Annotated in this window: 45 protein-coding genes and 1 pseudogene; 16 read left to right on the top strand and 30 right to left on the bottom strand. The window is 61.6% G+C overall.

What is annotated here, in order from left to right:
• Positions 1-498: 498 nt before the first annotated feature.
• Positions 499-1,362 carry a formyltetrahydrofolate deformylase gene (gene purU, locus ACVIYL_RS25810; RefSeq protein ID WP_028338332.1) on the bottom strand — a complete coding sequence of 288 codons (864 nt, stop codon included), beginning with the start codon at positions 1,360-1,362 and terminating at the stop codon, positions 499-501.
• Between the two features lie 135 nt (positions 1,363-1,497).
• Here purU and ACVIYL_RS25805 point away from each other — a divergent pair, with 135 nt between their 5' ends.
• Positions 1,498-2,343, top strand: coding sequence for a uroporphyrinogen-III synthase (locus ACVIYL_RS25805; protein ID WP_431014814.1), 846 nt, complete (start codon positions 1,498-1,500; stop codon positions 2,341-2,343).
• A gap of 77 nt (positions 2,344-2,420) precedes the next feature.
• Positions 2,421-3,503, top strand: coding sequence for an IS630 family transposase (locus tag ACVIYL_RS25800; protein WP_253604297.1), 1,083 nt, complete (start codon positions 2,421-2,423; stop codon positions 3,501-3,503).
• Positions 3,504-3,632: 129 nt separating this feature from the next.
• Here ACVIYL_RS25800 and ACVIYL_RS25795 read toward each other — a convergent pair whose 3' ends face one another.
• The 4 genes from ACVIYL_RS25795 to ACVIYL_RS25780 form a co-directional block, all read right to left on the bottom strand.
• Positions 3,633-4,610 carry a tripartite tricarboxylate transporter substrate binding protein gene (locus ACVIYL_RS25795; RefSeq protein ID WP_028338334.1) on the bottom strand — a complete coding sequence of 326 codons (978 nt, stop codon included), beginning with the start codon at positions 4,608-4,610 and terminating at the stop codon, positions 3,633-3,635.
• Positions 4,611-4,727: 117 nt separating this feature from the next.
• On the bottom strand, positions 4,728-5,672 hold the full coding sequence (gene fcl / locus ACVIYL_RS25790; protein WP_456780175.1) for a GDP-L-fucose synthase: 945 nt from the start codon (positions 5,670-5,672) through the stop codon (positions 4,728-4,730).
• Entirely contained in the window at positions 5,653-6,753 is a 1,101-nt protein-coding gene (gene gmd / locus ACVIYL_RS25785; protein WP_456780174.1) for a GDP-mannose 4,6-dehydratase, read from the bottom strand. The genes fcl and gmd overlap by 20 nt, the downstream gene beginning before the upstream one ends.
• Positions 6,754-6,890: 137 nt before the next feature.
• Positions 6,891-7,565, bottom strand: coding sequence for a Crp/Fnr family transcriptional regulator (locus ACVIYL_RS25780; protein WP_456780173.1), 675 nt, complete (start codon positions 7,563-7,565; stop codon positions 6,891-6,893).
• 400 nt (positions 7,566-7,965) lie between these two features.
• Between ACVIYL_RS25780 and ACVIYL_RS25775 the strand changes: the two genes are divergently transcribed.
• The 7 genes from ACVIYL_RS25775 (at position 7,966) to ACVIYL_RS25745 (ending at position 15,173) form a co-directional block, all read left to right on the top strand.
• Positions 7,966-8,787: an ABC transporter ATP-binding protein gene (locus ACVIYL_RS25775; protein ID WP_016847995.1), complete on the top strand. Its 822-nt coding sequence runs from the start codon at positions 7,966-7,968 to the stop codon at positions 8,785-8,787.
• Positions 8,784-10,712, top strand: a complete 1,929-nt coding sequence (locus tag ACVIYL_RS25770; protein WP_456780172.1) for an AMP-binding protein — start codon at positions 8,784-8,786, stop codon at positions 10,710-10,712. The genes ACVIYL_RS25775 and ACVIYL_RS25770 overlap by 4 nt, the downstream gene beginning before the upstream one ends.
• Complete coding sequence (locus ACVIYL_RS25765; RefSeq protein WP_456780171.1) at positions 10,709-10,855, top strand: hypothetical protein; 147 nt, start codon at positions 10,709-10,711, stop codon at positions 10,853-10,855. Before ACVIYL_RS25770 ends, ACVIYL_RS25765 begins: the two co-directional genes overlap by 4 nt.
• Entirely contained in the window at positions 10,852-11,745 is an 894-nt protein-coding gene (locus ACVIYL_RS25760; protein WP_028343071.1) for a branched-chain amino acid ABC transporter permease, read from the top strand. Before ACVIYL_RS25765 ends, ACVIYL_RS25760 begins: the two co-directional genes overlap by 4 nt.
• Before the next feature lie 3 nt (positions 11,746-11,748).
• Positions 11,749-12,822, top strand: coding sequence for a branched-chain amino acid ABC transporter permease (locus ACVIYL_RS25755; RefSeq protein ID WP_456780170.1), 1,074 nt, complete (start codon positions 11,749-11,751; stop codon positions 12,820-12,822).
• Between the two features lie 60 nt (positions 12,823-12,882).
• A complete protein-coding gene (locus tag ACVIYL_RS25750) occupies positions 12,883-14,166 on the top strand; it encodes an ABC transporter substrate-binding protein (protein WP_411781785.1) in 1,284 nt (427 codons plus the stop codon).
• Positions 14,167-14,333: 167 nt separating this feature from the next.
• Positions 14,334-15,173, top strand: coding sequence for an ABC transporter ATP-binding protein (locus ACVIYL_RS25745; RefSeq protein WP_038380790.1), 840 nt, complete (start codon positions 14,334-14,336; stop codon positions 15,171-15,173).
• 64 nt (positions 15,174-15,237) lie between these two features.
• On the opposite strand, the gene ACVIYL_RS25740 is transcribed toward ACVIYL_RS25745, so the two are convergent.
• Entirely contained in the window at positions 15,238-16,389 is a 1,152-nt protein-coding gene (locus ACVIYL_RS25740; protein ID WP_456780169.1) for an AGE family epimerase/isomerase, read from the bottom strand.
• Between the two features lie 95 nt (positions 16,390-16,484).
• Between ACVIYL_RS25740 and ACVIYL_RS25735 the strand changes: the two genes are divergently transcribed.
• Together ACVIYL_RS25735 and ACVIYL_RS25730 are read left to right on the top strand one after the other, a co-directional pair.
• Positions 16,485-17,708, top strand: a complete 1,224-nt coding sequence (locus ACVIYL_RS25735; protein WP_456780168.1) for a phenylacetate--CoA ligase family protein — start codon at positions 16,485-16,487, stop codon at positions 17,706-17,708.
• Positions 17,709-17,816: 108 nt separating this feature from the next.
• A complete protein-coding gene (locus tag ACVIYL_RS25730; RefSeq protein ID WP_028338346.1) occupies positions 17,817-18,347 on the top strand; it encodes an HAD family hydrolase in 531 nt (176 codons plus the stop codon).
• A gap of 37 nt (positions 18,348-18,384) precedes the next feature.
• Here the strand turns inward: ACVIYL_RS25730 and ACVIYL_RS25725 are convergent, their stop codons facing one another.
• The 5 genes from ACVIYL_RS25725 to ACVIYL_RS25705 form a co-directional block, all read right to left on the bottom strand.
• Positions 18,385-19,482 carry a DegT/DnrJ/EryC1/StrS family aminotransferase gene (locus ACVIYL_RS25725; RefSeq protein ID WP_456780167.1) on the bottom strand — a complete coding sequence of 366 codons (1,098 nt, stop codon included), beginning with the start codon at positions 19,480-19,482 and terminating at the stop codon, positions 18,385-18,387.
• A gap of 18 nt (positions 19,483-19,500) precedes the next feature.
• Positions 19,501-19,968, bottom strand: coding sequence for an acyltransferase (locus tag ACVIYL_RS25720; RefSeq protein ID WP_253589801.1), 468 nt, complete (start codon positions 19,966-19,968; stop codon positions 19,501-19,503).
• Positions 19,965-21,026 (bottom strand): Gfo/Idh/MocA family protein, encoded by a 1,062-nt coding sequence (locus tag ACVIYL_RS25715; RefSeq protein WP_229158739.1) that lies wholly within the window; start codon positions 21,024-21,026, stop codon positions 19,965-19,967. The genes ACVIYL_RS25720 and ACVIYL_RS25715 overlap by 4 nt, the downstream gene beginning before the upstream one ends.
• 229 nt (positions 21,027-21,255) lie before the next feature.
• A complete protein-coding gene (locus ACVIYL_RS25710) occupies positions 21,256-22,272 on the bottom strand; it encodes an NAD-dependent epimerase (protein WP_028338350.1) in 1,017 nt (338 codons plus the stop codon).
• Between the two features lie 19 nt (positions 22,273-22,291).
• On the bottom strand, positions 22,292-23,581 hold the full coding sequence (locus ACVIYL_RS25705; RefSeq protein ID WP_456780166.1) for a nucleotide sugar dehydrogenase: 1,290 nt from the start codon (positions 23,579-23,581) through the stop codon (positions 22,292-22,294).
• A 442-nt stretch (positions 23,582-24,023) separates the two neighbouring features.
• Between ACVIYL_RS25705 and asnB (ACVIYL_RS25700) the strand changes: the two genes are divergently transcribed.
• Positions 24,024-25,958, top strand: a complete 1,935-nt coding sequence (asnB, locus tag ACVIYL_RS25700; protein WP_253589800.1) for an asparagine synthase (glutamine-hydrolyzing) — start codon at positions 24,024-24,026, stop codon at positions 25,956-25,958.
• 1 nt (position 25,959) lies between these two features.
• Here asnB (ACVIYL_RS25700) and ACVIYL_RS25695 read toward each other — a convergent pair whose 3' ends face one another.
• From ACVIYL_RS25695 to ACVIYL_RS25655, 9 genes are all read right to left on the bottom strand, one after another.
• Positions 25,960-27,135: a glycosyltransferase gene (locus tag ACVIYL_RS25695; protein WP_253607799.1), complete on the bottom strand. Its 1,176-nt coding sequence runs from the start codon at positions 27,133-27,135 to the stop codon at positions 25,960-25,962.
• A gap of 107 nt (positions 27,136-27,242) precedes the next feature.
• Entirely contained in the window at positions 27,243-28,052 is an 810-nt protein-coding gene (locus tag ACVIYL_RS25690; RefSeq protein ID WP_016847978.1) for a class I SAM-dependent methyltransferase, read from the bottom strand.
• 22 nt (positions 28,053-28,074) lie between these two features.
• A complete protein-coding gene (locus ACVIYL_RS25685) occupies positions 28,075-29,667 on the bottom strand; it encodes a glycosyltransferase (protein WP_456780165.1) in 1,593 nt (530 codons plus the stop codon).
• 122 nt (positions 29,668-29,789) lie between these two features.
• Complete coding sequence (locus ACVIYL_RS25680; RefSeq protein ID WP_456780164.1) at positions 29,790-31,955, bottom strand: methyltransferase domain-containing protein; 2,166 nt, start codon at positions 31,953-31,955, stop codon at positions 29,790-29,792.
• Between the two features lie 43 nt (positions 31,956-31,998).
• Positions 31,999-32,862, bottom strand: coding sequence for a TylF/MycF/NovP-related O-methyltransferase (locus ACVIYL_RS25675; protein ID WP_016847974.1), 864 nt, complete (start codon positions 32,860-32,862; stop codon positions 31,999-32,001).
• Positions 32,863-32,870: 8 nt separating this feature from the next.
• Positions 32,871-34,214 (bottom strand): ABC transporter ATP-binding protein, encoded by a 1,344-nt coding sequence (locus tag ACVIYL_RS25670; protein ID WP_016847973.1) that lies wholly within the window; start codon positions 34,212-34,214, stop codon positions 32,871-32,873.
• Complete coding sequence (locus ACVIYL_RS25665) at positions 34,211-35,011, bottom strand: ABC transporter permease (protein ID WP_028338356.1); 801 nt, start codon at positions 35,009-35,011, stop codon at positions 34,211-34,213. Before ACVIYL_RS25665 ends, ACVIYL_RS25670 begins: the two co-directional genes overlap by 4 nt.
• Positions 35,008-36,951, bottom strand: a complete 1,944-nt coding sequence (gene asnB / locus ACVIYL_RS25660; protein ID WP_456780163.1) for an asparagine synthase (glutamine-hydrolyzing) — start codon at positions 36,949-36,951, stop codon at positions 35,008-35,010. The genes ACVIYL_RS25665 and asnB (ACVIYL_RS25660) overlap by 4 nt, the downstream gene beginning before the upstream one ends.
• 84 nt (positions 36,952-37,035) lie before the next feature.
• Entirely contained in the window at positions 37,036-37,677 is a 642-nt protein-coding gene (locus ACVIYL_RS25655) for a winged helix-turn-helix transcriptional regulator (RefSeq protein ID WP_212058605.1), read from the bottom strand.
• A 712-nt stretch (positions 37,678-38,389) separates the two neighbouring features.
• Between ACVIYL_RS25655 and ACVIYL_RS25650 the strand changes: the two genes are divergently transcribed.
• Positions 38,390-39,574: a glycosyltransferase family 4 protein gene (locus tag ACVIYL_RS25650; RefSeq protein ID WP_456780162.1), complete on the top strand. Its 1,185-nt coding sequence runs from the start codon at positions 38,390-38,392 to the stop codon at positions 39,572-39,574.
• Positions 39,575-40,278: 704 nt separating this feature from the next.
• The gene (locus tag ACVIYL_RS25645) at positions 40,279-41,610 is read left to right on the top strand and encodes a hypothetical protein (RefSeq protein WP_456780161.1); all 1,332 of its coding nucleotides are present in this window, start codon (positions 40,279-40,281) and stop codon (positions 41,608-41,610) included.
• Positions 41,611-42,094: 484 nt separating this feature from the next.
• Here ACVIYL_RS25645 and ACVIYL_RS25640 read toward each other — a convergent pair whose 3' ends face one another.
• The 10 genes and pseudogenes from ACVIYL_RS25640 to ACVIYL_RS25595 all read right to left on the bottom strand — a co-directional run bounded on the left by ACVIYL_RS25640 (position 42,095) and on the right by ACVIYL_RS25595 (position 55,784).
• On the bottom strand, positions 42,095-42,937 hold the full coding sequence (locus ACVIYL_RS25640) for a hypothetical protein (protein ID WP_456780160.1): 843 nt from the start codon (positions 42,935-42,937) through the stop codon (positions 42,095-42,097).
• 580 nt (positions 42,938-43,517) lie between these two features.
• Positions 43,518-44,447: a glycosyltransferase family 4 protein gene (locus ACVIYL_RS25635; RefSeq protein WP_456780159.1), complete on the bottom strand. Its 930-nt coding sequence runs from the start codon at positions 44,445-44,447 to the stop codon at positions 43,518-43,520.
• 227 nt (positions 44,448-44,674) lie between these two features.
• Positions 44,675-45,604 carry an NAD-dependent epimerase/dehydratase family protein gene (locus tag ACVIYL_RS25630; protein ID WP_456780158.1) on the bottom strand — a complete coding sequence of 310 codons (930 nt, stop codon included), beginning with the start codon at positions 45,602-45,604 and terminating at the stop codon, positions 44,675-44,677.
• Positions 45,605-45,622: 18 nt separating this feature from the next.
• Positions 45,623-46,186: an acyltransferase gene (locus tag ACVIYL_RS25625; RefSeq protein WP_016847963.1), complete on the bottom strand. Its 564-nt coding sequence runs from the start codon at positions 46,184-46,186 to the stop codon at positions 45,623-45,625.
• Positions 46,183-47,037, bottom strand: a complete 855-nt coding sequence (locus ACVIYL_RS25620) for a methyltransferase domain-containing protein (RefSeq protein WP_229158715.1) — start codon at positions 47,035-47,037, stop codon at positions 46,183-46,185. Before ACVIYL_RS25620 ends, ACVIYL_RS25625 begins: the two co-directional genes overlap by 4 nt.
• Before the next feature lie 8 nt (positions 47,038-47,045).
• Positions 47,046-47,993 (bottom strand): glycosyltransferase family protein, encoded by a 948-nt coding sequence (locus ACVIYL_RS25615; protein WP_456780157.1) that lies wholly within the window; start codon positions 47,991-47,993, stop codon positions 47,046-47,048.
• A 144-nt stretch (positions 47,994-48,137) separates the two neighbouring features.
• On the bottom strand, positions 48,138-49,976 hold the full coding sequence (asnB, locus tag ACVIYL_RS25610) for an asparagine synthase (glutamine-hydrolyzing) (RefSeq protein ID WP_456780156.1): 1,839 nt from the start codon (positions 49,974-49,976) through the stop codon (positions 48,138-48,140).
• Between the two features lie 2 nt (positions 49,977-49,978).
• A complete protein-coding gene (locus ACVIYL_RS25605; RefSeq protein ID WP_456780155.1) occupies positions 49,979-51,532 on the bottom strand; it encodes a lipopolysaccharide biosynthesis protein in 1,554 nt (517 codons plus the stop codon).
• A 478-nt stretch (positions 51,533-52,010) separates the two neighbouring features.
• Positions 52,011-52,091, bottom strand: a pseudogene (locus ACVIYL_RS25600) (tripartite tricarboxylate transporter TctB family protein); the annotation flags it as partial.
• A gap of 276 nt (positions 52,092-52,367) precedes the next feature.
• Entirely contained in the window at positions 52,368-55,784 is a 3,417-nt protein-coding gene (locus ACVIYL_RS25595) for a M10 family metallopeptidase C-terminal domain-containing protein (RefSeq protein WP_456780154.1), read from the bottom strand.
• A gap of 200 nt (positions 55,785-55,984) precedes the next feature.
• Between ACVIYL_RS25595 and ACVIYL_RS25590 the strand changes: the two genes are divergently transcribed.
• Together ACVIYL_RS25590 and ACVIYL_RS25585 are read left to right on the top strand one after the other, a co-directional pair.
• Entirely contained in the window at positions 55,985-56,287 is a 303-nt protein-coding gene (locus ACVIYL_RS25590) for a hypothetical protein (RefSeq protein WP_225647034.1), read from the top strand.
• A 131-nt stretch (positions 56,288-56,418) separates the two neighbouring features.
• The gene (locus ACVIYL_RS25585; protein WP_411784442.1) at positions 56,419-57,612 is read left to right on the top strand and encodes a CaiB/BaiF CoA transferase family protein; all 1,194 of its coding nucleotides are present in this window, start codon (positions 56,419-56,421) and stop codon (positions 57,610-57,612) included.
• The last annotated feature ends 59 nt before the right edge of the window (positions 57,613-57,671 follow it).

Genomic DNA, 57,671 nt, shown 5'->3' with positions numbered 1-57,671 from the left:
GCATGAGCAGGAAGAACGGGCCGTCATGCGCTGGCGTTCCAGCCAGGCCTGCCGCGCCGGGCAAAAGCTGCCGGCGGCCGTCTGCAGGTCGTAGGTGTCAAGCAGCAGGCAGCGGCCGAACGAGGTGTCGTGAACGCCTTGCGCGAACTCGTCTGCGTCGGCGCGGGAAACACGCTGAGGCACCTCTCGCGATGATCATGATTGCCGATGCAGAGCCGCACCGGGATTGAGAACCCGTTCAGGCGTTCGCGCGGCAAGTGATAGTCAGCGAGCTCGCCGATACCCGAAAGATCGCCGAGATCACCATCAGCTCGGCGTCGCGGTGATCGGCAAGCACCTGATCCAGCGCGCTCGAAGTTCTTGCATGGGATCACGGCCAAAGATCGTTCTCCCCGGCGTCGTCAGATGGATGTCGCTCATGTGGATGAGTTTCATGCAGCACCTCGATGCAGGGCGACACCCTAGCCGTCAAAGCGCGACAACCGGAGTGAACGCGGATCAGTCCACGAACACCACGGTCTTGCGTCCGTTGAGGATGACGCGATCGGCGAGATGGTAGCGGATCGCGCGCGCCAGCACCCGGCGCTCGATGTCGCGCCCCTTGCGCACGAGATCCTCAGGCGTGTCGCGATGGCTGATGCGCTCGACGTCCTGATCGATGATCGGGCCTTCGTCGAGGTCGCACGTGACGTAATGCGCGGTGGCGCCGATCAGCTTGACGCCGCGCTCATGGGCCTGGTGGTAGGGCCTGGCGCCCTTGAAGCCCGGCAGGAAGGAATGATGGATGTTGATGCAGCGGCCTGACAGCCGCGCCGACATCTCGTCCGACAGGATCTGCATGTAGCGGGCCAGCACCACGAGATCGGTCTTGGTGTCCTGGGCCAGCTTCCACACCGCGTCTTCCTGCTGCCGCTTGGTCTCCTTCGTCACCGGCAGATGATGGAACGGGATATCGCCGAAATCGAGCGAGCCATAGGTCTCGCGCGGATGGTTGGAAACGATCGCGGTCGGGATCATTTCGAGTTCGCCGGTACGCCAGCGGTAGAGGATGTCGACCAGGCAGTGATCGGACTTCGACACCAATAGCATCACCCGGCGGCGGCTGGCGCGATCGCGCATCTGCCATTCCATCCCGAAACGTTCGGCGATCGCGGCAAAGCCGGTCTGCAGCGCCGCGAGCTCGACCGCGAGGTCGGCCGCGGTAAACACCACGCGCATGAAGAACTTGCCGGTCTCCACGTCATCGAACTGCTGGGCGTCCAGGATGTTCTGGCCGTTATGGGCGAGAAACGTCGAGACCGCCGAGACGATCCCTGGACGGTCCGGACAGGACAGGGTCAAAACGAACTGATGGTCGGGCATGCCAATTGACCAAAGCTTGAGCAGATTGATGGAACGGTCATTTTCGGCCCTCGTCTACACCGCAGGCGGCCTTGCGCCAATCCCGGCGCCGGGGTCAAATCGAACAAATGACGACAATGTTTGTTAGGGTCCATCATGGCTGAACGGCTGAACGGCTACCGCATCCTGATCCTCGAGACGCGCGAGGAGGCGCAGTTTTCCCGCCTGCTCGCCGAACAGGGCGCCGACGTGCTGCAATGCCCGATGTTCACCATCCACGATGCGCCTGATCCGGCGCCGATCGTGGCCTGGATTCGCCGCGCCATCGAACAGCCGCTCGACGACCTCGTGCTGATGACCGGCGAAGGCCTGCGCCGGCTGATGAAAGTCGTGCGCCGGATCGGCGTCGAGCGGGAGTTCGGCGATAGCCTCGCCAAGGCGCGCAAATTCGCTCGCGGCCCCAAACCCGGCCGGGCACTGCGCGAGATCGGCCTGGAACCGCAAATGACGACCGAGAAGCCAACCTCGGAAGGCGTCGCCGAGATGCTGTCGAAGCTCGACCTGACCGGCCATCGGCTCGGCCTGCAGCTCTATCCGGACAAGGATCACGCCAGCCTGATCGGCGCGATCAAGGCACAGGGCGCCGAGGTCGATACGGTGCTGCCCTATGTCTATGACGCTCAGGCCGCCGACGCCAACATCGTCACCGCGATCGAGGAGATGGCGCAGGGCCGCATCGACGCGATCGCTCTGACCAATCTCGGCCAGGTCCGCCGCCTGATCGAGGTGGCACGGGCGCGCGGTTGCGAGGACAGGTTACGCGAGGGGTTCGAGCGTACGCCGATCGCGTCGGTCGGACCGGCGGTATCGGACGAACTCAAGTCCCAAGGCCTGCGCACCGACATCTACCCGGCCGAAGACGCCTTCTTCATGCGGCCGCTGATATCGGCGATGGCGGCGGCGCTTTCAAAGAATCCGCCGCGCGCGACGGCGCGAAGCTAGTGTCCTGAATCAAAAGTTCGGCGGACTCCAAATCGACTCGATGATAGCGGACTCTCCTGATTTGGGGAGGATTGGCGATGGGTCGGCGCTTTGCTCCGCTGGAGCTTGATGAGGTGGAACGTGCTGAGTTGACATCGTTGGCGTCGCGTCGAAGCACTGCTCAGGCGTTGGCGCTGCGGGCTCGGATCGTCCTGGCCTGTGCTGAGGGCGAGCAGAGCAAGGTCGTGGCGGCCCGTTTGGCTGTCGATCCCGACACGGTCGGCAAATGGCGGCGGCGGTTCTCCGAGCATCGGCTTGAAGGTCTTTGGGACGAGCCGCGATCGGGGACGCCACGCACGATTGAGGATGCCCGGATCGAGGCGGTGATCGTTCGCACCCTTGAGACCCAGCCTCCCGGGGCCACCCACTGGAGTTCGCGCAGCATGGCGCGGGCCAGCGGGCTGTCAGTCTCAACAGTACAGCGTATATGGCGCGCTTTCGGCTTGCAGCCGCATCGGTTGGAGACCTTCAAGCTCTCAACCGACCCCGACTTTGTCGCCAAGGTTCGCGACATCGTCGGCCTTTACGTAGCTCCGCCCGAGCGCGCCATCGTACTGTGTGTCGATGAGAAGTCGCAAATCCAGGCGCTGGATCGCAGCCAGCCCATGCTGCCCATGCGACCAGGCCAGCCGGCGCGCCGTAGTCACGACTACAAACGCCATGGCGTCACCTCGCTGTTTGCCGCCCTCGACGTCGCAACCGGCCGGGTCATTGGCAAATGCTATGGACGCCATCGTGCCAAAGAGTTCCGCAAGTTTCTCGATGAGATCGAAGCTGCGGTTCCAGACGATCTGGACGTCCACCTCGTCATGGACAATTACGCAACCCACAAGACGCCGTTGATCCGCAACTGGCTGGCAAAGAGGCCGCGCTGGCACGTCCACCTGACGCCAACCAGTTCATCCTGGCTCAATCAGGTCGAACGCTTCTTTGCACTCATCACCGAGCGTAAGATTAGGCGCGGCATCTATCGCAGTGTGGCGGCGCTACGGGCCGAGATTGCCTCCTTCATCGACCATCACAACGCTGACCCAATGCCGTTCCGATGGACCAAATCAGCTGACGACATTCTCGGCTCAATCGAACGCTTCTGCGCTTACAATCTGCCCGCCAAGGCATAAAATGCCATGAACTTTTGGTTCAGGACACTAGAACCTTTTCCGTTCCGATCGAATCGGAACGGAGCTCTAGATTCTAGTTTTGACGCGTTTTCTTCACGCGAACCGGCGTCCATTTCGCTCGAAAACGCTCTAATCAACCTTGGCGCCGGCGAACTTGACCACCTTGCCCCATTTCTCGGTCTCGTCGGCCACCAGTCTGCCGAAGTCGGCAGCCGAGCCCGGCAGCATGATCGCGCCGATCTCGGTAAAGCGCGCCTTGGCCTTGGGATCGGCGAGGATTTCATTGACGGCCTTGTTGAGCCTGTCGACGATTTCAGGCGGCGTGTTCTTCGGCGCCGCGAGGCCGTACCAGGCGCTCGCCTCGTAACCCGGCAGGAAGTCGGCGACCGGCGGCAGGTCCGGAAGCACGTCCGAACGGGTCGTGCTGGTGACCGCAAGTCCGCGCAGCTTGCCGGATTTGACGTGCTCGGCGCAGGTCGGAAGATTGTCGAACATCACTTGCATCACGCCGGACAGCATATCGGTGAGCGCCGGCGCGCCGCCCCGGTAGGGCACGTGCTGCATGTTGATGCCGGTCAGCATCTTGAACAGTTCGCCCGACATGTGGATCGTCGAACCGTTGCCTGAGGACGCCATGTTGAGCTTGCCGGGATTGGCCTTTGCATAGGCGATCAATTCGGGAATCGACTTGATCGGCAGCGAGGGGTGCACCACCACGACGTTGGGAAAGCGAATGATGCCCGCGATTGGCTCCATCTCGCGCATGAAATCGAACGGCAGCTTCTGGTAGAGCGTCGCATTGATCGCATTGGCCGGCGCGACCAGCAGCAGCGTGTAGCCATCGGGCGCCGCGCGCAGCGCCTGCTCGGTGGCGATGTTGGTCCCGCCGCCCGGCCGGTTCTCGACAATGAAGGATTGGCCGAGCTTTTCCGACAGCCACTGCCCCATCAGGCGCGCCGTCAGGTCCGCCGAACCGCCGGGCGTATAGCCGATCACGAGGCGAACCGGCCGCGCCGGATAGGCCTCGGCAATCGCTTTCCCAAATGTGAGCGGCAGCGCAGCCGTAGCGGCTGCAAGTTGCAGGAACTGGCGGCGTAGAACCTTCATGATGTCTCCTCCGACGCACTGGCGGCTCTTGCGGCACGCTTGGGCACGCGCATCCTAGCCGCGCGGCGTCGCCAAGCCGACAGATATTCTCAGTCGGAGGGCGAGAGGTTCACCGCGTCACTTCGTCTCGCGCAGATAGGCCTGGTACGCGAGGGCGATGCCATCCTCGAGCGAGGTGGTGGCGCGCCAGCCAAGCCTGGCCAGCCGGCCGACGTCGAGCAGCTTGCGCGGCGTGCCGTCCGGGCGCGACGTGTCGAAGCTGATCTCGCCGCGATAGCCGACGGCGGCCGCGACGACGCGCGCGAACTCGGCGATGGTGATGTCCTCGCCGGTGCCGATATTGACCAGTTCGGGCGATGAATAGGTCTTCATCAGATGGATGCAGGCGTCGGCGAGATCGTCGACATAGAGGAATTCGCGGCGCGGCGTGCCGGTGCCCCACACCGCGACGTTGCCGGCGCCCGAAACCTTGGCCTCGTGGAAGCGGCGGATCAGCGCGGCGACGACGTGGCTGTATTCGGGGTGATAATTGTCGCCGGGGCCGTAGAGATTGGTCGGCATCACGCTGATGAAATCGGCGCCGTACTGGCTGCGATAGGCCTCGGCCATCTTGATGCCAGCGATCTTGGCGATGGCATAGGGCTCGTTGGTTGGCTCGAGCGGGCCGGTCAACATCGAATCCTCGCGCAGCGGCTGTGACGCCAGCCGCGGATAGATGCAGGACGAGCCGAAGAACATCAGCTTCTCGCAGCCATGGGCGTGCGCCGCCTGGATCACGTTGCTCGAGATCGCCAGATTGTCGTAGAGGAATTCCGCCCGCAGCGTGTTGTTGGCGACGATGCCGCCGACCTTGGCGGCGGCGAGGAATACGGCCTGCGGCCGCTTCGCGGCAAACCAGGCGTTGACCGCGGCTTGGTCGCGCAAATCGACCTCGCTGCGCGACACCGTCAGGAGATCGGCCTCCTCGCGCGCCAGCCGGCGCATCAGCGCCGAGCCGACCATGCCGCGATGGCCGGCGACGAAGACCGGCTTGCCCTTCAGCTCAAACACCGTGCTTGCCATTGGCCGCGTCCTGCCTGGCCTCGACGAGATCGCTGGCAACCATTTCCTTCACCAGTTGCGAGAACGGCGTCTTCGGCGCCCAGCCGAGCTTGGCGCGCGCCTTGCTGGCGTCGCCGATCAGAAGATCGACCTCGGTCGGGCGGAAATAGGTCGGATCGATCTGCACCAGGGTGTTGCCGGACGCCTTGTCGACACCGACCTCCTCGACGCCCTTGCCGCGCCATTCGATGCTGCGGCCGACCTCGGCGAACGCCAGTTCGACGAACTCGCGGACCGACCGCGTTTCGCCGGTCGCGAGCACGAAGTCGCCGGGCTCGTCGACCTGCAGGATCCTGTGCATGCCCTCGACATAGTCGCGGGCGTGGCCCCAGTCGCGCTTGGCGTCGAGATTGCCGAGATAGAGCTTGTTCTCGAGGCCGACCTCGATGCGGGCGACGGCGCGGGTGATCTTGCGCGTCACGAAGGTCTCGCCGCGGATCGGGCTCTCATGGTTGAACAGGATGCCGTTGCTGGCGAACATGCCATAGGCCTCGCGGTAGTTCACCGTGATCCAGTAGCCGTAGAGCTTGGCGACGCCATAGGGCGAGCGCGGATAGAACGGCGTGGTTTCCTTCTGCGGCACCTCCTGCACGAGGCCGTAAAGCTCCGAGGTCGAGGCCTGGTAGAACCGCGCCTCCTTCTCCATGCCGAGGATGCGGATCGCTTCCAAAAGGCGCAATACGCCGATCGCGTCGGCATTGGCGGTGTATTCCGGGCTCTCGAAACTGACCTGGACGTGGCTTTGCGCCGCGAGGTTGTAGATCTCGGTCGGCCGGATCTGCTGCACCAGGCGGATCAGATTGGTCGAATCGGTCATGTCGCCATAGTGCATCAGGAACGGGACGTTGCCGACATGCGGATCCTGGTAGAGATGGTCGACACGCGCGGTGTTGAGTGAGGACGAGCGACGCTTGAGCCCGTGCACGGTATAACCGAGGCCGAGCAGATATTCGGCGAGATACGCGCCGTCCTGCCCGGTGACGCCGGTGATCAACGCAACGCGCCGCTTCGAGTCCTGAGCCGCCGAATCCTTAACTGCCATGTCATCTCCAGAGATCGCGCAAACAGCGCGCCGACGAGGCCGGTCTGTAGCATCCGGCCTGCTCCAAGTCTAACATCACAATTGCTGAATCGGGGCTTCAGCGCCCCCGAAAATGGTTAAATGCGGCCTGGATCCCATCATTCCCCGTAGCGGCGCAACCGGTCGAGGTTGAGGATGGTCACCCCGCCATAGTCGAGCCGCAACAGCCCCTCGCGCTCCAGCCGCTTCAGGCACTGGTTGGCGTTCTGCCGGGAGATCCCCGACAGCGCCCCGATCTCCTCCTGGGTGATCTCCAGGTGCAGGGTGAGGTCGGGGTAGAGAATCGGATTGAACAGCGAGGCGATCGAGCGCGCCAGCCGCGCGGTGGCATCCAGCGTGCGGCCATATTCGAGCAGCGCAATGAACTGGCCGAGCCGCTCATTGAGCGAGCCGACCAGGAACCGGTTGAAGCCGACACTGTTCTCGAACAGCCAGACGAAGGTCCGGCGATCCATCATCGCCAGTCGCGTGTCGCGCAGCGCGACCACATCGTAGCGCCGGGGCTCATTCTTGAGCACGGTCCCCTCGCCGAACCACGCGCCTGCGGTGAGACCCGCGAAACTCGCCGCCTTGCCGCCGCGCGAGACGATGCCCATGCGCGCCAGCCCGGTGACGATGCCGGTCCAGTACTGAAAATTGTCGCCGCGCATGAAGATGAATTCGTTGGCGCGATAGGATTTCTCGGAAATGCCGGCGCGCGCGATTTCGATTTCTTGCTCGCTCAGTTCGCGCGACCAGGCCGCGATGCGCCTCAGGTAATCAGCAGCAATCATTCTAGCGACGGCGTCCTACCCCAAGAGACTGCAACGATATTGCACCGCAGCAACGCCGTGCGCGAAGCCAGGGACCCGAGGCCTGGAATGCCAGCGAAAATTCCTGACCAAATGTCGGGCACATGACAATTCAACCTATCGCTTTCTCGTATTCAGAGCCACCTCGCGTAACGTCGCGCAGCTCCTTGATGGATCGCTGAAGGCGGACGACGCGAGGGACGGGCTTGCAGGCGGGTGCGGCGTTACCGCGCATGACGCAGGCGATCGGGTCAAGCGATGCTCCCCAACGCCGGCATCAATAGTCGGATGGTCTCCCTTCGGCGGCCCATGTAAGATCGAAGTGTAAGATCGAAGCGAAGATAAAGAGCGCGCCAAAGCGCCCGTATCTGGAGGGAACAGGGTGGCTAATAGTCTCGAGGTGCGCGGAGTCTCATTGCGCTTTGGCGGCGTCCGCGCGCTGACCGAAGTGAGCTTCGGCGTCAACGAGGGCGAGCTGTTTTCCATCATCGGCCCGAACGGCGCCGGCAAGACCTCGATCGTCAACTGCATCTCCGGCCGCTACCGGCCGACTGAAGGCCAGCTGTTCTATCGCGGCCAGGACATCACCGGCCTCAACCCGAACGCGCGGCCCCGGCTCGGCATCGGCCGGACCTTCCAGAATCTCGCGCTGTTCCACCACATGAGCGTGCTCGACAACATCATGGTCGGCCGCCATCACCTCCTGAAGAACAACTTCATCACGGGATCGCTGTACTGGCTGACCGGCGCGCGCCGCGAGGAGCTGGAGCACCGCCGCAAGGTCGAGGAGATCATCGACTTCCTCGATCTGCAATCGGTGCGCAAGGCGACCGCCGGCACCCTGCCCTATGGCCTGCGCAAGCGCGTCGAGCTCGCCCGCGCGATGGCGCTCGAGCCGCAACTGATCCTGCTCGACGAGCCGATGGCCGGCATGAACTTCGAAGAGAAGGAAGACATGGCGCGCTACATCGTCGACCTCAACGAAGAGTTCGGCATGACGGTGATGATGATCGAGCACGACATGGGCGTCGTGATGGACATCTCCCACCGCGTCATGGTGCTCGACTTCGGCCGCAAGATCGCCGAGGGCGATCCGGCCACCGTGCTCGCCGATCCCCATGTCAAGCGCGCCTATCTCGGCGAGGAAGACGAAGTGCTGGTCGATCCCGACGACAAGCCCGCGGTGCGGGAGAGCGCCGCATGATGGACTATGCCGGTCGCGCCGCGCAGGCCGACACCTTTCCCAAGATGCTGCGCCTGAACGCGAGGGAGCACGGCCAAGAGATCGCGCTGCGCGAGAAGGATTTCGGGCTGTGGCGCGAATTCACCTGGAACGACTACCAGACCCGCACCCATGATTTCGCGCTCGGCATGGTCGAGCTCGGCCTTGGCCGCGGTGACGTGATCGGCATCATCGGCGACAACCGGCCGGACTGGGTCGCCGCCGAGATCGCGGCCCACGCGATCGGCGCGATGAGCCTCGGCCTTTACCGCGACGTGCTGGACGAGGAAGCCGCCTATCTCCTGACCTATGGCGAGGCCAAGCTGGTCTTCGCCGAGGACGAGGAACAGGTCGACAAGCTGCTCGGCCTCGCCGATCGAGTGCCGCATCTCAAGCACATCGTCTATTCCGACCCGCGCGGCATGCGCAAATACGACGATCCGCGATTGATGGAGGCGAGCAAGCTCGTTGCGCTGGGCCGCGATCGCGCCGCGCGCGAGCCTGGACTGTACGAGCGGCTGGTCGACGCCACCGACGGCGAGGACGTCGCGATCCTCTGCACCACCTCGGGCACGACGGCCAACCCGAAGCTTGCGATGCTCTCGGCCGGGCGCGTGCTGCGGCACTGCGCGACCTATCTCGCCTTCGATCCGAAGGGACCGGACGACGAATATGTCTCGGTGCTGCCGCTGCCCTGGATCATGGAACAGATATACGCGCTGGGCAAAGGGCTGCTCTCCCGGATGAAGGTCAACTTCGTCGAAGAGCCCGACACCATGATGCACGACTTCCGCGAGATCGCGCCGACCTTCGTGCTGTTCGCGCCACGGGTCTGGGAATCGATCGCGGCCGACGTCCGCGCCGGGGTGATGGACGCCTCGCCGTTCAAGCAGCGGCTCTATGACCTCGGCATGAAGACCGGGCTGGCGGCGCTTGCCGAGGGCAAGCATTCTGTTTTCGCCGACCAGCTCTTGTTCCGCGCGCTGCGCGACCGGCTCGGCTTCACGCGGCTGCGCTCGGCGGCGACCGGCGGCGCGGCGCTGGGGCCGGATACCTTCAAGTTCTTCCAGGCCATGGGCGTGCCGCTGCGCACGCTGTACGGCCAGACCGAGCTGCTCGGCGCCTACACGCTGCATCCCGAAGGCAAGGTCGATCCCGACACCACCGGCGTGCCGATGGCCGACGACATCGAGATCCGCATCGACAATGCCGACGTCAACGGCGTCGGCGAGATCGTGGTGCGGCATCCCAACATGTTCCACGGCTATTACAAGAACCCCGAAGCCTCGGTCGCCGACATCAAGGACGGCTGGATGCATTCGGGCGATGCCGGCTACTACAACGACAACCGGCAGCTCGTCGTGATCGACCGCATCAAGGATCTCGCCGAGACCTCGCGCGGCGAGCGCTTCTCTCCGCAATATATCGAGAACAAGCTGAAGTTCTCGCCCTATGTCGCCGAAGCGGTCGTACTCGGCGCCGGCCGCGACGCGCTCGCCGCGATGATCTGCATCCGCTACTCGATCATCTCGAAATGGGCGGAGAAGAGCCGGATCTCGTTCACGACCTACACCGACCTGTCTTCGCGGCCCGAGGTCTATGCGCTGCTCAAGAAAGAGGTCGAGACGGTCAACGCCACCCTGCCGCCGGCGCAACGCATCTCGCGCTTCCTGCTGCTCTACAAGGAGCTCGATGCCGATGACGGCGAGCTGACCCGGACCCGAAAAGTCCGCCGCGGCGTGATCAACGAGAAATACGCCGACATCATCGATGCGATCTACCGTGGCAAGGCCAGCATCCCCGTCGACACCGTGATCCGCTTCCAGGACGGCTCGACGCAGCGCGTCCGCACCACGCTCGAGGTCGTCGACCTCGGCCGCGCCGTGATCGCGGAGGCCGCGGAATGACACCGTCGATGACCGCTTGCTCGATCGTCATGCGCGGGCTTGACCCGCGCATCCATCCCCTTCGCAAGGACAGCTTTCTTGCGCGATGGATCGCCGGGTCAAGCCCGGCGATGACGAACCACAAACTCGGCGACACCCCATGAACACCCAGTTCCTGATCCAGCTGATCGTCAACGGCCTCGTGGTCGGCACGCTTTACGGCGTGGTCGCGATGTCGTTCGTGCTGATCTACAAGGCGACGCAGGTCGTGAACTTCGCGCAGGGCGAATTGCTGCTGGTCGGCGCCTGGGTGTGCTGGGCGCTGCTGACGAAGTATCAGGTGCCGTTCTGGGTCGGCATGCCGATCACGCTGGTCTTCATGTTCATCTTCGGCATCGCGATCCAGGTCGTGATCCTGCGTCCGATGATCGGCGAGCCCATCATCTCCGTGATCATGGTGACGATCGGCCTGTCGACGGTGTTCCAAGCCGCGCTGAAGTGGATCTTCGGCGTCAACCCGCAGCCGTTCCCGCGCGTGTTCCAGAGCCAGTCGGTCAGCCTGTTCGGGCTGCAGATCCAGACCGTCTATGTCATGAGTCTAGTGGTCTCGCTCGCCATGATGGTCGGCATGGCCTGGTTCTTCCGCGCCTCCAAATACGGCCTTGCGATGCGCGCCACCGCCTTCAACCAGCAGGTCGCGCAGTCGCTCGGCATTTCCGTCAAGAACGTGTTCGCGATGGCGTGGGCGATCTCGGCCACCGTCTCGGCGGTCGCCGGTGTCGTGGTCGCCGTGGTCAACGGCGTGTCGTCCGGCCTCTCCGCCTACGGCATCAAGGTGTTTCCGGCCGCGATCCTCGGCGGGCTCGACTCGGTCGGCGGCGCCGTGCTCGGCGGCATCATCATCGGGCTGTTGGAAAATGTCGCCCAGTATGTCGACAGCCAGTACCTGCACTGGGGCAATCTCTACGAGATCGCGCCGTTCTACGTCCTGATCATCATCCTGATGATCAAGCCGTACGGTCTGTTCGGCACCAAGGATATTGAGCGGGTCTGATCAATGGCGACAAGCACACTCATCCCCTCGGGCGATTTCCGCACCAGCTATGCGGCCGACACCACGGTCTTCCCGACCGCAACCAGCCGCAATTTCGCGATCCTCGGCATCGTGCTCGCCTGCTTCGCGCCGATGCTGCTGTCCAACTACCTGCTCTCGATCGCGATCCAGATCGGCATCTTCGCGATCGCGGCCCTCGGCCTCAACGTCCTGGTCGGCTTCACCGGCCAGATCTCGATCGGCCACGCCGCGTTCTTCCTATTCGGCGCGTTCACCTCGGCCTACATCTCCAACAACGCGCCGATCCCGGTGTTCTTCGCCATCCCCCTCGCCGGCGTCGTCACGGCACTGGTCGGCCTGATCTTCGGCGTGCCGGCGGCGCGGCTGAAGGGACTCTATCTCGTAATCGCGACGCTCGCCGCGCAGTACATCCTGCTCGACTTCTTCTCGCGCGCCGAATGGTTCTCCGGCGGCTCGGTGCCGGCCAGCGCCAATCCGTTCTCGATTTTCGGCTACACCCTGCGCGGCGACCGGCAGTATTTCTACGTCGTGCTCGCCTACATGGTGATCAGCTACCTGCTGGTCACCAACCTGATGCGCACCCGCGACGGCCGCGCGCTGGTCGCGATCCGCGATCACTATCTCTCCGCCGAGATCATGGGCATCAACCTCACCAAGTACCGGACGCTGTCGTTCGGGCTTGCCGCCTTCTTTGCCGGCATCGCCGGCGCGCTCTACGCGCACTATCAGCTCGTGGTCTCGCAGGAAGGTTTTGGCATAGAGCGCTCGGTGCTGTTCCTCGCCATGGTCATCATCGGCGGCACCGGCTCGGTGATGGGCACGCTGATGGGCACGGCCTTCGTGGTGCTGCTGCCGGAATCGATGGAATGGCTGAGCGCCTGGCTGAAGGGCGGCGCCATCGACAAGGCGCTGCAGCTCAACAACAACATCACCTTCCTGCGCGAGATCGCGATCGGCCTGATCATCATCGGCTTCTTGATGTTCGAGCCGGACGGCCTCGCGCATCGCTGGAGGCAGATCAAGGCTTACTGGAAGCTCTACCCGTTCTCGCATTGACGCAAGGCACGGAACGCAACTCAAAATTCGGTTCAACGAATAGGCAGGAGGAAAGAAAAAATGACGATTAGATCCCTTTTGAGCTCGGTCTCCGTTGCGCTGCTGATCAGCAGCGCGGCCGCCACCGCGCAGGCGCAGATCGCCATCGGCCATCTGCAGGACCTCTCGGGCGGCACGTCCGACGTCGGCACCCCCTATGGCCAGGGCGTCGCCGACACCTTCGCCTGGGTCAACAAGAATGGCGGCGTCGGCGGCAAGCAGCTCAATGTCGACAGCAACGACTATGGCTACCAGGTGCCGCGCGCCATCGCGCTGTACAAGAAATGGTCGGCGCCCGACGGCAAGGTCGCGGCGATCATGGGCTGGGGCACGGCGGATACCGAAGCCCTCACCGGCTTCCTGGCGCAGGACAAGATCCCGGACATCTCCGGCTCCTACGCCGCCGCGCTGACCGATCCGGAAGGCACCAGCGGCAAGGCCAAGCCCGCACCCTACAATTTCTTCTACGGCCCGAGCTATTCGGACTCGATGCGCGCGATGCTGACCTGGGCCGCGGAGGACTGGAAGGCCAAGGGCAAGCCCGGCAAGCCGAAATTCGTCCACATGGGCGCCAACCATCCGTACCCGAACGCGCCGAAGGCGGCCGGTGAAGCGCTGGCGACCGAGCTCGGATTCGAGGTGCTGCCGCCGCTGGTCTTCGCGCTGTCCCCCGGCGACTACTCGGCGCAGTGTCTCAGCCTGAAAAGCTCGGGCGCAAATTATGCCTATCTCGGCAACACGGCGGCCTCGAACATCTCGGTGCTGAAGGCCTGCAAGACCGCCGGCGTCGATGTCCAGTTCCTCGGCAATGTCTGGGGCATGGACGAGAACGCGGCGAAGACCGCCGGCGATGCAGCCGACGGCGTGATCTTCCCGCTCCGCACGGCGGTGAGCTGGGGCGGCAACGCGCCCGGCATGAAGACCGTGATGGAAATCTCCAAGATGTCCGACCCGTCCGGCAAGGTCTATCGGCCGGTGCACTACATCGCCGCGGTCTGCAGCGCGCTCTATCTGAAGGAGGCGCTCGACTGGGCCGCCAAGAACGGCGGCGCCACCGGCGAGAACGTCGCCAAGGGCTTCTACCAGAAGAAGGATTGGGTGCCGGCCGGCATGGACGGCGTCTGCAATCCGTCGACCTGGACCGAGAAGGATCACCGCCCGACCACGAAGGTCGACCTGTATCGCTCGAAGGTCTCGGGCGCGACCGACGGCGACATCAACGACCTGATGGGCAAGGGCACGATCAAGCTCGAGAAGGTGAAGACCGTCGACCTGCCGCGCAAGCCGGAATGGTTTGGGTGGTGAGGCGGCAGCCGATCACGTCCACACATCGTCATGCGCGGGCTCGACCCGCGCATCCATCAAGCGAAGACGTATTCCGATCGATGGATTGCCGGATCAAAGGCGAGCGGAAGCGACGCCGTCCTTCGGACGGCTATGCCCGGCAATGATGTCGAAGGGTAACACAGGCCATGAACGAAACCCTCGAAGCCACCCGCCCGGGACCGACGGCAGTCCCGCCGCCGCCGCTACTCAGCGTCAACAACATCGAGGTCGTCTATGACGACGTCATCCTGGTGCTGCGCGGCCTCAGCCTCGAGGTGCCGAAGGGCGCGATCGTGGCGCTGCTCGGCGCCAACGGCGCCGGCAAGTCGACCACGCTGAAGGCGATCTCCGGCCTGCTCAAGACCGAGGACGGCGAGGTCACTCGCGGCGAGATCCTATTCGAGGGCCAGCGCATCAACGGCATCGATCCGGACAAGATCGTCCGCCGCGGCATCTTCCAGGTGATGGAAGGCCGCCGCATCGTCGCCGATATGACGTCGCTGGAGAACCTGCGGCTCGGCGCCTTCACCCGGCGCGACGGCGAGGTTTCCGATGACATCGACATGGTGTTCAAATATTTCCCGCGCCTGAAGGAGCGCACCGGCCTCGCCGGCTATCTCTCCGGCGGCGAGCAGCAGATGCTCGCAATCGGCCGCGCGCTGATGGCGCGCCCGAAGATGATCCTGATGGACGAGCCGTCGATGGGGCTGTCGCCTCTGCTCGTCAAGGAAGTGTTCGCGATCATCAAGGAGATCAACCGCGATCTCGGCGTCACGATCCTCCTGGTCGAGCAGAATGCGCGCGCAGCGCTCTCGGTCGCGAGCCACGGCTACATCATGGAACAGGGCAAGGTCGTGCTCGACGGCTCCGCCGACGAGCTGCGCGACAACGAGGACGTCAAGGAATTCTACCTCGGCGGCGCCGGCGACCAGCGCAAGAGCTTCAAGAACCTGAAGAGCTTCAAGCGGCGCAAGCGCTGGCTGTGAGGATATCGAGCGTTTTCGGGCGGGGTTGCGTGTGCAGAAAACGCGTCAGACCAGGAAGGCGGTTCTATCCGAGCACCAGCTCGGCTTCAGTGACCGCGCAGAGCACATGATAGAACGACGACGCCGGGATCGTGTCGACCAGCGAATTGCCGTCGCGGTCGAACTGATCGTACCAGCCGCCGGCCACGGCATGGCCGAGATAGTGCCGCTCGAGCAGCACCAGCGCCGCACGCGCCTCGTCCGCCGCGCCGGCTTCGCCCGACTCGGCTTGCGCGATCCAGGCCTTCGCCAGCTCGCTCTGCGGCCACAGCCGCCGTGTGTGGCGGCGGATGTTGCCCTCGGCGTCGCCCTCGTCGACCAGGCAGCCGGTGGCCGCGTCGCGATAGCGCAGCGCCGACGCCAGCAGCTCGCCGCGCGGGCGCCCGGTCGGGCAGCCGGTGATCCGCTCGAATCCCTTCAGCAGCCAGACCCATTCCGCGAGGTGCCCGGGCTCGACGCTAACCGGCGGGATCTTCGACCAGTCTTCCTCGAAATATTCGCCGAGGGTGCGCGTCTGCTTGTCGTAGAGGTTGGCGAGGAACAGCGCGAAGAAATCGCCGGCGCGGTTCTGGAACGACAAATCGTGGGTCGCGTCGAAGCAGGCGATCATCGCCTCGAACAGATGCATCTGCGGGTTCTGCCGGCGCGGCATCGAGGGCGGCAGGCCCTCGTGGAAGCCGCCATGGGGCGAGCGCAGCTGGGTATCGAGGAACGACAGCAGCGCGTCGATCTCGGCGCGGATCTGGGCGTCCTGGTCGAGGCCGTAGACGGTCGCGAGCGCAAGCAGCACGAAGGCATGGCCGTAGGTGTCGCGCAGCGCATCGTGCACGCCGCCCTCGGCCGTCAGACTGTAGACGAAGCCGGGCCGGCCGTCCGGCGCCTTGGCCTTGGCCAGCAGGTAGTCCAGCCCCTTCAGCGCGACCGCGCGTCCTTCCGGATACCAGCCCAGCTGGGCCGCCTTGGCGTAGCAATAGATCTGGCGGGCCTGCACCATGATCCGGCGCGGGGCCGCGCGGTCGGCTGTCCCGTCCTGGTGGAGCCGGTCGACAAAGCCGCCGGCGGTGCTGTCCCAGCCTGCGGTCGACCACAACGGCAGGGCCTGGTCGACGACGCGGCGCTTCAGCCTCGCGACGACGTCGGCGGCCCCGTCCGCCGCAACGCTTTCTGCCTCAGCCATCGTGCTCCCTGGAACCGTCCCAATGTCAGCGGTCACCGTCTGATAGCACGGGCGGACCGGCACGCAACCAGTGCACATCCTCCCAAGGACCTGCCATGACCGACCATTACGACGCCCTTGAAACGCGCGATCCGGCCGAGCGCGAGGCCGCGTTGTTCGCCCGGCTGCCCGAGGTGCTGCGCAAGGCGATGGCGGCGCCGGCCTATGCCAACCTGTTGAGGGGCACCGACCCCGCCTCCATCACCAGCCGGGAGGCGCTGGCCGGGCTGCCGGTGCTGCGCAAATCGGAACTGCCGGCCCTGCACAAGGCCGCCCCGCCGTTCGGCGGCTTCGTGGCCGACACGCCTGGCTCGTTCGCTCGGCTGTTCACCTCGCCCGGACCGATCTTCGAGCCCGAGGGCCGTCAGGCGGACCCCTGGCGCGGCGCCCGGGCGCTGTTTGCGGCGGGCTTTCGCGAGGGGGATGTGGTGCTGAACACCTTCAGCTATCACCTCACCCCCGGCGGCTTCATCTTCGACGCCTCGGCGCGGGCGCTCGGCTGCGCGGTGATCCCGGCAGGCCCCGGCAATACCGAGCAGCAATTCGAGCTGATCGAGGCCTATCGCCCGATCGGCTATAGCGGCACCCCGGACTTCCTGAAGATCCTGCTCGACGCCGCCGCTACCGCCGGCCGCGATGTGTCCTCGATCAAGCGCGCGCTGGTCTCAGGCGCGGCATTTCCGAAATCATTGCAGGAGGAGATGAAGTCGCGCGGCGTCGAGGCTTACCAGGCCTTCGGTACTGCCGATCTCGGCTTGATCGCGTTCGAGACGGCGGCGCGCGAGGGAATGACGGTCAACGAGGACCTGATCCTGGAGATCGTCAAGCCCGGCACCGGCGATCCGGTTGCGCCGGGGGACGTCGGCGAGATCGTGGTGACCTCGCTCGATCCGCACCATCCCTGGATTCGCCTCGCGCTCGGCGATCTGACCGCCGCCCTGACCGGCCCAAGCCGCTGCGGACGCACCAACATGCGAATCAAGGGCTGGATGGGCCGCGCCGACCAGACCACCAAGGTGAAAGGGATGTTCGTGCGACCCGACCAGATCGCGGAGATCGGCAAGCGCCATCCCGAGCTCGGACGGCTGCGCCTTGTCGTCACGCGCGCCGGCGAGGCCGACGCCATGACGCTGAGGGCCGAATGCGCCTTGGCGGCGGATGCCCTGCAGAGCGACGTCGCGGCAACGCTGCGTGCCGTGACAAAGCTCGGCGGCACCGTCGAGCTGGTCGGCACCGGCTCGCTGCCAAACGACGGCAAGGTGATTGCAGACGAGCGCTAGGCCTTGAGATCACCGGCGTTTGATCTGATCAGTCCGCATTTGTCGCGCGCGGCGTTGTGAACTATTGAGCTAGCTCGTGCCCCGTGGAGATGGACGGATCATCACCTCATGAGCAGCGCTTCCGGAGATCAGCCGCGAAAGCCGGCCGTCTTCTTCGATCGGGACGGCGTCCTGAACCAGGACATCGGTTACCTGTTTGAAAGCCACAGGCTGGTCTGGATCGACGGCGCGCGCGAGGCGGTCAAGGCGGTCAACGACATGGGGTATTTTGCGTTCGTCGTAACCAACCAGTCAGGCGTCGCAAGGGGTCTCTACGAGGAGACACATGTCCAGGAGCTTCACGACTGGATGGCCGATGAGCTTCGCAGGATCGGCGCGCATATCGACGCCTTTGAATACTGCCCGTTCCATCCTGAAGGGACGGTTGAACGATATCGGCAGGTCAGCCACCGGCGCAAACCGTCGCCGGGCATGATCAATGATCTGCTGGAACGCTTTCCGGTCGACGTCGAACGCAGCTTCCTGGTCGGCGATCAGCCGACGGATCTCGAGGCGGCACGAGCGGCCGGGCTGAAGAGCTACCTGTTCTCAGGCTCCAATCTGGAAAAGTTCCTGAGGCCTCTGCTGCTCGGGAGCTGAAGACCACAGCGTCAAGCGCAAGGCCGCGCGATCGCGGTCAGAACTTCCGGATCAGCTCAATCACCTCGTCCTGCTGCCGGCGCGTGATCTCGGCGAACATCGGCAGCGAGAGAATCCGGCCCTGATCGCGATGCGCGTTGGGAAACTGCTCCGGGCGGTGATCGAACCGTGCATAGGCCGGCAGGAACGGCAGCGCGGTGGGATAGTTGATGGCGGTCTGCACGCCGTTGGCGTTGAGATGGGCGGCGAGCGCGTCGCGGCGCGGATGCCTGATCGTGTAGAGGTGATAGACGTGGCTGCGTGCCGGAGCGACCTCGGGCACCACGACATCCTCGATCTGGTTGAGGCCTGCATCATAGACCTCGGCCGCGGCCTGCCGGGCCTCGGTCCAAGCGACAAGATGCGGAAGCTTGGCGGAGAGGATTGCCGCCTGCATGCCGTCGAGCCGGCTGTTGATGCCTTCGATGTGGTGCTGGTGCTTCACCAGTCCACCATGGCGCGCCAGCATGGCCATCTGCTTGGCGAGCGCAGCGTCGTTGGTGACGACCGCGCCGGCATCGCCCATCGCGCCGAGATTCTTACCGGGATAGAATGAATAGGTCGCGGCCGCGCCGAAGGTGCCGACCATGCGGCCCTTGTAGCGCGCGAGATGGGCCTGGGCGCAATCCTCGATCACCCATAGCTTGTGCTTCTGCGCGATCGCCATGATCGCGTCCATATCCGCGGGCTGGCCATAGAGATGCACCGGGATGATGCCGACCGTGCGCGGCGTGATCGCGGCCTCGATGACCGCCGGATCGATCGTGAACGTCGCCTCGTCGGTGTCGCAGAAGACGACGGCGGCACCGGAGTGGGTGATCATCGCAGCGGTCGAGATCCAGGAATGCGCCGTCGTGATCACCTCGTCGCCCGGCTTCACCTTCAGCGCGCGCATGGCGAGGTAAAGCGCGTCGGTGCCGTTGGCGCAGGACACGCAATGAGCGACCTCGGCCGCCTCCGCAAATTCGCGCTCGAAGGCGTCGACATAGCTGCCACGAATGAAGGCATTGTCGCGGATCACGCCGGCGATCGCAGCGTCGATCTCGCCCTTGATGGACTGGTATTGCAGTTGCAGGTCGGCATACGGCACCGCCATCGATATTCCCCTATTGCCCTATTGGCTCGTCAGCAGCCGGCGCGCCGGATTGCCGGCATAGGTGCCAGGCGTCGTGATGTGCTTGGTCACCACCGATCCGGCGCCGATGACGACGTCGTCGACGATCCTGACCGGCATGATCGTCGCATTGGAGCCGATCGACACCCGGTTGCCGATCACCGTCTCGCGCCACAGCTCCTTGCGTCCACGTGCCGGGCCGCCGGTAGAGAACGTGTCGTTGACGAACATCACACCGTGCCCGATGAAACAATCCTCGCCGATGGTGACGAGCTCGCAGACGAAGGCATGCGACTGCACGCGGGTGCGCGCCCCGACGATCACGCCCTTCTGGATTTCGGTGAAGGGGCCAACGAAGCAGTCGTCGCCGAGCTTGCAGCCATAGAGGTTGCAGGGCTCGACGATCTTGACGCGTTCGCCGAACGCGACATCGCGCACGCTGGCCTGATGCACGTCCGGCCGGTTCACGAAGCGACGCCCAGCCGGCTCAGCCGTGGCGTGAAGCGCAGCGCGACTTCCTCGCCGGTCTCGATCGACTCGTAGAGGGCCGAGATCAGCTCCAGGCTCTTGCGGCCCTCGAGCCCGTCGACCAGCGCGGCGCGCTGGTTCTCGAGGCAATCGACCACATGGTGATAATAGGCCTGATGGCCGAAGCCGTAGACGTTGGGCGGGTTGACCGAGAACTTCTCCACGACGTCCTTGTCGGACGGCAGCTCGTCGACAAAGCGCCAGTGCCGGATCTGGTTGACCGCAAAGCCCGAAATCTCGACCGTGCCCTTTTCGCCCAGGATCGAGAGCGAGCCCTCGAGATCGGTCGGGCGCGCCGCGGTGGTCGCCTCGATGATCCCGAGCGCGCCATTGCGGAACTTCAGCGTTGCAACCGCCGTATCTTCGGTTTCGATGTTGGCCAGCGCCGTTGCCGCGCGCGCATGCACGCTCACGACGTCGCCGAAGAACCACTCTAGCATGTCGACATGGTGGCTCGCCTGATTGGTCAGCACGCCGCCGTCATAGGCCCAGGTGCCGCGCCAATCGTCCTGGTCGTAATAGGCCTGGTCGCGGCACCAGCGCACCCTGACCGTCCCCAGGATGAGCTTGCCGAAGCGGCCGGCGTCGAGCGCCTCGCGCGCCTTGACTACCGGCACGTTGAAGCGGTTCTGCTTGACGATGAACATCTTGACGCCGGCCTGGTCGCAGGCCCGGATCATGTCGTCGGCGTCCTGCAGACGCAGCGCCATCGGCTTCTCGACCACGACGTGCTTGCCGGCCCTCGCGCAGGCGATCACATGCGCGGGGTGCTGACCGCTCGGCGTCAGCACGGCGATGGCATCGATGTCCTTCCGCGCCAGGAATTCGTCCATGTCGTAATGGGCCGCAACGCCGAACTTCCCGGCAACCGCATCGGCGCGCGCGCGGATCGGATCGCAGACCGCGACCAGGCTCGCTCCTTCGATGTGATTGCCACCCAGGAGATCCGAGTGACGCTTGGCGATACGCCCGCACCCGAGCAGGCCAAATCTGATCATGCAACAGGCCCTGTCTTGTCTCGTGGCTGGCCAGTGCAACCAGCCGAAGAGCCGAGGGAACAAGCGGCCTTGCGAGCCGCACGGTAGCGTTCCATTACCCAGAAAACCCGGGATAAAGCAAGGCCATGCGCCGATCAGGTGGCGGACGGCACGCCGATTCCGCCATGTTCGTCGCCGGGCAGTGGGGAGCAAGCCCGATCCGCGCCGACGCCCGAATGTCGGCTCCCTGTCAAACCTTGTGGTACTCGCGGTACCACTTGATAAATCGCGCGATCCCATCCTCGATGCTGGTCGCAGGCCGAAATCCGATGTCCCGCGCCAGATCTTCAATGTCTGCATAGGTCGCCGGCACATCGCCGGGCTGCATCGGAAGCAGTTCCCTGATTGCTTTCCGGCCGAGCTCCTTCTCCAGCAGAGAGACGACGTGCAAGAGCTCCTCGGGGTTATTGTTGCCGATATTGTAGATCTTCCAGGGCGCCCTGCTGCTCGAAGGATCGGGCGCGGCTGTGGGGGGGATTGATTGCCCCTGAGGTGGCCGCGCCATGAGGCGGATGATCGCTTCGGCGATATCGTCAACAAAAGTGAAGTCACGGCGCATATCACCGTTGTTGAACAATTTGATCGGCGTTTCACTCAAAATCGCTTTCGCGAAAATGAACATGGCCATGTCCGGGCGGCCCCACGGACCATAGACCGTGAAGAACCGCAGGCCGGTAGCAGGGATGCCGTACAGATGGCTGTACGAGTGCGCCATCAACTCATTGGCCTTCTTTGACGCGGCGTACAGGCTGATCGGATGGTCGACATTGTCATGCACCGAGAAGGGCAGTTTTGTATTGCTGCCGTAGACCGATGACGATGATGCAAACAGCAAGTGTCCGCACCCGTTGTGGCGACATCCTTCAAGAATATTGATGAAGCCTTCCAGGTTTGCATCCACATAGGCATGTGGATGCTCCAGCGAGTAGCGCACGCCGGCTTGGGCGGCGAGATGGACAACGACAGGAAAACGATACGCGGCAAAGAGCGACTTGATACCCGCGCGATCAGTCAAATCGAGCTTCACAAAAGTGAAGTTCGGGTCGCGTTTCAGGATCTCGAGACGTGCTTCCTTCAGTTGAGGATCGTAATAGTCGTTGACGATGTCCAGGCCGACGACCTTGCGGCCCGCCGCCAAGAGGCGCTGGGCAACATGAAAGCCAATGAACCCGGCAGCTCCAGTGACCAGTGGTGTATCGTGCGACATCGCTTTCTCAGCCATTGTTCTATAGCCGCCAGAGCTCGATGCCGGCGGGAGCTACGCTACGGTCGAGCTTCGCTTTGACATCCAGAATGAGGCCCGTGCCGCCATCCAATAGGCGCTGAAAGAGCGGCCAGCCACCGGCGAGATAGCTATCATGCGCGACGGCCAGGATAACCGCATCCGCCGGGCGCAGGTCATCGAGATCAGTCAGCGTCTGCCCATATTCATGGCTTGCATCCTCCGCATTCGCGAGAGGATCGTGCACCTGAACGTGAATACCAAATGTCTCAAGCTCACGAATGATGTCGACCACACGGGAGTTGCGCGTATCCGGGACATTTTCCTTGAAGGTCAGGCCAAGTACCGTAACGGTGCTTTTGCCCCCCTTGCCCTTCCCGCGAAGCAGCATTCGAACACATTCACGCGCAATGCGCTGACCCATGCCGTCATTGATCCGGCGACCGGCCAGAATCACCTCCGGATGGTAGCCCGCTCGCTCGGCACGAAAAGTCAGATAGTAGGGGTCGACGCCGATGCAGTGGCCGCCAACGAGGCCGGGCTGAAACGGCAGAAAATTCCATTTTGTGCCCGCGGCCGCCAAAACGTCGCCAGTGTCGATATTCAGCACCTGAAAGATCAGCGATAGCTCGTTCATGAACGCGATGTTCAGATCGCGCTGCGTGTTCTCGATGACCTTGGCAGCCTCGGCCACCTTGATGGAAGGTGCGCGATGGATGCCGGCCGTCACGACGGACCCATAGACATTAGCAACGATGTCGAGCGTTTTCGGATCCTGAGCAGAGACGACCTTCATGATGGTCTCGAAACGGTGCAGTTTGTCACCGGGATTGATCCGCTCGGGAGAGTACCCGACCGTGAAGTCCACGCCCGGCTTCAAATGGGAGACCTCGGCCAGGATGGGGATACATTCCTCCTCGATCGCGCCCGGATAAACCGTCGATTCGTAGACGACGATGTCACCCTTCTTGAGCGCACCGCCGACCGTGCGCGATGCGGCAATCATTGCCCCCAAATCCGGCCGGTGCGCATCGTCGATTGGCGTCGGCACAGTGACGATGAAGAAATCCGAGTCCCGGATCGCCACCGAATCCACGGAGAACGTCAGCGACGGATGGCGAAGATCTTCGGCGTCGACTTCACGCGTACGGTCATATCCCTTGCTGAGCTCGGCAACACGGCTGCGGTCCACGTCAAAACCGACGACGGGTATTCTTTTGCGGGCGAAGGCAACCGCAACGGGAAGGCCGACATAGCCCAACCCAATAACTGCAATCTTTCGGAAATGTGACATAAAGGAAGTTCCGGCTCAGGCGTACCATCGAGGCCGGTTGTTTAGCCGCCATACAGCCGACGTCGCAAGAGCGAAAGTCCTTAAGATACCAAGGATTCTGCCGCAAAAAATGAGCGCTATTGCCAGGGCGACCTAAAGAGAATACGAAGGCGTATTAACCTCTTCGGCCCCTCTTGCGTCCTCTGAGACACCTGCGACACGGCCAAAATGCGTCGGCTCTGAGCTTCGTCGACCCAATACCGGCGTCGCCAACTTTGCCTTATCCGGTTCCCTCGGGATAACCTTCGCGGCTATTGGTTCGCGCCTGAGCCAGGTCATCAACCGTGGATGCCGTCTTATTGTCGTGGTTTAGATGCGATATGAGCTAATTCTGCTGGACGGGCAATCTCCTTGGCTCGGCCCCTGCCCGCTGACCGATTTGCAAGCCTTCCAGTAGGGCACGATGTGCGGAATCGCCGGATTTCTCGCGGACCCCAGCAGTCGGACATCGGTCGACCAGCTTAAATCCATCGCCGACGCCATGGACGTCAGCCTGGAACATCGCGGTCCCGACGACCACGGCATATGGGTCGATGCCGAAGCTGGTGTTGCCCTCGTTCACCGCCGCCTGTCGATCGTGGATCTTTCGCCCGCCGGACACCAGCCCATGCACTCGTCCGATGGCCGCTTCGTGATGGTCTACAATGGCGAGGTCTACAGCCACCTTCCAATCCGAGCCGAGATCGAAGCGACCGGCCACCGTTTTCGCGGACACTCGGACACCGAGGTCCTGCTCGAATCGTTCGCGCGATACGGAATCCGCGCCACGGCTGACCGACTGATCGGCATGTTTGCGATCGCGATCTGGGACAGGCAAGAGCGAACCCTGAAGCTCATTCGCGATCGACTCGGCATCAAACCGATCTATTGGGCCAAGATCGGCGGGCTGTTCATGTTCGGCTCGGAGCTCAAGGCGCTGCGCCGGCATCCGGGATGGACGCCGCGGATCGAACCGGCGGCGGTCGCCTCGTTCATGCGACACAACTATATTCCGGCTCCGCACACCATCTATCGGGATGTCTACAAACTCGAGCCGGGGACTATTCTGACCCTGGAATTCGGCCGCGAACTACAAATTGATAAGTTCTGGGATGCCCGGCAGGTGGCTCTCGACGGCCTGAGCAACCCGCTCTCCGGAGACGAGGCGTCGCTGGTCGAACAACTCGAGACGCTTCTTGTCGATGCCATCCGCAAGCGAACGATGGCGGACGTGCCGCTCGGCGCATTCCTTTCCGGCGGAATCGATTCATCGACCGTCGTCGCGTTGATGAAGGCCGCAAACGTCGGACCGGTAAAGACGTTCTCGATCGGCTTTGAGCAAAAGGCCTTTAACGAGGCACCTCACGCCGCTGCGATCGCCAAGCATCTCGGAACCGAGCACACCGAACTCATCGCAACCTCGCAGCAAGCGCTCGAGGTCGTACCGAAGCTTTCCGAAATCTTCGACGAGCCGTTCGCTGACTCGTCACAGATTCCGACCTACCTGGTTTCGGCGATGACACGCAAGCACGTCACCGTCGCACTTTCGGGCGATGGCGGCGACGAACTCTTCTCGGGCTACAATCGATATCAGCTGACCCGGCGTTCCTGGAGGATGCTTTCGCTGGTGCCGACCCCCGCGCGAAAGGCACTCGCAGCGGGCCTGACTTCGGTAAGCTCGGAGCGATGGAACGCGATTTTCGACTACCTTCCGGAGCACAGCTATCCACGACTGCCGGGCGACAAGATTCATAAATTCGCGAACGTGCTCGGGTTGAACGATGCCGATGAGCTGTACAGAAAGCTGATCAGCCATTGGGACCCGGATAGCATTGCGCCCGGCGTGGCGGAAGCCCGTGGGGTCTTGTGGGACAATTCCGTACGGACCGACTTTCCGAACTTGCTCGATCGAATGCAATTCCTCGACTCGGTGACCTATCTTCCCGACGATATCCTGACGAAGGTCGATCGTGCGAGCATGGCGGTCGCTCTTGAAGCGAGAGTGCCGCTGCTCGATCACCGCGTTGTCGAAATGGCCTGGCGGCTCCCGCACTCCGTCAAGATCCGGCGCGGCGTCAGCAAATGGCTGTTACGTCAGGTTCTGTACCGTCACGTCCCGAGAAATCTCGTCGAGCGTCCAAAGATGGGCTTTTCTGTTCCACTCGACGAATGGCTGCGCGGGCCGTTGCGGCAGTGGGCGGAAAATCTGCTTTCCGAGAAGCGGTTGCGGGAGACGGATTTCTTCGACGTCGCGCTCATTCGCCGGCACTGGACCGAGCATCTGTCGCGCAAGCGCAACTGGCAATACGCGCTCTGGGACGTCTTGATGTTCGAAGCCTGGCGTGAACGGTGGGGATAGATTACTTCGAAAGCCGGATGCTCGGGATATCATTCGGAATCTTGCCCTCCAGCAAGCCGCGATAAAGATCCTCATAGCGCGACACACAAGCATCCAGGCTGAAGGTCTTTTCAGCCCGGTCTGCCGCCTTCATGCCCATTCTGGCGCGCAATGCCCCGTCCGCGGAGAGAAGAAGTATTGCCTTGCTCATCGCTTTGGGATCACGCGGCGGCACGATGAACCCGGTTTCTCCGTTGATATTCGCCTCGGGATTTCCTCCCACGTCGGTTGCGATCACCGGAAGTCCGGCCGCCATGCTCTCGAGCACCGCGTTCGAGAACCCCTCCTCGTGCGAGGACAGAACACCGATGTCCGCGCCACACAGGAGATCAGGCACGTCGCTTCTTGAATCGAGAAAGAGCACGTTGTCGGCTATTTTGAGATTCGTCGCTTGCTCACGCAGCGCCCCGCCGATTCCGTCGTCGCGCCCCACCACTAAGAGCCTCCAGCCGGCGGGCAAATGAGGGCAAGCCATCGAAAAGGCCACGAGCAAATCCTGATGTCCTTTGTAAGGGATGAGGTTTGCCACCATAATGAAAACAAGCGCGTCTTGATCGATTTCGAGGGAGGCACGCACGCCCTGCCGCACCATCGAAGACTTTTGATACTTTGCGAAATCGATGCCGTTGTAGATCAGGCCGAGCCGATCTGCCTGGACGTTTTCGTCATCATGCAGTTGGCGCACCACGCTGTTTGAATTGCCGAGAATGGCCGTCATATGGGGATGCAGCCAGCCTTCGATCGCAGGACTAAAGCGAATGTTGCGCTGATAGTAATTGAGGCTTCGTCGGCTCATGATCCGAACGGGAACGCGAGCCAGAATCGACGCCGGAGCCCCCAGGATGTATGCCCCAGGCAAAAAGAAATGAGCGATTGCCGGACGAAATCGGCGCATGACCCGGCAAAGCCAGAGTACCGTCTCAGCGAGACGCACGAAGCTTCGTATCCGAGACGCGCCGCCGGAACGCCGCGCGACCGGACGGGCTATCACCTCGAAGCCGGCCGCCTCCAGACCGTCTGCGAGCTTGCCTCTTTCGGTCATGCAACAAACGACCGGCTTCCATCGGCCGCGATCAAGTCTCGGGATGATCTGTGCCAGATGCCGCTCGGCTCCCCCGACATCGAGGGAGCCGATCACGTATATGATCGGGAGTGGGCTCATTGTCTGAAAATCAATGACATCCTCGCCGCGACCGCGAACGCCTTGTCGCGATCCCATGCGGCAGAGCACGTAGCATCGTTCCTCTACGCATTCCGAACAAACAGGAATTCGGAATTTGCTTCGCCGGTTGCGATCTTCTCGAGCTTGAAGCCCATCTTCTCGACAAAATCGATGGCGTCCTTGTCGTAGACGAACTCCATGGGCCAGCCGCCGAGCCAATCGCGGATGTCGGTAAACTTGTTCATGCCGCGCATTTTCTTGTATTCCCGCACCCGCCGCAGGAACGCGGGCAAATTGCGCGGATCTCGGTACATCTCGAAACGCCAGACGTACCAACCGTCCATGAGCCTGCGCCGCAGCCAACCGGAAGCAACGTATCGGCGCTTCACATCAAGCCAGAACTCCGGAGTCGGGTCTTTCTGCACGTCGGCCGAGTAGAGTGCGATGTAGAACAGTCCTCCCGGCTTCACTCGGCTGGCTGCATTTTGAATCGCATGCCAGACCTCGCCCGTGTGATGCAGCACACCCCACGAATAGACCAGATCGTAGAGCGGCAATTTGGCGACGTAGGCATCGTCGAGAACCGACCCCTGCTCCGCGGTCCAATTGGCAGGGTTGCCAGCTTGCGACTGGACAAATTTGCTGGCCCGGACCGAATCCGGATCATAGTCGAAGCCGTCCACCCGGGCGGCGCCTGCATCCAGCATGGCAATCGAATGCAGCCCGCTGCCACAGCCAATATCGATAACCGTCAGGCCATTGAGATCGGAACGCCCCATGAACTGAAGGATATGACGCTTCGAAGTCTGAACCTTCTCCGCGTCGAAATTCTTCTGAATGAAGTCATGCCAATTCTTTCCGAACTCGAAGCGCTTCTCTTCTACCTGGTCCATCAAATTGTCCTCTGGAATCCGTTTAACCATACACCGCGAGCGTTTCATCGATCGCACGCTGAACCCCGAAGCGCTTGAACGCGAACTCAGGACCATCTTTCGCCGCGGCTTCTCGCCAGTGGCCGTCTCGCAAAAGGCGCACGATTTGGCAAGCACTCGATGCCGCGTCCCAGCCTTGGAGAACCCACCCTGACTTGCCGTGATTGACAGCCTCTGGCGCGCCGCCGGCGGGCGTCGTCACGGCGGGCACCCCCAGGAACTGCGCTTCGACCAAAACGTTCGGAAGCCCCTCCGCACGGGAGGTCAGAAGCATCAGGTCCATGCTGGCAATAGCGGCCATCGACTCCTTCAGATGGCCCGCGAAAAACACGGCTCCTGCCAAATCGTCAGCAGCCGCGCGAGCCTCCATGACCGCGCGCAAAGGTCCATCTCCAACGATCAGAAAACGCACATCAGGCAGTTCCCGGCGGATGAGCGCTGCGATCTCCAGCCACAGCATGGGGCACTTTTCCTCGGTGAAGCGCATCACGGTCCCCACAACCTGCGCGCCGGGTTCAATCCCGACGCGCTGTCGGAGCTTGGCGCAATCCGCCTTGTACCCCGCCAACTCGGACTCATCAAAGGCATAACCATTGCGGACAACGCCAATCGAGTCCTTGGCCAATCCAAGCCACGCCTCGTAAGCCCTCGCGCCGGCCGCACTGTTGTTGATCATCTTGACACCCGGCTGACGCGCGAGCCAGCGGTAGCTTTCACGCATGTATGGCTGATGAAAAACGAAATTGATCGGCGGCAAACTACGTTGCGAGATGATGATCTTTGGCACGCCGGTCAGCACCGCCGCGATACCCCCTTTGATGTTGACTTCGTCGAGCCACAGATGGGCAATCTCGGGGTTCTGCGCCGCCAATGTCTTGGCATAGAGGGCCACGTCGTCCCGCAGTTCCGGCGGCAAGGCATCGACGACGGCCCGCCGCGCCGGTTCGAGGTTGCTGTCCACCTCAGTGCCGATGACGCTGGCTGCAATATCCCTGGACTCAAGCTCCGGCAGAAAAAACCTGCTGACTGGGGAGGATAGATTGACGCATGCCACGCGGATGCTTGGCTTCCGGCCTTCGCGAAGCCCCCGCGCCGTGACAACCAATTGGCGCTCTGCACCGCCTGGGCCAAGCGTGCCGATCATCATCGTCACACCGTGCTGCTGCGCAATCGATCTCCTCGCGGCCGAGACACCTTGCCTCTCCAGCTGGATACCGAACTGCCTGAGCGCGCGACGATGTCGTCCATCAGGCATCGCCAGGACGAGCTTGAGAATTCCACGCTCGACCCGCTCCACCATGCTGAGTTCTGCCGGATCGCGCGCCAACAAGGGACGACAGCGAGCCATCTTCGACCAGGCGAACAAATACGCATCTTTGAACGTGACGGTTGGAGGTCGACGCGGCCGGTACCGCCGAATAAATGCAATCGTGCGGTGCGGCAGATTGCGACGGACCGCCACGGCGAATGCCCTCGCCACGAATTTTGGACCTATTGCAAACATGGAAGAAACGGTCCGCGCCGGCGGCCGCCATGCAGCATTGCCCTTCGATGTCGCTTGTTCCTCCTTGCCCACGTTCTTCGCCCCCTAGACAAATGGCCTGGCCGGCCCCCGTTCAAATCTTGCGGTCATGGGTTTGCTCGATCCTGCTAAATACGCACGATGGGTTCGGCACTACCTTCGGCCCGGTCGCCCGCTCACGATCGATAGATCCAGGACTGGAGCTTGGCTGCAAACCACCGCAGCGCCCAAGGTCGTTGCGGTCGATCTGCCTTCTCCACAACAGGATCAGCCGACGGACCAGCCTCAGCAACCTCGCTATCAACTGCCGAACCGACCGCAATTTCATCGCGGGCGGCCAGCATCCCGTCGGCCATGAGCTCAATATTAAAAGAAGTCTTGACCTGTCGCGGGGCCAGTTGCGCAGCTTTTTCTCTCCAGCGCAAGTTGCCTAGCAAGTCAACGATAGTATCAGCCATAACCCGCGCTGTCGCATCGGGCTTGAATATCTGCCCCGTCTTGCCATCCAGCACAGCCTCGGGAGCGCCTCCAGCGGAGGTCGTAGCGACGGGAACCCCAAGGGCCTGAGCTTCGAGAATGACGTTTGGAAGACCCTCGATACGAGACGCCAGAAAGAACAGGTCCATTGCTGCGATTGCCGCGGCCGGGCGCAGTTCCAGATCGGCAAATATCAATGCGCCGGTCAACCCAAGCTGCTCGGCGCGAGCGCGAACATCATCGAACCGCGCGCCATTGCCCACCAGCAGGAAGCGCACATTCGGCATCTTCTCACGTATCATCGCAGCGACATCGAGCCAGAGGAACGGACGTTTCTCCGTCATCATCCTGAAGACACCGCCAACAATCAGCATCTTCTCATCGATGCCCAACGCGGCTCGATATTGTTTTCTCAGGACCTTGGGTGCAGCATCATTGTCGAGGTCAATTCCGTTGTGCACGACCTTGATCGCTCCCTCTGGGAGCTCCAGCCACGCGGCATACGCGCGCGCACCAGCATGGCTGTTATTTAGCATCTGCAGGTTCGGTTGCTCTGCCAAGAACCGATAACAATCACGATGGTACCCGTGATAGTAAGGGAAATTGTAGGATGGCATATTGCGAAAGCAGAGCAATGTTCGGGGGATCTGCAGTACGGTCGCTGCAATGCCTCCTTTGATGCACACTTCGTCCATCCAGAGATACACCGTCTCGGGATTTACATCCGAGAGAACGTCGTAGTAGGCCCTTACGTCAGCGAGCTCCGGCGACAACACTTCAAATGGATCGGGATCCGCCGTCTTCCCGGATCCGGTCGGAGATTTGGCGGCAGAGAAGCCGTCGATGATTTTGACGCCCGCCTTCTGCAGCCTGGCTCTGAAGAAATTCTCCCGTTCCGTCGCCGGCGGATGGACGAGCGCCACAGTAACTGAATCAATCCCTCTCGATACGATCTGTTCGACCAAGGCGACCATTTGCCGTTCGGCGCCACCCGGGCCCAACGAACCAATGATCATCAGGATTCCACTGCGATGCGGCGACGCCTTTGCCGACGCGCTCGACATCGCCTGCGCAGCAAGGGCCTGAAAGGCCGTTAATTGCTCCTGATAGTCGGTCGCTCGCCCCTTCTGCCCAATGTACAGAAGTCGATTCCCCGCCCCAGCCTGAGTTGGCTTGTTCTGGCGCATGTTCTCAAGCCAATCCGGCAGAGGATCAACGAGCGGCTTTCCGCTCCAGAAGGCATCGTTCGGGACAAAGATGTTGTCGTCGAACCCCACCTGATGCGTCACCACCTCATCGAAGCCGAACCGGGAGAGAAGCGCTTTCAGTGACGATTGATCGAGTGAGCGAACGTGCTGCCAGCGATGGAACAGCAAATTGCTGACCGGGCAGTACGCCATGTCCAAATCGAGATCTTCGTTGTTGGGCGTCGTGATGACCAACACGCCCCCGGGCCGCACAAAGCGCGCCAGACGATCGAGCGTGACGTCCATGACCTCGTCCAGAACATGCTCGATGACCTCGGACATGATTACGACATCAAAGGTCTCCGTCGAGTCCTCGCCCACGACGCCCAGGAATCCATCGAAATTCTCCAGCGCACGCTGCAGATTTGCCGCGCGTCCTTTCGACGGCTCGTATCCCGCCACGGTCAGGCCCCGCTGGGCCATGAAGCGAAGAAGGTGGCCATCGCCGGCACCGAAATCGAGAATGCGTCCGTGCTTTGGAAGTATGTGATCGATAGCCGTAATGACACTACGGCCGCCAAGCTTCGCGAAACTGAGTTCGGTCAGCCGGGTTTGCCCCACATTGTCCCAGAACCGGTTGACCAGTTCGGGGGTCCACTTCAAACGTTCCGCAGCCATGTCAGAGCTTTCTCACCATTGTACGAAGCAGTTAAGCCCCATCCTACTGCTTGATCGTGAAGGCCTGCCCCGTTGGCAAAAGCGCGAGATTCTCGGCCTTCGATTCGAAGAATTCGTCAGCTGCTTGTTTCGCACCTGGACATGATTTGAACCCGTGGTCATCAAGCAGGATAATGCCACCCGCAACCATGCGAGGATAGAAGAACTGAAGCGAGTCGAGCGTGGGCTGGTAGAGATCGACATCGACGTGCACAAAGCGAAACCTGCAGTCGGCCGCTTCGGCAAATCGCGTGGGAATCCAGCCCTTGTAAATCCGATAGTTGTCGAACTCTCGCAAGCTCTGCGTCAACTCATCTTCGGCCGCGGTCAGAGAGCCCTTTCGCCAGTACGTGCCATCGACGGAAGCCGGCTCGGACAACCCCTCGAAACTGTCGAAGAGATGAATCGACATCGGTATCTTCCTGAAGGCCTGGCACAGCAAGTAGGCCGTAGCGCCCCTGTACGCGCCGCATTCGGCGGCATCGCCTTCGAGATGAAGCACGAGCTTCAGCAACTCGTTCATCGCATATTTGCGATCAAGCGAATGCCAGTTCCCTACATCCATGAACCTCATGTAGTAGGCAAGGAATGCTTCATCCTCGAGGAATATCCGAGCAAATTCGGAGAATTTGAACTTCGGATAGATGGCTGTCGTCAGCGCCTCCGCCGAAAGATAGCGTTCGAATTCGGAGGATTGAAACTCCAGCCCACGCTTCAAGAGCGTAAGAAGCTGAACAGCCTTGTCCGGCGCAAGGCTCTCGATCTCCGCCGCCAGCCGCGCAGCATCAGAACTGTAGACCGGGGCCGGAGCGGGTTGCACCGGGGCCTCGCTCTCGGTCTTCGCGCGCGGTCCCAGCAACGGCGCCATTATTCGCTTCAACATCCTCCGACAGCTCCGCTTACCCGGGCGACATCCTCTTGTTCAGAGGAGATCACGATTTCACTCTCCAGATTGACCAAGGCTGTCGTGAAAGCCCCTTTTGTGCCAACAACCCGGAATTGAATGGCATCCTCGACGAAATCGATTTTTGCACCATCGTGGAGATGCGCGGCGCCGAGCGTTAGAAAGAAGTCGCCCGCCGCCAACCACATCGTGCAATCGCACGCTATCGTCAGAACATCACCGGCACGGGCTTGCCACGCCACTCCATGGCTGGTCAGGTTGGTTGCCCCCCATACGACAGTTCCCCTGCGGTCCTTGATTGCAAAACCACAGGACAGTGCCGAAATGTCCGCATCGCACCGAAACCGCATCGAAAAGCGATAGTTACTTCCACTCTGAAGGAGCGTTGCGCGCCGTCCGTGCTCATCGAACACCCCCCAATCGAGCAAACGCCCCTCACCCGATCCATATCGAACCTTCGGCGCGATCTCCTCCGCCGGCAGCTCGGAATCGTCGGCATTCTCGACGGTTCTTTGACTGATCGCGTTCTCCAGCCCCGGCGACGACGCCTCTTCGGCCGCGGTCGCCGTGCTCGCTTCCGATTTGCCAAACAGCAGATTGTGATAGACCACCGATATCGGCCCGGCCTCGCCTTCCGCGAAGACTCGTCCGCCTTCCAGAATCAGGGCGCGATCGCAGAAAGTCGTAATCGTGTTGGTATCATGGGACACGAGCAAGATCGTCGCGTTCTTCTGCTTCAGCCGCTGGATCCAGCCGAAGCACTTCATTTGAAACCGCGCGTCGCCAACCGATAGAGCTTCGTCAACGATCAGGATATCAGGCTCGACGCTGATCGCCGTGGCGAACGTGAGACGCGCCTGCATCCCGGTCGAATAGGTCTTGAATGGCTGGTCGATCACGTCCCGCAACTCGCTAAATTCGATGATCGAATCGAGCTTGCGTTCGATTTCCGCCTTGGGCATGCCGAGGCACAGCCCACCCATGAAAATGTTCTCTCGGCCGGTGTAGTCCGGGTGAAAGCCGGTTCCCAGTTCGAGGATGGCGGTGATCCGGCCGTTGACGTCCAAATCACCCGACGAGCGCTCGAGTGTTCCGGCGATGATCTTGAGCAGCGTCGATTTTCCGGCCCCATTGCGCCCAAGAATTCCGACGATCTCTCCACGCTTGAGATCGAGATCGACGGCCTGAAGGGCCACGCGCTCGGTGTGGCGCGGAACGCGGCGAATAACTTCCACCAGCGGATCGATTGCATGCTCATAGACGCGGTACGCCTTTCGCAGCCCGCGCGCACGGATGGCGATTTCGGATCCGGTCATAGCGCGTCACCAAAGCCGTGCTGCAGGCGAGAGAATACCGCGTAGCCGATTGCCAGGCAGGAGACCGCCCCAAGGGGAAAAACAATCCAAGCCGCCGGATGTTGAAAGGCTCCGAAATAGAGCGCGTCCTGCCAGCACCAAACCTGGTAGCTGAACGGATTGAAATGAAAAACCCAATTCATCCAGCTCGGCGTCACATACGGGTTGAACAAGATGGGCTGAGCGAACAGGTTGACCGCACAGAAGATCGTCACGATGTCGCGCAAATCGCGAAAGAAGATGCCGAGGGCCGATAGCATGAGAGCAACGCCGGTCATCGCAATGAGTTGGATCGCAATCAGGAACGGGACGGTCAGAACCATGAAGGTCAGGGTTCCGCTGACCGCAGCGTAGCCGATCGTGAACAGAAGCGCGATTGAGTATGGAAGCGCCGAAGCGATCGCAGTCTTGATCGGCAATACCACGACCGGAAAAATGATCTGCTTCACGAGGCTTGCATGAGCGGTCAATATCGTGGTGGAGCGCGCCAGCAAATCCTGAAACGCCAGCCACGAGACTATTCCGATCAAGACATTGACGGCAAAATCGGGATGGCCGCCGCTGCTACCGACGCGGGTCGGGAATACGTAGGCAAACAGGAGCGAGTACATCAGCATGAGCAGCAGCGGATGGCCATAAGCCCACAGCGCGCCCAGCAGCTGTCCGGTGTGACGATCACGCAACTCACGCTTCACGAGCTCAGCAACGAGCTCGCGGTGTCCGTACACCGAGCCAAGAAGTGACTGCGCCGCGATCACAGCGAGACCTCCGGATTAGCCGACAGCCACGCTTGCGCCATCAAGACATTCCACAGCGGATAGGCCCAGTTCGCGCCAGCCAGATGCGCTTGCCATCGCTCTCGGATCGGTGCGGGAGTGAACAATTCCTGGTCCTTCAATCTTTTCTCAGCCAACAATTCTTCCGCCCAGTCCCTCAGCGGTCCCCTCAGCCACTCCGCCAGCGGCACGCCAAATCCCATCTTTGGACGGTCAAGCAGTGCACGCGGGACACGGCGATAGAGCACCTCGCGCAACGCCCATTTGGCAACGCCATCGCGATACTTCATATGCCTTGGAAGGGTCCAGGAGAATTCCACGACCCGGTGATCCAGTAGCGGAACCCGCGCTTCGAGGCCGACGACCATGCTGGCGCGATCGACCTTCGTCAGAATGTCGTCAGGCAGATAGGTGAGAGTGTCGATAAGCATCATCCGGTCGAGAAAATTCGGAACGCCGGTCGGGAGATGCGTATCCCAAAGCACCCCCTTGGTCTCGGAAGCTCCGATCACCAGATCGTCCGGTGTGTGCCAATGGCTCAGCATCCCGCGATAGAGCGTGTCGGGATCACCCTCGAGAATGGCCGGGGCGTACCGTTCAACCTTCGAACCAAGACCGTTTATCCGCCAGCGGCCCGGCAGCACCTCGCCGATCTGATCCAAGGCACGCCTCGGAACAGCACGGAGACCTCGAGCCAGCACATTGCGCAAAGCCCCTGGGGCGGGGCTGGCGACCTTTCGCATATCCAGCGCGTAGGCATAGCGGGAGTAGCCCGCGAACAATTCATCGCCACCATCTCCCGAAAGCACGACCTTAACATGCTGACGCGTCAGTTCGCACACCAAGGCGGTCGGCAGTTGAGAGGAGTCGGCGAACGGTTCGTCGTACCATTTCGGGAGATGCTCAACCATATCCAAGGCATGCGAGGCATCAGCATACAATTCGGTGTGGTCAGTTCCGAGGTGGCGCGCGACCTCGCGCGCAAAGGGCGCCTCGTCAAATCCCTTCTCCGCAAAACCGATCGAGAATGTATTGATCTTTCGATCTGCGGTCTCTGCCATCAGCGCAGTCACGAGCGAGGAGTCGATCCCTCCCGACAACAGCGAACCAATCGGCACGTCGGCAACCAGCCGGCGCCTCACCGCATCGGACAGCAGAGCATCAAGGCGATTGATCGCCTCGCCCTCGTCGATTTTCGATTTGCCGCCTACCGACGTCTCAACGAGGCCTCTGAGATTCCAGAAACACTCAGTCGAAACTTCGCCGCCAAGCTTGGTCTTGAGCATGGTGCCCGGTTCAAGCTTGTAGGTATCCTTATAGATCGTAAAAGGCGCCGGGATATAGTTGTGGCGCATGAACGAAGCCATCGCGTTGCGATCCAGGGCTGGCGCCCAGCCCGGAACAGCGCGCAGCGCTTTCAATTCCGAGCCGAAGGTCAGCACCCCGTCAATTACGCTCCAGTAAAGCGGCTTGATTCCAAGGCGGTCGCGCACAAGAGTCAGATCGCCAGTCTGCTTGTCATAGAGCGCGATGGCGAACATGCCGATCAGGCGCGGCACCACGTTTTCGATGCCCCATTCCGCGCAGGCCTCGAGGATAACTTCAGTATCCGAGTGACCTTTGAGCCGACGATTGGTCCGCTCAAGATCGGCCGCAATCTCGTTATGCGAGTAAACCTCACCATTGTAGACGATGACGAACCGCCCACATCCCGACGTCATCGGTTGAGCGCCCGTGGGGGTCAAATCACGGATCGCCAGACGTCGGTGACCGAAGCCCACACCTCGTTCGCTGTCGAGCCAAGTGCCGCGCGAATCCGGCCCACGATATGCGAGGCTATCGGTCATTTCGTCGAGGACCCGCTGCGATAGAGGCCCGCGGCCGCCTGGCCGAAGTCGCATGAAACCCGCAATGCCGCACATTACTGCGCCCCTCTCCCCCTGGCCGTAGACACTGTTCAGATCACTGAAAAAAGCAGAGCAGCAAGGAACGTGTATTTGACGCAATCATTGCGCTGCATCCTGATGCTCCTGGTGATTCAAGCCCAGCAAGCTTGGAGCCAGTACACGGCCTGGTCCGTAGAGGCGTACCGCTTCATCGAAAGCCCGACTGGGATTGGCTACATCGGTGATCATCACAGCATCAAATGGAATGGCAACACGATCGTAGCCAGCAACGACCTGGACCCCGACGAAACGCGTGTCGCCTGCATTTTCATCAACAATGGCGACGATCGAGACACCGCAATCGACAGCCGACAGCATGGCAATCTCGGCCAAGTCCGACCTTCCACAGAGCACCAGATTCTGGAAATGCTGCGCCTTCGCCAATTGAAGGACCTGCGCACAATCGGCCTTGGCCTGACGAAAAAACGAGAAAGAGGACGACAGATATTCCACGGTCAGGCGCGATTTCTCAGCGAAGCCCTTTGGCGTCAGGTAATAGGCGTAGCGACGCGCCGGCGCCTGGCTGACTTTGACAAGGCCCTTCTTGATGCATCGCTTGAGGTAGGCGTTAACGAGGCCAAGCGCGATACCAAGCTCCTCCGCGATGCGGCGCTGCGATTGCGCGCCATCATCGACGGAATTCAGCAAATTAAGGACGATCCGTTCATCCTCCCCGCTAGAATCCGGCAACGTGTGGTCCATTGAGACTCCCCCTCCGTCGGCGACAGATAGTCCGTTCATGCCGTGAACGTCAAGTCGAACGTTCACGATGTGAACAATTCAATCAATTGAATTTGTTGAAGAATTTTATGGCTAGCTAATTGAGCCAGCAAATTGGCATGTTCGGACGGGCGCCTTTTCTTAGCCTGGACGCAAATGTCCACTCACTACGGCGTACCGATAGTATTCGCTCGGCGCTGCCACCGGCCGCGTTCGAACGCCGCCAAATGGACTGACCACACCCCTGCCCCCAGTAGTTGCGTTCGATGAATAACATTCCAGAGTGCGCTGACCGCAATGTCGACGAACAACGACGCCTCGGAATGAGCGGTCACCACATCCGATAAGCGCCTGTACTGGGCGGTTAGAGCTGGCGCAAGTCAAAAGCAACCGCGTCGAATCGTCCGCGCAGCAGCAGCCGGCGCTGTGATAGACCCAGGCGGCACGAGCAGCGCATCGCTCGAACTTCGTACCCACCAAATCTGATGATGTCGCACCCGAACCATGCGGCAGGCCGCCGCACTGCTGGTGGACGTGCGTCATCCCGTGGTATGACTGCGGCCCTTCGTGACGTTGGCGACGATGCTGATGGCCTACTTGCGGTCCTGCCGCTCCCTTCGAGACGACACAGATTTTTCATGCTCCCGATTACCCATGACATCCGGGCTTCCGACAATCCTGCTTCGACTGATCAATGAATCCCCTAGAAATCAAGCTGAAGGGTCGCATCCTCTACATCGCTAACGAGGACTGGGCGTTCTTGCTCAATCGCCTGCCAATGGCGCGGGCAGCGCGTGACGCCGGCCTTGAGGTTCATGTGGCGACCAATGTGAGCAGCGGCGCCGCCTCCATCAGGGCGGAGGACTTTGTACTTCACCAGATCCCCTTCCAACGTGGTCAACGGGCGATGCTCACGGCTGCTGCGGCGCTGAAAGCTATCCGGGAGGTGGAGCGCGCGATCAAGCCAAGCATCGTGCACCATTCCGGGGTGCAATGCTGCGTCTTTGGTTCGCTGGCTGCGCTCGACCGGAGATTCCCCGTCGTCAATGCGATCACCGGGCTCGGCTATATCTTCACGTCATCGAGTTCGCAGTCACGTCTGCTGAAGCGCGTCCTGACCCGACTGCTGCCTTGGCTGCTCAATCGAAATCGCAGCTACACAATCGTGCAAAATCCCGACGACCGCGAGGCGCTGATGGCGCTCGGTGCCAAGCCCGACCGCATGACGTTGATTCCGGGATCTGGCGTTGATGATGAATCATTGCAGCCGCTACCTGAGCCGGCAGGCCCGATCACGATCGGATTCGCGGGGCGGCTGCTGGTCGACAAAGGCATCCGCACTCTGGTTCGCGCCCACGGTCTACTGCGCGATCAAGGACACGATATCAACCTTATCATCGCAGGAAATCCTGACCCGGCGAATCCATCGTCCGTGTCACACGAAGAGATCGAAGCCTGGATCGCACGACCGGGCATCACGTGGCTCGGGCACATCGACAACATCGCCTCGCTGTGGCGCGCTTCACACATCGCGGCATTGCCTTCGTATCGTGAAGGGCTTCCGGGAGCGTTGATGGAAGCAGCCGCCTGCGGCAGGCCCCTGATTGCGACGGACACGCCTGGCTGCCGCGAGATTGTGCTTGCTGATCAAACCGGCCTCTTGGTACCACTCGAGGACCCAATAGCCCTGGCAAGCGCAATTCTGCGACTTGCTGAAGCGCCTGAGTTGCGGGCGAGGTTCGGTGCTGCGGCGAGACGACGCGTGTCGGAGCGATTCTCTGCAAGGATCATCGGCTACACGATCACTCAGCTCTACGGTGACATATTGGCGCGCAGTGAGACACCACTGACTGCTTCGAACGCCCGAACCGATCGATAACCGCGACCTCGCCGATCCCGGCCCACTGAACAAGCGAACTGACACAGCCGGCGTCAAAGCGATGTCCCTCACAGGCTGCGGCCAACGTGTCGTGCCGTGCTTGATATCACCACTATTCTCCGGGCTCCTGCGCCGGCGGCCGGCCTGTGAATGCGGCAGTTGCCAAGGAAATCTCATGAACTCCTCCATGGGACTCGCCCACAGAAACGCCCGCGCAAGCGGAGGCTGGCTGAATTGCTTTGCTGCTCGTTCGACAAATGGCGACTTGTCAACCTGCTTCCTGGTGTTTACAGGACAACGCAATCGTCAAGCACGACCAGAGATTTCCGCCCATGGAAGCAACTCGGCTCACTCGAAATCTTGGATGCCTTCGGTCCCGGGACCAGCCATACCTGTGATGACCGGGAGAGCCCAAGCGAACGAAGCAAGCACGGCGTCGCCGCGGAATTGCGGCGCGGTTCGTTGATCCGGCCCAGCCGCGCAGCGGCGCCGGCCGAACTCAAGATACGCTGCGCCACGTTCGCAAGGCTCCGCATCTGCGAAAGATGACGAACGTCATCACGGCAATTGTTGGCAATTGTTGCTTCGTTGAGATAACAGAGGCTTACTCTTGGCACCAAGCAGGTTAAGTTCTCGAATCTTCGAATCCGCAGGCCGCCAGCCACACTCACCGGCCGCGTATGACCTGCAACGGGACTGGCAGCATGAATACGAACGAGATCGCGGTAGCGGGCAAGATTTCAACGCGCGTGAGCTTGGGCGTATTGATCAGCTTCCATATCGTCGCCTGCTGCATCTCGCTCGGCTATCTCAGCCGCAGCTACGGCAACTTCCATATTTTTTATGATGCCGAACTGCTCAACGGGGCGATCGCAACGATCGCCGCGTTTGCTGCTCTCTCCTACCTTTTCCTCCTCGTTCCATTCAGCTTTGGTTATTTTCTCAGCTTTTATTTTTACACCATGATCCTTGGATACCTCTGGCTAAATTGTTTCTCCCGCTTCGAGTACAATCACTGGCTCAGCGGAGCCTCTGCCGTCGCGTCCATGATAGCATTCATGGCGCCATCACTCCTCGTGACATCTCCGATCCGACGAGTGTTCACGATTAGCGAAACAACCTTCTACCGCGCATTGACAATTATCTTGGCAGTCGGCGTGGCCGCGATCCTGATAGCCGCAAGCTATAGCTTCAAAATGGTCTCGCTCGGGCAGATGTACGACTTCCGCGACAAGATCAACATGCCCTCCCCGCTCGTCTACTGCATTGGCGTCGTTTCGAACGCCCTGTTGCCCTTCACCTTTGCTTGCTTTGTGGAGCGGCGGAATTACTGGCGAGCTGGACTGACGCTTGTCCTATTGCTGCTTGTCTACCCAATCACGCTCAACAAGATCGCGTTCTTCACACCAATGTGGCTTCTGGCCATGGCTGTACTGACGCGCCTGCTCGATTGCCGAATTGCAGTTGTGCTCTCGCTATTCGTACCGCTGATTATCGGCGTCGTCTTGTACGCCATCCTCGGCATCAGCGACACGCGCTATCTCGATATCGTCAATCTTCGAATGATTGCTACGCCTTCAAATGCGATGGATATCTACAACGACTTCTTCTTCAACCACCCTCTCACATCCTTCTGCCAGATTACATTTGTCAAAACCCTCGTCTCTTGTCCCTATACGGTTCAGTTGGGAGAAGTGATGCAGCAGGCCTACCGGCTCGGTAATTTCAATGCCTCCCTTTTCGCGACCGAAGGGATCGCTTCGGTCGGCGTTCTCCTGGCGCCGATCCCGGTTTTGGCATGCGGACTTGTAATCGCTCTCGTCAATCGATTTTCCTCGGGCCTTCCTCCTCGCTTCATCCTTGTATCTGGTGCGATCCTTCCTCAGATCCTCTTGAACGTGCCATTCACGACAACCCTCCTCTCTCACGGCGCCGCCGTACTTTTTCTGCTATGGTATCTGACGCCGCGCTCAGTCTTTGCATCGCAGAGTGGGTGTGTCGCCGTCGAGAGGAAGCTTGAAGAGCACCTCGCATGACCATCAAGCGGTCGATGTTGGTTAGCGATCGCATTTGGTGCGAGCCAACACTGCATTTTGCCCTGATCTACGCCGCATCCTGATCTGCAAACTGGACACGACATGTCGAAGCGATTTCAGCGGAGGCTCGTTCTCGCGACCATTTTTGGAGCGATCTTATACATTCCGCTCGGGCTCTACCTCGATACGCTTCCGCCTTGGCGTGAGCCGGACCCGGGCCTCATCCGCCCGCCATTCAAACATTTTGGCGGCAACGCTTGGCAATATCTGACACTTATCCCAGGCGCCGTCTCGGACAGCAATGAGGCACCCAGTCGGTCTCGGCTTGAAGTGACAGAAGACCGTCACGCTCTCGGACCAGCTCATACGACGCACGTCGATATCGCCGAGAAAGGAAACGGACGATACTCTCATTGGCAATCGTCCTTGATTTTCTCGACGAGCGACAACAGCGACCCGAATACAAACGGGCGAGCCTACCGAGTCATTGATCCAGACGCGAAGGACCCCTTCGTTTCGCTCCGAATTCCTCATCGTCCAAGTTTGTTGAGCCGGCTATTCCCATCGAGGTTCGATCACTGAACCTCTCGCCCCTCCAACTTGCGCGTTTTGCATCTGGAAGCAGATATTCACGAGCGGTCAGAACACGAGGTGACCAAGAAGCGGATCGAGCGATCTTTGCCCGGACACCAAAAGCAGCGCACGGAGCCAGCAAGATCAATCCTATTGCGATTGCATTGGCATAGTGGAAAACGACGTCCTGCATGTTCTCAATGTGCAAAACGTACTCGGGATTCAAATAGTCCTCATTGTCGGATCGACTCGATACGTAGCGGTAGATCTCGTTGGCGTTCGCCCAACCTGCTTTTGTGTACTTCGCGGCAATCTCCGCTCGCAAGACGCCGCGCCGCACGTCGTACCTGTAAGCCGAAATCCCATAGTCTGGATCAACCAGGTAGTCGTGCCCACCGGCAGCAAACTTTACGAGCACATGGCCACCGACACCGAACGCCCACGCTTGAATTCCATTTTTGCGAAGAATCTCGGAAGTGATCACTGCGCGCTGGCCACAGAAGCCGCATATCAGCGTACGTTTCTGAAGAAGGCCCTCGCTCCAAATTAGGCTCGCGTCGATTAGTGCTAACTGAGCAAGAGTTGCAGAAAGAACACGCTCAATCGGTGTCAACGAGAAGTCGCCCGGTTCGCAGTTGTAGCTGGTGTAGTGCACCGCGAGCGCGATCCGGTTCGCGTAGGCGACATCGTCGGTCTCAGAAGGACCTCGGATGAGTTCGGCGTCCGGAATCTCGCTAAGTGTGCGCCCGCTCACATAGTCGTATCCGGGTACACCAACTTGCCTGCCTCGCGATTGCCTAGGCAGAAGCTGCGAAGCAGAGACGGCCACCAGCAAGATTGCGACGACGGTCCGCAGCAGGGTCGGCCTTCTGAGCCTCGGCAGGGTCCTCAGCCAGTTCATCGGCGGCGACGCTCTTTGTTGAGGGCGCTCTTAAGCTCCGTACTGCACCCGCATGAGACGCAAGACGCATCTTGTGCTTGAACACATTATTTTCAAACGGTGAGAGCGTGAATAGCTCAATTGAGCTATTCACCGTGCAGATTTGGCCCGCCAGAAACCTTCAGAAACACTGGTGCAATCTGAAACCCAAGAACCACATTGGCTGACCAGGTGACGGAGCGCTTGGTGACTCTGCCGGCGCGGCTGGAAAATCGTGGAGGGCTAGTAGGCAGCAAGGATTGCTGCCGAGCGCAACTCAAATATCAATCGATGAAGGGCAAGCTATCTTCCTGAATTGCGAAGCTCGGCAGCGTCGATGGCCGGCTCGGCGATCATGGTGGTCGCTTATGAGGTAGCGTGGGGTCACGTCTTGCCGCCCCCAGGGGGCTGGCCTTCAACTCACGGCGGTTTGGCGGATAGCGTCCGAAAAGCTTCGCGCGAACGCACGGACATTGTCGTCCTGATGCGGGACAATGTTTCGTACCGTCGGAGGGCTATTCATCTCCGAAATCTGCATCAGATGATCCGCCAGCGCGACCGGGTCATCGACGCCGAAATAGCGGGCGGCACCTGAGGTCTGCTCGCGGTGCACGTCGATATCCGACAGGATCACTGGAACGCCAAACGACTTCGCCTCTTCGACGGTCGTGCTCCAGCCCTCGAAGCGCGATGGGTTGATCAGGGCTGTTGAAGCGCGCAGCAGCGCGTAGACATGCGGCAGCGGGATAACGCCAAGGTGGCGGAACTGCGCTTCAAGGCCGCGCTTTTGGATCTCGGAGTTGACGAGATCATAGTAGCCCGGCTCGCGCCGGTCTTCCTTGCTGCCGGATGCACAGATCACCACGTCGATCGCCCGCCCCTTCAGGATCGTCAAGGCGTCGACGACGAGCTGGTGGTTCTTGTGGCGATAGAACTGATTGGGCAGGTAGAAATAGTTCGCCGGCAGATTATATTCCGCGATTACGTCCGACGGGTCGGTGTTCAGGAACGCGGCCGGTGGCTGGGTCGCGAAGCGAACGACGCAGACCTTGTTTTTTGCGCCTGGATAGTAGGCCTTGAAATCACGCAGCGCGCTCTCGCTGCTCAGCATGATGGTTCGGCCCGTGGCGATTTGCATGCGAAAGCCAAGCTCGCGGCGCCAGCGCGCCGTCGTTGGAAACAGTTGCGGCAGCGAGCGGTGCTGCAGATCCGGAATCCACGCCACTGCCGGATGCGCGAGCCGCCAGCCAAAGAAGCGCGCCGATTCGACGACGACATCAATCCCGGCGTCTCGAAACGCCGCCGCGGCTCCGCGATCCAGACCGAGCCCGAGTGCCTCGGCCAACCCTGGCTGTCCATCGAATGCTTCCGATCGAAGGACCTCGACACCCGGTATTGCGGCAAGCTCCGCGAGCTCATTCTCCTCGGCCCTGTTCCCGGCAAAGACGATCGGAACAAATTCGCCGGGCAGAAACCTAGCAAGCGCCGCAAACAGATTGCGCTGATAATTGTAGCCGCCGGCCCATAGCCGTCGCGAAATGTGGCCGAACGCGAACCGCAATGGGCGGGGCGTCACGAAGCCTGCCCCTTGAACCAGGCCACGTAATCGGCAAGGCCCTGATCGAGCGGAATGCGCCAATCGAACCCGATCTGGCGCAGCACGGCATCGTCGGCCAACAGGCTGACGGGATCACCGGGCCGGCTTAGGCCGGAGTGTCGCACGACGGTGCTGCTGCCCCACTGGCGGACGAGGCCGGCTGCGATGTCGGCAACGCTTGTCCCGCGGCCCGAACCGCCATTGATGACCCGGAAGGTCTCCTGCGGCGGCGGTTCCGCCACACCGACAAGCAGCCTCGCGACATCGCGAACGTCGGTCCAGTCACGAATCTCGTTGCCGGTCCCGCCAAGCGTGAGCGCCTGCTCCTTGGCCTGCAGCCGCGAGCAGATGTCCCAGAGCAGCTGTTTACGCAAATTGGGTCCATAGACAGAGAACAGCCGCACGATCGTGCAGTGGATACCGAATGACTGCGCGTAGCTCCGGCACAATTGCTCCATCATGAACTTGTGCTGCCCATAGGGCGACACCGGAGTTGCGATGGCGCTTTCAGCGATCGGGCCGAAATGATCGGCCCCGTAGACGGCCGCACTCGACGCCGCGATCACGGCGCAGTCCCGCGCGGATCCGCGCAGCCATTCCAGCAGCCGCGCGGTGCTCGCGACGGTGCGCGAGAAATCCTCGAACGGCCGCTCGATCGAGATGCCTACCGACGATCCGCCGGCGAGATGAACGAGATGCGTCGGCAGCCCGTGCGCCGCCGCCAGCGCATCGAGATTAGCCGCATCGATTTCACCGTTGATCCAGCTTCGCAAACCGAGCCGCCGGGCTTCCGTTGCGTCAAGCGCTCCGTGTCCGATGCCATGCACCGTATGGCCCGCCCCCGCCAACTCGTGCACGAGATGGCGGCCGATGAACCCGTTTGCGCCTGTAATCCAGACGATCATGCGTTTGACCCAGCCAAACTAAGTTTCAAGGACTGATCTTACAACACGCGCCGGGTTGCCGGCGACGACCGTGTCCTCGGCAACGTCTGCGGTGACGACCGAACCGGCCGCCACAATCGCGCGGGCACCGATCCGAACACCCCGCATCAGGAATACGCCTGCCCCGATCCAGGCATCATCGTCGATCACGACAGGGCGCTCATCGAGATCCAGTTGACGCGGATGGCCCCTAGTAAACATCTCCTGAATCTGCCGGTGCCGCGCCACATGGTCCACGGGATGGGTCAGATTGTCGAAGACGTTGACGTCGTGCGCGATCAGCACCCGGTCTCCAATACGGATCGATCCAGCGGACCATATCCGCGAATTCTCCCCGACATAGCACCATGATCCGATTTCAATCAGCCCGCCATGGGCGAACGTCAAGAGCTCGCCCCGGATAATGCTGTTCGAACCGATGACGATGCAGTCGCTGTCACCGCGAATATTGCGGATGCGTGCAGTAGGCATCAGCCTGGCATGCGACCCAAGGCGACAGGTCGCGCGCCCCAGTATCCGCTGCAGCCAGTAATCGAGATTCATCTGATCAACTCGATGCAGGCAATGGCACGCGCACAGCCCGCCCTGTCGTCGAGCCGACCGCGTCCGCTATGCGGGTCAAATGCAGTCGCATTCGCAACATCGGCCTCCGTTGCCCGACGCCAGCCCCTCTTGTCATAGCCGAAGAATTCGAGCTCGTGGGACGAAGGCGCAAAGGCGTCGATCAAGGCCTGGATCATCGCCCGGTCGAAGACCTGAAACCACTCGAAATTCTCATATCGCCCGTATGGCACCGTGATCAGGCAGCGTCCGCCGGGAGCCATGATCCGTCGAAACTCACGCATCGCATCGGCAAAGCCATGCTTGTTGGTTTCGGATTTGGCCGGATCATCAGTGTAGAGCATGGTGTTGTCCAGCCCGACATGCTCCAGCGTGGATATGCTGATAATGGTGTCGAAGGCACTATCCTCGAACCTCGTCTTGCGAAAATCTCCGAAGACGTAGGAGTAGCCCTGATACCAGTAGCACCGCTTCTCCGGTGCCAGCGTCATGATCGTGAGATCCGCCTTGCGCAACGGATCGCGGCCGAGAATGTATTCGTGATTCAGCGTCGATCCCGCATCAAGCATTCGTCCCAGTGGGACACCATCGCGGCGCAACCGGTCGAACAGCCATGGATATTCGACGACTCGTTCATCGATGCCGATGCCAAATGTCTCGGGCAGCGGGCGCCCCGATCGGACGGCGGCCGTGTCGATTGCAGTCTGAATGGCGTTCTTCTTGCGCGTAAAATAGCCGACCGACCAGGGCCGACCGCCTCTCGCAAAGTAGACAGGCAATGCAAGCGCGTCAGCCATCTCCTTGATTTTGAAAACGAGACCGTCAACGTGCATGCCTGCTCCTAGATGCGCTCCAAAAGGTTTTCAAATAGAACCCACTGGCGCTCTTTGCTATACAAATCTCCCACCGCTCGCCGCCCCCGCTCGGCTTTGGCCTTCATGTCATCCCAGTTCCGCAGGCTATTCTCGATCTGGGCGAGGCAGTCATTGCCCGCCTCGTAGGTCACAATCGTCTGCCCTGGATCCATTCCCTTCGGATAGTTGCCCGCATCCGACACGAGCAGCGCCCCGCACCCCATCGCCTCGAAGCAGCGCATATTGCCGCGATCCTTGCCGGCCATGTCGATTGCGCCGTTGAGCACGATCTTCGCTGATCCGAACAGCTCGTAGAGGTCCCGGCCGAACAGCGGCAGCCTTGCGATGCGCGCGATGGCGTCGGGCCGCCGGTGCTTGTGCAACGGCAGCAAGCGGCCGACCGCGCTTTCGGCAAGCCGCGTCAGCCGCGACGCATCGAGGCAGAACACGACGTTGCGGTCACCAGCGAGGGCCGCAACCTGTTCGAGGGTTCTGCCCCGCGCGCTATGATGCCGCGAATATCCACCGACAAACGCCACGTCGATCGGCCGTTCGCCGTGGCCGTACTGCTCCATGACGGGGTCGATCGCGGGAAAGAAGAGCTCCGCCCGGCACCCCTTGCTGCGCCACGCCCCGAGGATCGAGGGGAAGTTTCCAAGCACCGCGCCATAGGCGGTGAGATCAGCATTTCCGGAAGGCGCGGCGCGCCAGCACAGCGTCTTCTTCACGCAGCCGGGAAGCTTGGCGACAAACGCACTCGGATAGCGCACCGGATCGAGATTGTAGAATACCTCGGTTCTATGATGCTCGATCTGCGCGAGCAGAATGGCCTCGAGCGTCGGCGATTCCTTCATGCCCTGCTCACGCGCCCACCGGCGCTGCAGCACTTCATCGTCGCCATTCGTGAAGAAGGCTTCAGCTGCGCCGTCGAGCACGGGCTTGAGAAAATGCGCGGCGCCAAACCGATCGTGCAGAAACACGTCGCGGCGCGCGTTGAAACTTGACGCCTTTGCCGCGAGCTGGTTCAGCCTCGGCAAATAGGACGGATAGAGACCGCTATTCTGGAACAGACGCATCGGTTACGCGGACCTTGCCAACATCCATTTCATGTTCAGATAAGGCCAGATCCGGCCGACACTCTTCCAATCCCAGCTCTGCGACGCCGTCAAGCGGCCGACCGCCTTTCGAAGGGGCGTTTCGTCGACGAACTCGGCAAATGCCGGAACATTCCGCTCGAGCAGCTCTGCCGTCCAGCCCGCCAATGGCCCGTTCAGCCATTCCGGCATCGGCGAGTTGAAGCCTACCTTGCGGCGCGCGGTGCGGATGCTTTCGGGCATCAGGTTCGCCATCGCCTGCCGCGCCACCACCTTGGTCAGGCCGTCTGCCGACTTGCTCGTTTCCGGCAGCGCCATCGTGTAGGTGACCAGCCGCCAGTCCATGAACGGCATGCGGACCTCGATCCCGTGCGCCATCGAGAGCCGGTCGAAATTGCGCAGGATGGTGGGCAGCGTGGTCGAATGGAACATGCGGTAGAGGCGCCGGTTCAACGCACCCCATGTATCAGGCAATTCGTCATCCTCGGCGACCAGCGGCAGCGGCGCGGGCGCGGCCGTAGCGCCTCCGCGCAGGAAGTAGTGCCCCTCGCGCCTGATCATCTGCGCGCGCAGGAAGTCGATGCCGCGTTGCGCCAGCTGCGATCGTGAGGTGAGCGCGGCTGCTGCGTTCCGGATCCGGAATGCGGCCGACTGTCCCTCCTGCAGGTAGGCGCCCATCAATTCGTCCGCGCCGTGGCCGTCGAGTGACACGGTGACGTTCTGGCGCCGGAGTTCGCGATAGATCAACCACGGCGCGCTCGGCAGCCCGATATAGACGTCGTCATTGTCGTCGAGGATGCGGTCAAGGTCGGTGAGCGCGTCGGAGCGCCCGATCTCGAGGAAGCTCGGTGCCACCTCGGCCCACGCGGCCGCTTCCTCCGCCATCGGCCGCTCGTCATTGCTGGCGCCGGGAAAGGTCGCGACAAAGGCGTGCCGCCAGGCGGTCGAGTCACGCGGCCCCATGCCGGCTTTCTCATGGGTCGCCATGGCGCAGATCACCGCGGACGAATCGAAGCCGCCGGACAGGCAGGTCCCGATCGGAACGTCGCTGCGCATCCGCAGCGCGACGGAATCCTGAAACAGGTCGCGAAAGCGCTCGACGCGCGCGGTCTCGGTGTCCGGGATTGCCGGCAGATGGTCCACGGTTCGCCACCAGCGGCGCACCTGCACACACCCCTGGCGCAACCACATGCAGTGGCCGCCCTGCAGGCGGCGCAGTTGCGCGAACAGCGTCCGCTCGCTGCCTTCGATCCCGAACGGGTCAAGCAACAGCCGCCGCGCCACGTCGACATCGAGCGACGTCTCAACCAGCCCACTCCGCGCCAGCGCGCGCTGCTCGGACGCGAACACGAACCGCTCCGATGAAAACGCATACAGCATCGGCTTGATGCCGAAGCGATCGCGCGCCAGGAACAAATCATCCGTGGCCGTGTCGTAGATCGCCAGCGCCCACATGCCGTTGAAGCGCAGCAGCATGTCCTCGCCCCACGCCTGCCAGGCGGCGAGGATCACTTCGGTATCGGACTGGCTGCGAAAGGCTGCGCCCTTCGCCTCGAGTTCGCGGCGCAATTCGAGGAAGTTGTAGATCTCGCCATTGTAGACGATCACATGGCGGCCGTCGCCTGATGCCATCGGCTGATAGCCACCCTCGCCTGGATCGATGATGGCGAGCCGGCGATGGCCGAAGGCGACGTTTCGCTTGGCATTGAACCAGGTGCCCTCGCCGAACGGACCGCGATGCGCGATCAAATTGGTGAGCCGCGAGATGTCAGCCGGCTCCACGGGAGCGCCGCGCAGATTGACGATGCCTGCGATACCGCACATGTCTAGACGGCCTTGAAGGGCAAGAAGCGAGTGATGATGACGTGGAGATCGCGCCAGCAGACGGCGCGGTAGGGACCCAGTTGCGACACGGCAACGGCGGCAACAAAGATCGCCGCCGCCGACATACCGTACAGCGACACCACATACCACCATGACGGCGCCTGGTCGAATGACACATGGCCGAGCTGCGAGCGCAGCGCCAGCGCAACGGCGATCCCCGTCCCGAGCGGGATCAGGACGAAATGCAGCATCCGTGACCACATCCCCGAAAGCCTGAAGGTACGCCGCAACAGCAGCACCGTGATCACCATCTGCGCAACCATCCCGACACAGGAACTCCAGCCGGCCGCCTGCCAGCCGAAATACGGCAGCGCAATGGCGCTGGTCGCCAGCGTGAAGATGCCCGTGACGAGCGAGATCAGCGCGTTGGAACTGGAGCGCCCCTGCGACAGCAGATAGAACGCAAACACATTGGCGCTGGACCCCAATATTCCGCTGATCGCAAGCACCACCAGCACCAGCTGGGCCTCGGCGGCGACCTCGGCGCCGGTCCATCGATGCAGCAATGCGCCTGCGACCGGGATCAGGGCACCCAGCGCGCTCGCAGCAAGCACATTGAGAATCCAGGACGAGCGAAGCAGGAGGTCGACCTTGCGATCGTCATCCTCTCTCTGCAGGGTGCTGAAGAACGGGAACAAGATCTCGCCGATCTTCAGCACACCGACATAGACAGCCTCCTCCAGCCGCTGCGCGACGCTGTAGAAGCCGACGAATTGCGGCTGCAGCAGCGCGCCGAGCAGATAACGGTCCGCCTGGCCTGCGAACAGCGCGCCGCTTTGCGCCGCGACCTGCCAGCCGCCAAGCTTCACCAGTGCACGCAACGCGCCGCGATCGAGCGCCGGCCGTGCCAGCCAGTCACTGATTGCGCGTCGCGACCAGGCGACGACCATCAGGAGATTGGTTGCGAAGCCCAAGGCCTGACAGCCGATGAAGGTCGAGGCGCGCGGTGCGTGCGGGATCAGCAGCAGCATCGACATCGTCGTCACCACCGTGCCCGTGATGCTGATCGACGCGATCCGCCGATAGTCCTGACGCGCCGTGAACAGCGAGAGGAAGACGGCGAACAGGCACTGGAACAGCCAACCAACGCCGGCCAATGCGAAGGCGAGCCCGAGGTCGTCAGCAGCCGGGCCGCCGAGGTGGAATCCCAGCCGTGCGAGCGGCGCGCCGGCAAAGGCAAGCAACGCCGCGATCAGGCCGCCGAGGACGATGGCAAGCGCGAGAGCGGTCGCGAAAAATCGCCGCGCCTGGTCGTGGTCGGACGGTTCCAGCCTTTGCGCGAGCTCCCGCGCCGTCGAAAGGCCGAGCGCATTGCTGAACATCAGCGCCGGCGCGACACAGGCCGTCACCAGACCCGCAACGCCGAACGCGGCGAGACCGAGCCGGAAAATCACGAACGGCAGGATCGCGAGGTTCAGCAGCACCGCAACCGCGAAGGCGGTCGCGTTCCATGCCGAGTTACCGAGCAGATGGGATGGACCCTTTTTCACCGCCATGCCCGCTTTCGGTCCATCGCTCCGATACGCCTCAAGTGCCTCTTCCGTAAGGGCAAAACCCATTCGGCATGACGACGGGCTAGCAGCCGGCGCGGTGATTGTCGAGGGTTGGCAGACGGCGGGGAGCCGTGGGACCAGGCCAGGGCCGCAGCAAAGGCACGAGCCGATCTCCACGGAACCATGGCTGGTTGCTTGCGGCCTGGCTTGTCGTTCAAGCAACAATTGGAAAGGCCTGTCTAAATTCTAAAGCAGATAAGCACAGACCCAAAACCGCCCGTTCAAACAAGAGGTATCTAAATGCCCTTTCCGCCACATCCCGAGCCCTGTCGGGCTTCGGCATGCTCGATCTGACCCAGGCACGTTCCGGGCTCACTGCGTGCGTCAGCTCGAGCACCGTCATCACGCGGCGGGCCTGCGCGCGTGACGAAGGTCTCTCGGCCGCCGCGCAAGGACCGCCGTGAGGCCGTAGAGGCTGCCGGATGATGCAGAGATAGAACGAGAAGTGACCGGGTTCGAGCCCGGTCGCATCCCAGGACGCGCCTGTACGCCAATTGTCGTAGCCGCGCGCTGACGCGAGCGCGCGCAGCAGAACGGCCATCGGCCTAACGGCAGGTCAAGCTGGCGAAGCGCCTCAAGCCCAACCGCTCATCGAGGGGCTCTCAGCCAATGTGCTGACGGCGATGCGACCTACGATTCGGATGCGTTGCGATCCGCCATCGGCGCAAAAGGCACACAAGCCATCGTGCCCCCTCATGGGCAATCAAACATCCGTTCAACAAGCCTCTCCATGCCGAGCGTCACGTGATCGAACGCTGCTTCTCAAAACTGCAGCGGTTCAGTAATGGACAATGAAGTAGCCCGTGTTCAGGTCGGCCATACGTACGTTGGTTGTATCCCGCCCCATGACGGCATCATGAAAATCGCTCCCTAACTCGGACATGGCGTGGGATTGATCGCTCGGCGTTTCGTGCAAGAGCTCCATCAGCTGTTTACAGGTAGTAACCAAAGAAAATCCATCAGGTGCGACAATTTCCGCGCTTCCGGCATTCACTACACCGCCCCCATCGATGTCCCGGTGAAATACGAAACTATCATTGCTAGCTGCGATCCAGGCCCCTTGCGATGCAGGACATGGAGTCACCGATGTCTGGCCGGTTACAGCAATCATAAGCGTGGAAATGCCAATCACTCCGTTGCCATCCAAGTGCTGTTGGACATTTGGCTCCAAGTGTTCCAGCGCGGCGCTACTTCCGGACACCACACCAATAGTATCCGAGATGGCGTTGCCGCTGCTGTCCGTGTTCCAAACGGTATGCCGATCGGCGCCCGAAACTTTCCAAGCAATTTCATATCCGTTTGCCGTCTGCTCCGCCCCGGTCGGCGTCCAGGCTCCGACCTGAGTGGATGCAGCAAAAGGCGTCCCGGCATGTTTGACTGATGGGCCCGTACCGCCGCTGACGGCATCGAGAGAATAGTAGCTGCCGATCTGGTCCAGTTTGGTCGAGCCGGCGGCTTCGACCACGGTTACGCTCGCCGCAGGTATGCCGCTCACGCCGTCGGCGTTGAGGTCCTGATGGAAGCTGCTCTCAAATGCTTCAAGGATTGTACTGCTTCCTGAGACAACCGCGGTCGCAGAGGAGACATAGTTGCCGTTGCTGTCGGCGTTCCAGACCAAGTACTGATCCGAACCGATCACCTTCCACGCAATCTGATATCCGCTTGCCGTCTGCTCCGCCCCGATCGGCGTCCAGGCTCCGACCTGAGTGGATGCATCAAAAGGCGTCCCGGCATATTTGACTGATGGGCCCGTACCGCCGCTGACCGCATCGAGAAAATAGTAGCTGCCGATCTGGTCCAGTTTGGTCGAGCCGGCGGCTTCGACCACGGTTACGCTCGCCGCAGGTATGCCGCTCACGCCGTCGGCGTTGAGGTCCTGATGGAAGCTGCTCTCAAATGCTTCAAGGATTGTACTGCTTCCTGAGACAACCGCGGTCGCAGAGGAGACATAGTTGCCGTTGCTGTCGGCGTTCCAGACCAAGTACTGATCCGAACCGATCACCTTCCACGCAATCTGATATCCGCTTGCCGTCTGCTCCGCCCCGATCGGCGTCCAGGCTCCGACCTGAGTGGATGCATCAAAAGGCGTCCCGGCATATTTGACTGATGGGCCCGTACCGCCGCTGACCGGATCGAGAAAATAGTTGCTGCCGATCTGGTCCAGTTTGGTCGAGCCGGCGGCTTCGACCACGGTTACGCTCGCCGCAGGTATGCCGCTCACGCCGTCGGCGTTGAGGTCCTGATGGAAGCTGCTCTCAAATGCTTCAAGGATTGTACTGCTTCCTGAGACAACCGCGGTCGCAGAGGAGACATAGTTGCCGTTGCTGTCGGCGTTCCAGACCAAGTACTGATCCGAACCGATCACCTTCCACGCAATCTGATATCCGCTTGCCGTCTGCTCCGCCCCGATCGGCGTCCAGGCTCCGACCTGAGTGGATGCATCAAAAGGCGTCCCGGCATATTTGACTGATGGGCCCGTACCGCCGCTGACCGCATCGAGAAAATAGTAGCTGCCGATCTGGTCCAGTTTGGTCGAGCCGGCGGCTTCGACCACGGTTACGCTCGCCGCAGGTATGCCGCTCACGCCGTCGGCGTTGAGGTCCTGATGGAAGCTGCTCTCAAATGCTTCAAGGATTGTACTGCTCCCTGAGACAACCGCGGTCGCAGAGGAGACATAGTTGCCGTTGCTGTCGGCGTTCCAGACCAAGTACTGATCCGAACCGATCACCTTCCACGCAATCTGATATCCGTTTGCCGTCTGCTCCGCCCCGATCGGCGTCCAGGCTCCGACCTGAGTGGATGCATCAAAAGGCGTCCCGGCATATTTGACTGATGGGCCCGTACCGCCGCTGACCGGATCGAGAAAATAGTTGCTGCCGATCTGGTCCAGTTTGGTCGAGCCGGCGGCTTCGATGACGATCGGCGGGATCACCGAGGAGCCCGCGATCGTGCGATCGGCAAACTGGAAATACTCAACGCCAGTGACGTTATCAATGCCCTCCGGTGAACCGGCGCGCTGGTCGCTTATCGTGAAGGTCTGCGAACTTGCGTTGTAGCTAACTGTGTAGTTCGCCCTGTTGCCCAAATACACAGCGGTGTCGGTGCCGGAGCCGCCGAAGATGGTGTCGTTGCCGCCGCCGCCGGTGATCGTATCGTTGCCCGAGCCGCCGTTCAGGACGTTGCCAATTGCGTTGCCCAAGATCGTGTCGTTGCCGGACCCGCCGTTGGCATTGTCGATGTAGGAACGCGCGTCGCCGTTATAGAGATAGGCGTTGTAGACGTTGCCCGATGCGTAATGGCCATCGCCGAGATAGGCCAGTTGAACGGAGGAGAATACCGACGACGCACCGGGGTTGAGGTTGATGCTCAGGTTCGTCGTGTAGTTCGACAAATCGTAGGTGTCGACGCCGCCGCCGTCCCACACAGTCTCGTAGATCCGGTTGGCCGAGCCGCCGACGCCCCCGCCGGGCGCGAGCTGCCCGACACCGTTGATGAACTCCTGCCCCGTGGTCGGATTCCAGGTGTAGACAGTGTTGCTGCTCTGGGTCGTGAAGTTCGCGCCGTACATCGTCTGGAGCGCGAGGATATCGTTGGCCATAAAGGTCTGCGGATATCCATAGGCCTCATTGGTGTAGCCGCTCGTCGCGGACGCCCCGACATAGCTGCGATAGCTCATGACGGTGTATTCGCTGTCGTCATGTGCGCTCGGCACGGCCACGTTGGCAACTCCGCCGGTCTCCTGGCTGTGCTTGAGACCAACGGCGTGGCCGAGTTCGTGGAGCGCGGTCGTGAAATAGTAGTTGCCAAGCTTGGCGAGCGAGTAATTGTATTGGGTCCCGAACCAGATGTCGCCGCCGGACGCATAATTGCCGGGGTAGTAGGCGTAGGAAGTCGGGTTAGCCGACGGCGATTGCGCGATCATGATGTCGGCGCCGTTCGTGCCCGCGTATTGGATGTTGGCGTTGGCGTAGCCGTTGATCAATCCAATGGCGTAGTTGATCGCAGCCTGCATTTGGGTCGGCGCCGAGGCAAAGCCCGACGTGTTCGGCTCGCTGTTGCCGCCAGCGTACGGATTGGCGTAGTCGCTGGGCGAATCCGGGAAACTATAGGTTATCGGGCCCGACCATTTGTAGCCCGACAGCAGGCCGTCTATGTCGGCGTCGTTGGTCTTGGTGACCGTGACAGCGGTAGCCAAAGGGAAACTCCGAAGCAGCAAGCCCATCCGATGCGAGGCGTTAACAGATGATTCTAGCTAGAGAGTTGAACGTTTGGTTTAAATGCGGCGAGAGCGCCCGGACCTCTGCCATAATGCGCGGTTAGCTATCAAACCCCGTACTCATACGAGGCGCAAGCAAGAACCTCGGTTCCCGCGGCGCCGGTAATTTGCAGGGTTTCATGAAACGATCTTCACTCGCGGCCGGCCTGTTTGGCGCCCTTGCGGCGCTCGCCGGATACAATCACACGCCCTTCGGAGGACTGCCCGTCATGGTGGAGAAGGCCAATGCGGATGACAGCGGCAAGGCGGGACGCTCGCCCACCATGCCAATGGCCCGCGATCCTGCTGCCGCGGTGGCCGAGGAATACGAAGCCGCCCGCCGGAAAGGAACGCGGGAGGCCTTTGAGCTTTTCATTGCGCGCTACGGCGATGACCCGCTGGCCGAGAAGGCGCGCTCGGAACTGAAGCGCCTGTCGCGCTGATCCCTTCACGCAGCGCAGCAAACCGCGCCAGCCATTGCATTTCGACAGGCGGCATCCGCGCTGGCCCAGGCTTGCCGCAGGGTCTTTCGGCGCTATGGTAGGCCCGCAATCTGTCCCGGAGCCCTTTCACAATGCCCTTTCCGCATGCCTCGGAAGCCCTGTCGCGTTTAACCGTGCTCGATCTGACCCGGGTCCGCTCCGGGCCGACCTGCGTGCGGCAGCTCGCGGATTGGGGCGCCAATGTCATCAAGATCGACGCGCTGACCGAGGATGCCGGTGGCGAGCAGCCGGGCGGCCCCCGGCGGGGTTCCGACTTTCAGAATCTGCACCGCAACAAGCGGGCCATGACGCTGAACCTGAAAGACGATCGCGGGCTCGCCGTTTTCAAGCGCCTCGCCGCCAAGGCCGACGTCGTGGTCGAGAATTTCCGCCCCGACGTGAAGAGGAAGCTCGGCATCGACTATGAGAGCCTCGCCGCGATCAACCCGCGCATCGTCTATGGCAGCATCTCCGGCTTCGGCCAGGACGGCCCCTATCACAAGCGGCCGGGCTTCGATCAGATCGCGCAGGGCATGGGCGGGCTGATGTCGATCACCGGCGCGCCGGGCGGAGGGCCGATGCGGGTCGGCATTCCCGTCGCCGACCTCACGGCGGGCCTGTTCTGCGCCATGGGCATTCTCACCGCGCTCCTCGAGCGCGAGGTCTCCGGCAAGGGCCAGTGGGTGCAGACCTCGCTGCTCCAGGCACAGATCTTCATGCTCGACTTCCAGGCCGCGCGCTGGCTGATGGAGAGAGAGGTGGCCAAGCAGGCCGGCAACAACCACCCGACCAGCATCCCGACCGGCGTGTTCAAGACCTCGGACGGCTACATCAACATCGCCACCACGGGTGGGCGGATCTGGGAGCGTTGCGCGCAGGCGATCGGTGCGCCGGAGCTCTTTGGCCATCCCGACTACGCGACGGCCTCTGCCCGCTCAAAAAACCGCGACGCGCTCAACGCCGAGATCGAGAGGTGCACCGTGACGAAGTCGACCGAGACCTGGGTCCGCGAGCTCAACGAGGCCGGCGTGCCCTGCGGGCCGATCTATGCCATCGACCAGATGTTCGAGGACGCGCAGGTTAAGCATCTCGGCATCGCGCAAGACGTGCCGAACGATGAAGACCGCCACATCCGCCTGGTCGGCCAGCCCGTGACGCTGTCGCGCACGCCGAGCAAGATGGTGGTGCGGCCGCCGGAATTCGGCGAACAGACCGACGAGGTGCTGAAAGAGTTCGGCTTCGGCTCCGACGAGATTGCCAAGCTCAGGGACGCCAAGGTGGTGTGAGCCAGGTCAGAAACAACAATGCCCGGCAGATTGTCGGGCATCGAAGGGAGTTCGCGCTG

Source organism: Bradyrhizobium sp. USDA 3315 (assembly GCF_054056795.1).
This window is presented reverse-complemented; position numbering and strand designations above follow the sequence as displayed.

What these genes read in the sequence shown, in the direction of transcription:
- ACVIYL_RS25650 (WP_456780162.1), top strand. Translation starts at nt 38,390, where the DNA reads ATGAATCCCCTAGAAATCAAGCTGAAGGGTCGCATCCTCTACATCGCT.
- gmd (WP_456780174.1), bottom strand. Translation starts at nt 6,753, where the DNA reads ATGGCAGTTAAGGATTCGGCGGCTCAGGACTCGAAGCGGCGCGTTGCG.
- ACVIYL_RS25725 (WP_456780167.1), bottom strand. Translation starts at nt 19,482, where the DNA reads ATGGCGGTGCCGTATGCCGACCTGCAACTGCAATACCAGTCCATCAAG.
- ACVIYL_RS25750 (WP_411781785.1), top strand. Translation starts at nt 12,883, where the DNA reads ATGACGATTAGATCCCTTTTGAGCTCGGTCTCCGTTGCGCTGCTGATC.
- ACVIYL_RS25710 (WP_028338350.1), bottom strand. Translation starts at nt 22,272, where the DNA reads ATGTCGCACGATACACCACTGGTCACTGGAGCTGCCGGGTTCATTGGC.
- ACVIYL_RS25755 (WP_456780170.1), top strand. Translation starts at nt 11,749, where the DNA reads ATGGCGACAAGCACACTCATCCCCTCGGGCGATTTCCGCACCAGCTAT.
- ACVIYL_RS25745 (WP_038380790.1), top strand. Translation starts at nt 14,334, where the DNA reads ATGAACGAAACCCTCGAAGCCACCCGCCCGGGACCGACGGCAGTCCCG.
- ACVIYL_RS25645 (WP_456780161.1), top strand. Translation starts at nt 40,279, where the DNA reads ATGAATACGAACGAGATCGCGGTAGCGGGCAAGATTTCAACGCGCGTG.
- ACVIYL_RS25605 (WP_456780155.1), bottom strand. Translation starts at nt 51,532, where the DNA reads ATGGCGGTGAAAAAGGGTCCATCCCATCTGCTCGGTAACTCGGCATGG.
- ACVIYL_RS25765 (WP_456780171.1), top strand. Translation starts at nt 10,709, where the DNA reads ATGACACCGTCGATGACCGCTTGCTCGATCGTCATGCGCGGGCTTGAC.
- ACVIYL_RS25800 (WP_253604297.1), top strand. Translation starts at nt 2,421, where the DNA reads ATGGGTCGGCGCTTTGCTCCGCTGGAGCTTGATGAGGTGGAACGTGCT.
- ACVIYL_RS25585 (WP_411784442.1), top strand. Translation starts at nt 56,419, where the DNA reads ATGCCCTTTCCGCATGCCTCGGAAGCCCTGTCGCGTTTAACCGTGCTC.
- asnB (WP_253589800.1), top strand. Translation starts at nt 24,024, where the DNA reads ATGTGCGGAATCGCCGGATTTCTCGCGGACCCCAGCAGTCGGACATCG.
- ACVIYL_RS25675 (WP_016847974.1), bottom strand. Translation starts at nt 32,862, where the DNA reads ATGGCGCCGTTGCTGGGACCGCGCGCGAAGACCGAGAGCGAGGCCCCG.
- purU (WP_028338332.1), bottom strand. Translation starts at nt 1,362, where the DNA reads ATGCCCGACCATCAGTTCGTTTTGACCCTGTCCTGTCCGGACCGTCCA.
- ACVIYL_RS25730 (WP_028338346.1), top strand. Translation starts at nt 17,817, where the DNA reads ATGAGCAGCGCTTCCGGAGATCAGCCGCGAAAGCCGGCCGTCTTCTTC.
- ACVIYL_RS25625 (WP_016847963.1), bottom strand. Translation starts at nt 46,186, where the DNA reads ATGAATCTCGATTACTGGCTGCAGCGGATACTGGGGCGCGCGACCTGT.
- ACVIYL_RS25805 (WP_431014814.1), top strand. Translation starts at nt 1,498, where the DNA reads ATGGCTGAACGGCTGAACGGCTACCGCATCCTGATCCTCGAGACGCGC.
- asnB (WP_456780163.1), bottom strand. Translation starts at nt 36,951, where the DNA reads ATGTGCGGCATTGCGGGTTTCATGCGACTTCGGCCAGGCGGCCGCGGG.
- ACVIYL_RS25655 (WP_212058605.1), bottom strand. Translation starts at nt 37,677, where the DNA reads ATGGACCACACGTTGCCGGATTCTAGCGGGGAGGATGAACGGATCGTC.
- ACVIYL_RS25770 (WP_456780172.1), top strand. Translation starts at nt 8,784, where the DNA reads ATGATGGACTATGCCGGTCGCGCCGCGCAGGCCGACACCTTTCCCAAG.
- asnB (WP_456780156.1), bottom strand. Translation starts at nt 49,976, where the DNA reads ATGTGCGGTATCGCAGGCATCGTCAATCTGCGCGGCGCTCCCGTGGAG.
- ACVIYL_RS25795 (WP_028338334.1), bottom strand. Translation starts at nt 4,610, where the DNA reads ATGAAGGTTCTACGCCGCCAGTTCCTGCAACTTGCAGCCGCTACGGCT.
- ACVIYL_RS25630 (WP_456780158.1), bottom strand. Translation starts at nt 45,604, where the DNA reads ATGATCGTCTGGATTACAGGCGCAAACGGGTTCATCGGCCGCCATCTC.
- ACVIYL_RS25705 (WP_456780166.1), bottom strand. Translation starts at nt 23,581, where the DNA reads ATGTCACATTTCCGAAAGATTGCAGTTATTGGGTTGGGCTATGTCGGC.
- ACVIYL_RS25735 (WP_456780168.1), top strand. Translation starts at nt 16,485, where the DNA reads ATGACCGACCATTACGACGCCCTTGAAACGCGCGATCCGGCCGAGCGC.
- ACVIYL_RS25620 (WP_229158715.1), bottom strand. Translation starts at nt 47,037, where the DNA reads ATGCACGTTGACGGTCTCGTTTTCAAAATCAAGGAGATGGCTGACGCG.
- fcl (WP_456780175.1), bottom strand. Translation starts at nt 5,672, where the DNA reads ATGGCAAGCACGGTGTTTGAGCTGAAGGGCAAGCCGGTCTTCGTCGCC.
- ACVIYL_RS25780 (WP_456780173.1), bottom strand. Translation starts at nt 7,565, where the DNA reads ATGATTGCTGCTGATTACCTGAGGCGCATCGCGGCCTGGTCGCGCGAA.
- ACVIYL_RS25590 (WP_225647034.1), top strand. Translation starts at nt 55,985, where the DNA reads ATGAAACGATCTTCACTCGCGGCCGGCCTGTTTGGCGCCCTTGCGGCG.
- ACVIYL_RS25760 (WP_028343071.1), top strand. Translation starts at nt 10,852, where the DNA reads ATGAACACCCAGTTCCTGATCCAGCTGATCGTCAACGGCCTCGTGGTC.
- ACVIYL_RS25690 (WP_016847978.1), bottom strand. Translation starts at nt 28,052, where the DNA reads ATGGACCAGGTAGAAGAGAAGCGCTTCGAGTTCGGAAAGAATTGGCAT.
- ACVIYL_RS25740 (WP_456780169.1), bottom strand. Translation starts at nt 16,389, where the DNA reads ATGGCTGAGGCAGAAAGCGTTGCGGCGGACGGGGCCGCCGACGTCGTC.
- ACVIYL_RS25680 (WP_456780164.1), bottom strand. Translation starts at nt 31,955, where the DNA reads ATGGCTGCGGAACGTTTGAAGTGGACCCCCGAACTGGTCAACCGGTTC.
- ACVIYL_RS25715 (WP_229158739.1), bottom strand. Translation starts at nt 21,026, where the DNA reads ATGATCAGATTTGGCCTGCTCGGGTGCGGGCGTATCGCCAAGCGTCAC.
- ACVIYL_RS25670 (WP_016847973.1), bottom strand. Translation starts at nt 34,214, where the DNA reads ATGACCGGATCCGAAATCGCCATCCGTGCGCGCGGGCTGCGAAAGGCG.